Annotated in this window: 52 protein-coding genes, 2 tRNA genes, 1 other RNA gene and 1 pseudogene (1 of these 56 only partly in view); 26 read left to right on the forward strand and 30 right to left on the reverse strand. The window is 63.6% G+C overall.

Annotated elements, in window-relative coordinates:
- The coding region (locus tag GPA25_RS23820; protein ID WP_211162890.1) for a hypothetical protein at window positions 1-653 on the forward strand (653 nt) is incomplete at its 5' end.
- 264 nt (window positions 654-917) lie between these two features.
- Here GPA25_RS23820 and GPA25_RS01200 read toward each other — a convergent pair.
- The 3 genes from GPA25_RS01200 to GPA25_RS01210 are packed head-to-tail and all read right to left on the reverse strand — an operon-like array spanning window position 918 to window position 5212.
- A complete protein-coding gene (locus tag GPA25_RS01200) occupies window positions 918-2114 on the reverse strand; it encodes an efflux RND transporter periplasmic adaptor subunit (RefSeq protein ID WP_169258529.1) in 1197 nt (398 codons plus the stop codon).
- 4 nt (window positions 2115-2118) lie between these two features.
- Entirely contained in the window at window positions 2119-4440 is a 2322-nt protein-coding gene (locus GPA25_RS24280) for an ABC transporter permease (protein ID WP_343034787.1), read from the reverse strand.
- Between the two features lie 37 nt (window positions 4441-4477).
- A complete protein-coding gene (locus GPA25_RS01210; protein WP_169258530.1) occupies window positions 4478-5212 on the reverse strand; it encodes an ABC transporter ATP-binding protein in 735 nt (244 codons plus the stop codon).
- A gap of 286 nt (window positions 5213-5498) precedes the next feature.
- On the opposite strand from GPA25_RS01210, the gene GPA25_RS01215 reads away from it, so the two are divergent.
- From GPA25_RS01215 to ssrA, 3 genes are all read left to right on the forward strand, one after another.
- Complete coding sequence (locus GPA25_RS01215) at window positions 5499-5918, forward strand: Vgb family protein (protein WP_169258531.1); 420 nt, start codon at window positions 5499-5501, stop codon at window positions 5916-5918.
- 164 nt (window positions 5919-6082) lie between these two features.
- A complete protein-coding gene (locus tag GPA25_RS01220) occupies window positions 6083-8107 on the forward strand; it encodes a sulfatase-like hydrolase/transferase (RefSeq protein ID WP_246265182.1) in 2025 nt (674 codons plus the stop codon).
- Window positions 8108-8187: 80 nt separating this feature from the next.
- Window positions 8188-8516: a transfer-messenger RNA gene (gene ssrA / locus GPA25_RS01225) on the forward strand.
- Between the two features lie 229 nt (window positions 8517-8745).
- Here the strand turns inward: ssrA and GPA25_RS01230 are convergent.
- A complete protein-coding gene (locus GPA25_RS01230; protein WP_169258532.1) occupies window positions 8746-9306 on the reverse strand; it encodes a DUF2889 domain-containing protein in 561 nt (186 codons plus the stop codon).
- 381 nt (window positions 9307-9687) lie between these two features.
- Between GPA25_RS01230 and GPA25_RS01235 the strand changes: the two genes are divergently transcribed.
- Together GPA25_RS01235 and GPA25_RS01240 are read left to right on the forward strand one after the other, a co-directional pair.
- Window positions 9688-10962: an NAD(P)/FAD-dependent oxidoreductase gene (locus tag GPA25_RS01235; RefSeq protein WP_169258533.1), complete on the forward strand. Its 1275-nt coding sequence runs from the start codon at window positions 9688-9690 to the stop codon at window positions 10960-10962.
- A 147-nt stretch (window positions 10963-11109) separates the two neighbouring features.
- The gene (locus GPA25_RS01240) at window positions 11110-11610 is read left to right on the forward strand and encodes a YkgJ family cysteine cluster protein (RefSeq protein WP_169258534.1); all 501 of its coding nucleotides are present in this window, start codon (window positions 11110-11112) and stop codon (window positions 11608-11610) included.
- Between the two features lie 90 nt (window positions 11611-11700).
- Here GPA25_RS01240 and GPA25_RS01245 read toward each other — a convergent pair whose 3' ends face one another.
- From GPA25_RS01245 to GPA25_RS01250, 3 genes and pseudogenes are all read right to left on the reverse strand, one after another.
- On the reverse strand, window positions 11701-13497 hold the full coding sequence (locus GPA25_RS01245; protein ID WP_169258535.1) for an ABC transporter transmembrane domain-containing protein: 1797 nt from the start codon (window positions 13495-13497) through the stop codon (window positions 11701-11703).
- A gap of 55 nt (window positions 13498-13552) precedes the next feature.
- Window positions 13553-13682 (reverse strand): annotated as a pseudogene (locus GPA25_RS24350) (electron transfer flavoprotein subunit alpha/FixB family protein); the annotation flags it as partial.
- Between the two features lie 38 nt (window positions 13683-13720).
- Window positions 13721-14626 (reverse strand): LysR family transcriptional regulator, encoded by a 906-nt coding sequence (locus GPA25_RS01250; protein ID WP_169258536.1) that lies wholly within the window; start codon window positions 14624-14626, stop codon window positions 13721-13723.
- Window positions 14627-14788: 162 nt separating this feature from the next.
- Here GPA25_RS01250 and aliA point away from each other — a divergent pair, with 162 nt between their 5' ends.
- The 3 genes from aliA to GPA25_RS01265 all read left to right on the forward strand — a co-directional run bounded on the left by aliA (window position 14789) and on the right by GPA25_RS01265 (window position 18414).
- Window positions 14789-16444: a cyclohexanecarboxylate-CoA ligase gene (gene aliA, locus GPA25_RS01255; RefSeq protein WP_169258537.1), complete on the forward strand. Its 1656-nt coding sequence runs from the start codon at window positions 14789-14791 to the stop codon at window positions 16442-16444.
- A gap of 74 nt (window positions 16445-16518) precedes the next feature.
- Entirely contained in the window at window positions 16519-16986 is a 468-nt protein-coding gene (locus GPA25_RS01260; RefSeq protein WP_169258538.1) for a CBS domain-containing protein, read from the forward strand.
- Between the two features lie 138 nt (window positions 16987-17124).
- Complete coding sequence (locus tag GPA25_RS01265; protein ID WP_343034790.1) at window positions 17125-18414, forward strand: GntP family permease; 1290 nt, start codon at window positions 17125-17127, stop codon at window positions 18412-18414.
- A 362-nt stretch (window positions 18415-18776) separates the two neighbouring features.
- Here the strand turns inward: GPA25_RS01265 and GPA25_RS01270 are convergent.
- The 7 genes from GPA25_RS01270 to acs form a co-directional block, all read right to left on the reverse strand.
- Window positions 18777-18867: transfer RNA gene (locus GPA25_RS01270), tRNA-Ser, on the reverse strand.
- A gap of 148 nt (window positions 18868-19015) precedes the next feature.
- Window positions 19016-21085, reverse strand: a complete 2070-nt coding sequence (locus tag GPA25_RS01275; protein ID WP_169258540.1) for a sodium:solute symporter family protein — start codon at window positions 21083-21085, stop codon at window positions 19016-19018.
- 64 nt (window positions 21086-21149) lie between these two features.
- Window positions 21150-23318, reverse strand: coding sequence for an exonuclease domain-containing protein (locus tag GPA25_RS01280; RefSeq protein ID WP_169258541.1), 2169 nt, complete (start codon window positions 23316-23318; stop codon window positions 21150-21152).
- 3 nt (window positions 23319-23321) lie between these two features.
- Window positions 23322-23693, reverse strand: coding sequence for a response regulator transcription factor (locus tag GPA25_RS01285; protein WP_169258542.1), 372 nt, complete (start codon window positions 23691-23693; stop codon window positions 23322-23324).
- Between the two features lie 32 nt (window positions 23694-23725).
- Complete coding sequence (locus GPA25_RS01290) at window positions 23726-26482, reverse strand: sensor histidine kinase (RefSeq protein ID WP_169258543.1); 2757 nt, start codon at window positions 26480-26482, stop codon at window positions 23726-23728.
- A gap of 10 nt (window positions 26483-26492) precedes the next feature.
- On the reverse strand, window positions 26493-26690 hold the full coding sequence (locus GPA25_RS01295; RefSeq protein WP_211162896.1) for a hypothetical protein: 198 nt from the start codon (window positions 26688-26690) through the stop codon (window positions 26493-26495).
- Window positions 26691-26890: 200 nt separating this feature from the next.
- Entirely contained in the window at window positions 26891-28864 is a 1974-nt protein-coding gene (gene acs / locus GPA25_RS01300; RefSeq protein WP_169258545.1) for an acetate--CoA ligase, read from the reverse strand.
- A 254-nt stretch (window positions 28865-29118) separates the two neighbouring features.
- Between acs and GPA25_RS01305 the strand changes: the two genes are divergently transcribed.
- From GPA25_RS01305 to GPA25_RS01380, 16 genes are all read left to right on the forward strand, one after another.
- On the forward strand, window positions 29119-30651 hold the full coding sequence (locus tag GPA25_RS01305; protein WP_169258546.1) for a fumarate hydratase: 1533 nt from the start codon (window positions 29119-29121) through the stop codon (window positions 30649-30651).
- A gap of 197 nt (window positions 30652-30848) precedes the next feature.
- Entirely contained in the window at window positions 30849-31484 is a 636-nt protein-coding gene (locus tag GPA25_RS01310; RefSeq protein ID WP_169258547.1) for a hypothetical protein, read from the forward strand.
- Between the two features lie 83 nt (window positions 31485-31567).
- Entirely contained in the window at window positions 31568-32431 is an 864-nt protein-coding gene (locus GPA25_RS01315; protein ID WP_169258548.1) for a DUF6502 family protein, read from the forward strand.
- A gap of 242 nt (window positions 32432-32673) precedes the next feature.
- On the forward strand, window positions 32674-33981 hold the full coding sequence (locus GPA25_RS01320; protein ID WP_343034791.1) for a DUF5666 domain-containing protein: 1308 nt from the start codon (window positions 32674-32676) through the stop codon (window positions 33979-33981).
- Window positions 33982-34023: 42 nt separating this feature from the next.
- On the forward strand, window positions 34024-34764 hold the full coding sequence (locus tag GPA25_RS01325) for a hypothetical protein (RefSeq protein ID WP_169258550.1): 741 nt from the start codon (window positions 34024-34026) through the stop codon (window positions 34762-34764).
- Between the two features lie 219 nt (window positions 34765-34983).
- The gene (locus GPA25_RS01330) at window positions 34984-35409 is read left to right on the forward strand and encodes a c-type cytochrome (RefSeq protein ID WP_169258551.1); all 426 of its coding nucleotides are present in this window, start codon (window positions 34984-34986) and stop codon (window positions 35407-35409) included.
- Between the two features lie 37 nt (window positions 35410-35446).
- On the forward strand, window positions 35447-36829 hold the full coding sequence (locus tag GPA25_RS01335; RefSeq protein ID WP_169258552.1) for a cbb3-type cytochrome c oxidase subunit I: 1383 nt from the start codon (window positions 35447-35449) through the stop codon (window positions 36827-36829).
- Window positions 36830-37019: 190 nt separating this feature from the next.
- Complete coding sequence (locus GPA25_RS01340; protein ID WP_246265185.1) at window positions 37020-37616, forward strand: cytochrome c oxidase subunit 3 family protein; 597 nt, start codon at window positions 37020-37022, stop codon at window positions 37614-37616.
- 13 nt (window positions 37617-37629) lie between these two features.
- Window positions 37630-37932, forward strand: a complete 303-nt coding sequence (locus tag GPA25_RS01345) for a cytochrome C oxidase subunit IV family protein (RefSeq protein WP_169258554.1) — start codon at window positions 37630-37632, stop codon at window positions 37930-37932.
- On the forward strand, window positions 37929-38729 hold the full coding sequence (locus tag GPA25_RS01350) for a CbbQ/NirQ/NorQ/GpvN family protein (RefSeq protein WP_169258555.1): 801 nt from the start codon (window positions 37929-37931) through the stop codon (window positions 38727-38729). The genes GPA25_RS01345 and GPA25_RS01350 overlap by 4 nt, the downstream gene beginning before the upstream one ends.
- A 42-nt stretch (window positions 38730-38771) precedes the next feature.
- Entirely contained in the window at window positions 38772-39179 is a 408-nt protein-coding gene (locus tag GPA25_RS01355) for a hypothetical protein (protein WP_169258556.1), read from the forward strand.
- Between the two features lie 40 nt (window positions 39180-39219).
- Window positions 39220-40245: a 4Fe-4S binding protein gene (locus GPA25_RS01360; RefSeq protein WP_169258710.1), complete on the forward strand. Its 1026-nt coding sequence runs from the start codon at window positions 39220-39222 to the stop codon at window positions 40243-40245.
- A 4-nt stretch (window positions 40246-40249) separates the two neighbouring features.
- Entirely contained in the window at window positions 40250-42115 is a 1866-nt protein-coding gene (locus GPA25_RS01365; RefSeq protein ID WP_169258557.1) for a nitric oxide reductase activation protein NorD, read from the forward strand.
- A gap of 4 nt (window positions 42116-42119) precedes the next feature.
- Complete coding sequence (locus GPA25_RS01370) at window positions 42120-42869, forward strand: Crp/Fnr family transcriptional regulator (protein ID WP_169258558.1); 750 nt, start codon at window positions 42120-42122, stop codon at window positions 42867-42869.
- Between the two features lie 108 nt (window positions 42870-42977).
- Entirely contained in the window at window positions 42978-44138 is a 1161-nt protein-coding gene (locus GPA25_RS01375) for an HD-GYP domain-containing protein (protein WP_169258559.1), read from the forward strand.
- A gap of 10 nt (window positions 44139-44148) precedes the next feature.
- Window positions 44149-44224: transfer RNA gene (locus GPA25_RS01380), tRNA-Thr, on the forward strand.
- A 131-nt stretch (window positions 44225-44355) separates the two neighbouring features.
- Here the strand turns inward: GPA25_RS01380 and GPA25_RS01385 are convergent.
- The gene (locus GPA25_RS01385) at window positions 44356-44922 is read right to left on the reverse strand and encodes an endonuclease dU (RefSeq protein WP_169258560.1); all 567 of its coding nucleotides are present in this window, start codon (window positions 44920-44922) and stop codon (window positions 44356-44358) included.
- A gap of 51 nt (window positions 44923-44973) precedes the next feature.
- On the opposite strand from GPA25_RS01385, the gene GPA25_RS01390 reads away from it, so the two are divergent.
- The gene (locus GPA25_RS01390; protein WP_169258561.1) at window positions 44974-45228 is read left to right on the forward strand and encodes a DUF504 domain-containing protein; all 255 of its coding nucleotides are present in this window, start codon (window positions 44974-44976) and stop codon (window positions 45226-45228) included.
- A 216-nt stretch (window positions 45229-45444) separates the two neighbouring features.
- Here the strand turns inward: GPA25_RS01390 and GPA25_RS01395 are convergent, their stop codons facing one another.
- From GPA25_RS01395 to GPA25_RS01465, 15 genes are all read right to left on the reverse strand, one after another.
- Entirely contained in the window at window positions 45445-46161 is a 717-nt protein-coding gene (locus GPA25_RS01395; RefSeq protein WP_169258562.1) for an NAD(P)H-dependent oxidoreductase, read from the reverse strand.
- A gap of 37 nt (window positions 46162-46198) precedes the next feature.
- Window positions 46199-46528 (reverse strand): 2Fe-2S iron-sulfur cluster-binding protein, encoded by a 330-nt coding sequence (locus tag GPA25_RS01400; RefSeq protein ID WP_169258563.1) that lies wholly within the window; start codon window positions 46526-46528, stop codon window positions 46199-46201.
- Window positions 46525-46950, reverse strand: a complete 426-nt coding sequence (locus GPA25_RS01405) for a tautomerase family protein (RefSeq protein ID WP_169258564.1) — start codon at window positions 46948-46950, stop codon at window positions 46525-46527. Before GPA25_RS01405 ends, GPA25_RS01400 begins: the two co-directional genes overlap by 4 nt.
- A gap of 18 nt (window positions 46951-46968) precedes the next feature.
- Window positions 46969-47733: an SDR family NAD(P)-dependent oxidoreductase gene (locus GPA25_RS01410; protein ID WP_169258565.1), complete on the reverse strand. Its 765-nt coding sequence runs from the start codon at window positions 47731-47733 to the stop codon at window positions 46969-46971.
- A gap of 9 nt (window positions 47734-47742) precedes the next feature.
- A complete protein-coding gene (gene dmpG, locus GPA25_RS01415; protein ID WP_169258711.1) occupies window positions 47743-48807 on the reverse strand; it encodes a 4-hydroxy-2-oxovalerate aldolase in 1065 nt (354 codons plus the stop codon).
- Window positions 48807-49721, reverse strand: a complete 915-nt coding sequence (locus GPA25_RS01420; RefSeq protein ID WP_169258566.1) for an acetaldehyde dehydrogenase (acetylating) — start codon at window positions 49719-49721, stop codon at window positions 48807-48809. Before GPA25_RS01420 ends, dmpG begins: the two co-directional genes overlap by 1 nt.
- On the reverse strand, window positions 49718-49945 hold the full coding sequence (locus GPA25_RS01425; RefSeq protein WP_169258567.1) for a tautomerase family protein: 228 nt from the start codon (window positions 49943-49945) through the stop codon (window positions 49718-49720). The genes GPA25_RS01420 and GPA25_RS01425 overlap by 4 nt, the downstream gene beginning before the upstream one ends.
- Window positions 49946-49989: 44 nt before the next feature.
- Window positions 49990-50808, reverse strand: a complete 819-nt coding sequence (gene dmpH, locus GPA25_RS01430) for a 2-oxo-3-hexenedioate decarboxylase (protein ID WP_169258568.1) — start codon at window positions 50806-50808, stop codon at window positions 49990-49992.
- A complete protein-coding gene (gene dmpE, locus GPA25_RS01435; protein WP_169258569.1) occupies window positions 50805-51683 on the reverse strand; it encodes a 2-oxopent-4-enoate hydratase in 879 nt (292 codons plus the stop codon). The genes dmpH and dmpE overlap by 4 nt, the downstream gene beginning before the upstream one ends.
- A gap of 7 nt (window positions 51684-51690) precedes the next feature.
- Window positions 51691-53151, reverse strand: a complete 1461-nt coding sequence (locus GPA25_RS01440; protein ID WP_169258570.1) for a 2-hydroxymuconic semialdehyde dehydrogenase — start codon at window positions 53149-53151, stop codon at window positions 51691-51693.
- Between the two features lie 224 nt (window positions 53152-53375).
- Window positions 53376-54437: an NADH:ubiquinone reductase (Na(+)-transporting) subunit F gene (locus GPA25_RS01445; RefSeq protein ID WP_169258571.1), complete on the reverse strand. Its 1062-nt coding sequence runs from the start codon at window positions 54435-54437 to the stop codon at window positions 53376-53378.
- 10 nt (window positions 54438-54447) lie between these two features.
- A complete protein-coding gene (locus GPA25_RS01450) occupies window positions 54448-54804 on the reverse strand; it encodes a phenol hydroxylase subunit P4 (RefSeq protein WP_169258572.1) in 357 nt (118 codons plus the stop codon).
- A gap of 69 nt (window positions 54805-54873) precedes the next feature.
- On the reverse strand, window positions 54874-56391 hold the full coding sequence (locus GPA25_RS01455; protein WP_169258573.1) for an aromatic/alkene/methane monooxygenase hydroxylase/oxygenase subunit alpha: 1518 nt from the start codon (window positions 56389-56391) through the stop codon (window positions 54874-54876).
- A 22-nt stretch (window positions 56392-56413) separates the two neighbouring features.
- Entirely contained in the window at window positions 56414-56683 is a 270-nt protein-coding gene (locus GPA25_RS01460) for an MmoB/DmpM family protein (protein ID WP_169258574.1), read from the reverse strand.
- A gap of 10 nt (window positions 56684-56693) precedes the next feature.
- Window positions 56694-57486 carry the 3' portion of an aromatic/alkene monooxygenase hydroxylase subunit beta gene (locus GPA25_RS01465; RefSeq protein ID WP_169258575.1) on the reverse strand. 200 nt of this gene lie beyond the right edge of the window, so only the last 793 of its 993 coding nucleotides appear in the window; its start codon lies beyond the right edge, outside the window; its stop codon occupies window positions 56694-56696.

The raw sequence follows: 57486 nt of genomic DNA on the forward strand, positions 1-57486 counted from the left end.
TCGTTTCAAATACCGGCAAAACCTTTTCCCCTCTTCCCGACCCCCCGCTTCACCCGCCTAACCACCGCCAGTGCCGCGAAGAGGGGCGAATTATAGACACCCAAAATATACTGTCAAGCTCCCAAAACAAAAAAATTCTAGTAATGGTGAAAAAACTAGCTTCGCACGCACGTTCGTCAGGATTCTTCTTGCAATTCCCATATCCCCGCTGGCGGAGTGTTTCTCCATACCACCGACGTGCGCTTCCAGCGCAGATTTCGCGGTGCGGAGAATGGGGCTCGGGGTTGGTAGGTAAACTGGACAAGTTTGCGGTCGGGATTACTCGTGAGGAAGCCGCAAAGGCTATCAACGGTTTCGGCGGCAACATCCTTGGGAAGGGAACGAAATGGCAGACTGGAGACGAGGACGATTTTCCCGGGGCGATTGATCAAGGAATCGACGATATGTTTCGCCGAAGTCTGCCGTACGTCAGCTGCGGGGTATCGGCTTTTGAGCCGACGTGCAAGGGAAGCCTGAAACTCGACTGCGATCAGCGGCACGCCTGGCAGTTTATGCAGCAGTGCATGGGTGACAGGTCCGGTGCCTGCACCGAGCTCAACGACAAGATCTGCTCCGATTGCCGCGCTGGCCATGGCATTCGCAAGCGCGCGTGAGGACGGGAGCAGCGCCCCCGTCGAAGCCGGACTGCGCAGCATTGCAATGAGCAGTTGAACGGACATAATTGAATGATACGGAGAAGCGGAGGCTGTCATGTTAATGCGCGCCCAGGATTCGTGCGGCAGATGATTTGCCGACACCGCGTTGGCTGAGACTATCCGGGTTCGCCGGGGAATTTCCCGACGCCCCCAGGGCGGAGCTTCTGTAACAAGCAGGAGCGCGGGTGGCGCGCGGGGTTTTATGACTAAGATTTTTATGATCTACCGTGCCGTCACGCTCGCCCCCTCGCGCAAACGGTCATCCGGATGCACGATCACCTGTTCGCCCTCGCGAATGCCGGAAAGCGCCTGCGCGATGAGGCCGTTGCGCTGGCCGGGTTCGATGCGACGCTTGACGGCCTTACCTTGCTCCACGACAAAGGCGGCCCAGCCACTGCCGTCGCGAAACAGAGCGCTAGCGGGAATCTGCAGCACGTCCTTGTCTTCCCACAGGATGAAGCTGGCTTCGACGCGGTAGCCGTCGCCGAGGCGCTGCCATTGCGCGGAAGGAGAGGTGAAGGCGACAATGACCCAGACGCGCTGTTCTTCCACGCCCAGAGCGGAAACCTTGGTGAAACCGGCGGGCTCGATCACGCGTACCACGCCTTCCAGCGCCCCCTCGCCGCCCCAGCGTTCGAACAGCACGCGAGTACCCGGGCTGATCCGTACGGCGTCGGCGGAAAGCACGTCCACCTCGACTTCCAGCCCGCGCGGGTCGCCGATCTCCAGAAGCGCCTGCCCTGCGGAAACCGCGCCTTCGCTCTTGCGCGGGATCTTCAGCACATTCCCGGCGACCGGCGACCGCAACACGACCGGATCGGCAGGCCCGCCGGCGGCGGCATAGCCCAGTGCGGTTCGTGCGGCCTCCAGTTCGTGGCGCGCGGTCGCAACCGTGAATTGCGCCGAGCGCAGCTCCGAACCGGCGCGCTCGGCCTCGGCCACCCCGCGATCCTCGGCGTCGGCCGTGACATGACCCGCGGCACGCAAGGTCCGGACGCGCTGAAGATCCTTTAGCGCCAGTCCGGCGCCGGCTTGCGCTGCCTTCATGCGTTGCTCGACCGCTCCGATATTGGCCTGCGCACCCGCCACCCGTGCCTCGGCCTCGGCGCGCCGCCTGACGTCCAGCACTTCGGCCCGCTGCGGCTCGAGGGTCACCACGGGCATGCCGGTTTGCACGGCGTCGCCAACGTCGAGCGCGATGCGTCGCGCGTAGGCGGCGACGGGCGCGGTGATGACGTAGCGATCGACGACGCGCGTCCTGCCCTCCTGCTCGATCGCGACGCGCATGGGCGCGCGCGCTGCTGCGCCGAGGTCGACGACGACCGGCTGGGCACGAAAGCCGCTATAAAGGCCCCATCCGACCAACGCCGCGATCAGCGCGAGCACGATCCGCCTGCGCCATTGCACCATGTTCTTCATGCCGTCACTCCGCTGTCTTCAACACGGCGATAAGGTCCAGCCGGTCCAGGCGGCGACGCACCGCCAAGCCGGAAATTGCCGCCGAAATCAGCACGACCGTCGCCGCAAACGCGTAGGTTTGCGGCACCAGCACCACCGGCACCCTGAATAAGTCGTTCTGCATCGTATGCGCGATGTAATAGCACATCCATTCGCCCAGCCAGAGTCCGAGCGGGATCGCAATGAGCGTCAGGATGCCCAGTTCGCCGAGCAGGATGTAGCCGATCTCGGCGCGCGTGAAACCCAGCACGCGCAGGCTCGCCAGCTCCCGGCCGCGCTCGGTGAGGGCGATGCGGGCACTGTTGTAGACGACACCGAACGCGATGATGACGGCAAAGACGGTGGCCACGTAGGTGAAGAACAGCATGGTCTCGTCCATCATGCGATTGAAGTTGCGGATCTCCTGTCTGCGCTCGGCAACGCCGGCAACCCGCGGCATGTCCTTGAACTGAGAGAACAGCGGTTGCAGATACGCGCTATCGACGCCGAGCCAGGCGCCTGAGATCGTCGGCCCCTCGTGCACGAAGCGGTTCAGGGCGGCCAAGTCCATATAGGCGGACACCCCGAGATATTCCTTCACGAGCCCCGCCACGCTGGCCTCGCGCAGCGGACGATTGCCTTCGAGGACTTCGACGACGATGCGGTCGCCGACACGCACATCGAGGATCTTGCCAAGGAAGTCCGTGAGCAGGATGCCGTCGGCCGGCAGGTCCACCGGACGCAGATCGGCGTCCAGCAGACGCTGGATGTCGCCGCCCGGTTCGACCCCGCGAATGGCGGTGCGGTAGTCGAGATGGCCATGGCGCAGGCGCACCGGCACCGTGCGGAAAACCTCGACATGTTCGATCCCCGGCAGGCCGAGCAGGTCGAAGCGGGCACGGTAGGCCGTGGGGTCGGTAAAAGTCACCGACAGATCCTCGCGCTGCGACATGCCGTACTGGATATGCAGCATGTAGCCGACGGTGTCGCGCTGGAACAGCCCGGTGAGGATGATGCCGCAAGCCAATGCGATGCCCAGCACGGTGAGCGCGGACTTGAACGCCTTGCGCTGGATGTGGCGGATGATCATGCGCGTGGGCTGTGACAGCCAGCGCTTGAGGCCGAGCTTCTCGACCCGGCTTTCACGATAGTGGGGCGGCGGCTCCGGCCGCATCGCCTGTGCCGGCTGCAGTTTGGCGGCGCGCCAGACGGCGAGCACGGTACCGGCCCCCGCCGCCAGCAGGCTGGCGATGGTGGCCTCCACGACCGTCATCGGCTGCAGGCTGAACTTCAGCCAGGGGAAATAGTAGAACTCCATGTAGATGCCGGAGAGCAACTGGCCCAGCCACACGCCCAGCGCGATTCCGCTGACGATGCCGCAGCCGGCGATGACCGCCACCAGCTTGAGGTAGTGGCCCAGCACAGCAGCATTGCTGTATCCGAAGGCCTTGAGCGTGGCGATCTGCTCGCGCTGCATCGCCACCAGCCTGCCGATCACCACGTTCAGCAGGAAGGCCGCGACCCCCATGAACATCGAGGGAAACAGGCTCGCCAGGGTGCCGAGTTGCTCCAGTTCCTGGCTGAAGAAACGGTGCGAACGCTGATCCTTGCGCGCATACGCGCCGAGACCGCCGTAAGGCGTGATCAGCTCGTCGGCGCGGTCGATGACGTCCTGCGCGTCCGCGCCGGGGCGCAGGCTGAGCGCAAGGTCGTTGAAGGCTCCGTCCAGGTCATAGGCCTGGCCCAATGCACGGCGTCCCATCCACATCACGCCGTAGCGCTTGCTGTCAGGGAAGGCCGAGCCCGGGCGCAACTGCTGGATGAATTCCGGCGACAAGGCCGTTCCGACGAGGGTCAGCGCCTGACGACGACCATTCAGGATGGCGTGGAAATGGTCACCCGGGTGAAGCTCGTGGGCTTGCGCGAACGGCGTGCTCACCACCACTTCGTCGGCACGGCCCGGCACGGGCAATCGCCCCTCGCGCAAATGCAGGCCATTCAGTCCGTGGGGCTCGCTGTCGGACAGGGACACCATCAGCGCGGTCACCGGCTCGGCGAACTCCGGCATTTCCAGCCGTATCTGGGCGACGACGCGCGTCTCGACCCGATCCACCGCCGGGATATCGAGGATTCGCTGACGCAGGGACTCGGGGGCGCGTTTCAGCGAGACGAACACGTCCGCGAAGCGATACTCGCGATAGTAGGCGTCCTGGGTCGCGCGCAATGCCTCGAGGGTCGACAGAAACATGACGTAGGTGCCGACGCCGCACATCACCACGAGGGCAATGGCGAGGGCCTCATATGCCACAGGTCGCGCCAGAGTTTCCGGTTCAGCGCGCGCATCATCACCATTGCAGCTCCGCCGCCGCCTTCTTGTGCGCATTGCACTCGATGCGCACCACGCGGCCGTCGCCGAAATACACGACGCGGTCGGCCATCGCCGCGATCACCGCATTGTGCGTGATCACCACCGTCGTGGTACCCAGTTCCCGGTTCACGCGCGCGATCACGTCGAGCACCATCACGCCGGTCTGCGCATCCAGCGCGCCCGTCGGTTCGTCGCAAAGCAGGACCTGCGGACGCTTGGCCACGGCACGCGCGATGGCAACGCGCTGCTGCTCGCCGCCCGACATCTGGCTCGGGAAATGGTCCATGCGCTGCGCCAGCCCGACCAGGGCGAGTGCTTCCTCCGGCGTCATCGGGTTGTCGGAGATTTCGGTGACCAGGGCGACATTCTCCCGCGCGGTGAGGCTCGGGATCAGGTTGTAGAACTGGAACACGAAGCCCACATGCTCGCGGCGATAGTGGGTCATCGCCGCATCGTCATTGACGGTGAGGTCATGGTCGCCATAGCGCACCGTGCCGCTGGTAGGCGTATCGAGCCCGCCGAGGATATTCAACAAGGTCGACTTCCCGCTGCCAGACGGCCCCAGCAGCACCACCAATTCCCCCGCTTGCAGGTCGAGGTCCACGCCGCGCAGGGCGTCGACGCGCACCTCGCCCATCTGGTAGACCTTTGTGAGTCCGCGCGCCTCGAAGATGGGGCGCGGGGCCGGTACCCGTTGTTCCTGATCCGTCATACGCGATCTGTCCGGTGTCTGGCATCCAAGAACGTTCAGCCCATGCAGGTGGCAACGCGATCACGACACGGGTCGACTGGGTGTTGCTGCGGCGCAAAGCGGAATTGATCCGATTCGCATGGCTACGTCTTTAGCATAGTCGGCAACGCTGGATAAATCGCCCGGCATCGCGTCAGCGATGTGCGTTACTGCCTCACCGATCAGATCCAGCTTCCACACGATTCCGGACCCGTGCCTATGGAACGAACGGTGTTTACCGTGGTCTTTTTCGATTATGAAGGCGGCGATGAACAAATCCCTGGTCCTGGCGCTTTCCGACACCGGTGCCATGTCGGAACTGCGCCTGCCCGATGGTTCGCGCCCCCGCCGCATGGCCACTGCGCCCGACGGCAGTCTGTGGGTCACGCTTTACGGTAGCGGCAAACTCGTACAGATCGACCCCGCTGCGCGTCGCACGCTGCGGGAGATTGCCTTGCCCGCCGGACGGGATGGCGGACCCTACGCCGTAACGGTGGACGGCATCGGCAATGTGTGGGCGAACGAAATCAGTACCGACACGGTGGTACGCATGGACGCGGGTAACGGCGAACTCCGTGTCGTCAAGCTGCCGTCGAAAGGGGTGGGCATACGCAAGATGATCGTGGATGCCGAGGGGCGGCTGTGGTACATGGGCAGCCACAACGGCCGCCTGGGCATGTTGCGGTAACGACCGGCATCGGGTCCATCAGGCGGTCAAGGATTGAGACGCGCTTGCAAGACCGCGCCCAGTACTCGCAGCAATTGAAACCGCCGAAGATCAACATGTGCAAGGGATCGGGGTTGCAGAAACAGGTGGTTTTGACGTTTTCTTGACACCCCTACGACGGGGCCTTGACGCTCGGCGAGTCATTGTGGCAACGATTAACCTGCCCAGGCCCGGCCATGCCCTCGTCCCAATCGATCGAACTCGAACTCTCCGGAAAATATGACCGCGAGCAGTCGCTGAAATATCTGCGCAAGCGTCGCGATGGCCTCGCCCGCCGCATGCCCCCAAGTCGAAGACCGCTTGTCCTGAGCCGCTATTACGTGCTGCTCTATGTCGCAGTGTTCGCGATGATCGCGTTGTTCTGGTCGCACACCAGCACCGAGTCGCTTGCGGCACGGACGTTTCTTTTCGCCGCAACGGCGGGGTACGCGGCACTTTACACTGCGCCCTTGTGGCTGCTGAGCGCGCTGCTGGAGCGCTTTCTTCCCGGTCGCAGCGACCCGGGGGTCTGGCGCACGGCGCTGCTCTACGGTGTGGCTTTTCTCGGCGGCAGCATCGTCCTGCTCGGAATCTATGCTGACTATCGTCTGTACGAACTGTACCAATTTCACTTCAATGCCTTCGTCTGGAACCTGCTGACCACCCCGGGCGGCATCGACGCGCTCGGCGCGACCGAGGCAACCGAACGCACGCTGGCTTTGCAGGTCGCCCTTTTCCCCTTGGGCTGCGTGGCGGTCCTCGTTCTGCTGCACCGGTATGCCGAACGTGGTTGGACGCCGTCGCGTCGCACCATCGTCGTCAGCGCCTTCACGCTCTTTTCAGTGCTGGCGGTCGAGGAATTTGTCTATGCCTATAGCACGCACACCGGTCAGGAAGATTATCTTCAAGCGGCGGAAACCATCCCGTTCCATCTTCACACCGGGGCGCGAAAGTTCTTCAAGCGCATGGGCATTGAACAATCTGCTGTCAAGGAACTCCGCCTAGCCGGCGGTACTGTCGATTATCCCGGCCACGACCTGCCGGCCACGCCGGTAGCCGATCGGCCCAACGTCGTCATGCTGGTCGGCGAATCCTTCCGCTGGGATCTGTTGAGCCCTGAGATCACCCCGAATCTGTGGCAACTTTCCCGGCAGGGAACGCGCTTCGAACAGCACTACAGCGGCGGCAATCGCACGCGCATGGGGATGTTCTCGATGTTCTATGGGATCTACGCGCCCTATTGGTACAGCTTCGAACGACAACGCGTCGCCCCTGCCCTGATGAATTTCCTGCGCGAGCACGATTACCAGCTTGCGATCCACACTAGTCAGAGTTTCGACTATCCGGAACTGCGCCATACGGTTTTTGCCGGGGTACCGGAAGCCCAGTTGCAGGAATTGAAGACTGGCGAACCCTGGCGGCGCGACACGCAGAACATCGATGACCTGATTCGCAAATTCGATCGGCGCAATCCTGACAAGCCGTTCTACGGCTTCATGTTCTTCGAGTCCACGCATGCGCCCTACACCTTCCCCGAAGAGACGGTCCTGCGCACCGATTACATCCGGGAACTCGATTACATGAAGCTTGATCTGCGCGACAACATCGACGGCATTCATGCCCGTTACATCAACGCGGCACACCACGTCGACCAGCAGGTCGGCCGTTTGATCGAGCATTTGAAGAGGCAAAAACTGCTCGACAAGACCGTCATCATGTTCACCGGGGATCACGGCGAGGAATTCATGGAGAAGGGGCGCTGGGGGCATGGTCATGGCAACACCTTTCCCGAAGAGCAAATCCGCGTGCCGCTCGTTCTCTGGCTTCCGGGCCAGACGCCACAGGTCGTCACGCACCGGACCTCACACCTGCAAATCGCGCCGACGCTACTCGAATACCTTGGCGTAACGGCCCCTTCACGCAGCTACAGTTCGGCCGACACTTTGCAGCAGCCGGTGGAAAATCTGGTCATGGGTGAGTACGACTACATGGGCATCGGAGACGGCGAACACAAGATCACTTTCCCATACACCCGCAGTGCTTTCTTCCGTTATGCCGTCTTCGACGCCAACGACCACCCGGTTGCCACAGAGGAAGGCCAAAAGGTCATTGCCGAGAAACAGACACTGGTTGACGAAGTTGTTCGCGAGAGTCGACGCTTTGTAAGATAGGTGCTGCCGCATTGATATTTGGGAAGCTGCGTCAAACATTTGCGGCTGGATGGGGGATGCGGACGCATCCGCAAGAAGGGGGCGAAAACAGCTCTTGAAAATGCTTACCCGCGTCCCCATAATATCAAGCATGGTTGTAATTCCGGCAAGCCGGAGACGTTCTGGACGCGGGTTCGATTCCCGCCACCTCCACAGTGTGCATTTGTAAAAGTGTCCAGTGTGGGGGTGTACCGGTTTCGACAGGGCGGGCAATGGTAAGCAGGCAACCCGAGAGGCGACGGACGTAATCCGCGCAAATCCATAAACGCCAATGATGAGCGTTTCGCTGTAGCCGCTTAAAGGCCGCAGCCGGGGCAGCCTGAGCCCTGTTACCCAAGACGGCGGGCGGGGGCTTCGGCCCCCGCTGTCACGTTCAGAACATCCCGCGCACTGCCACGGTGCTGCAAGAAGCACGTCACCCCATGCAGCAGGCTGATTGCTCCCCGGTGATCCCCCGGCAGTTGACGGTCGTCAGAAGTAGAATTTTCTCGACCGCGCTCGGAAGAAATTCTGCGTGAAGGCGTACCGTATTTTGAGACCGCCAGATCACCGCTAGTCTCAAACAGGCAGAAGGCGACAATCCCGCCCCGTCACTCCCGTCACTCGTCCGCCAGCTCGGGGTATTCGCGGCGTAGTGCCTCCCCGTCGCGCCGCCACCCATGACAGCTGCCGATGAAGGCGACGCTGCGCCCGTCCGGCCAGTGCCGCGGATCGGGGTCGATAGCGATCTGGCGGGCGACGCGGTCGGGCCAGGAGGCCTGCGTGTAGGTATTGCCGACCTGCGTGATCAAGTCCGTGAGATGCGCGCACCCTTCCCCGCTGCCAACCCGCTCTCGAATCTGTCGCCGGAACCCCGGACCGATCTGCAGCCCGATCAGCCGGCGATAGACCTCACTGGCTTCCGGGCACTCCCGCCACGGCGCTGCCATCATCCGCGCCTCGACGTCACGAATATTGAAATCCCCGTCGATCAGGAAGGCGATCGCCATGTGGTGGATGTATTCCCCGGGGCGCACCGGCTCCCGCGAGCGAAACACCACCGCCTGTGCCTTCTCGTCCGCCACCGTCGCCTCGATTTCCCACAACCCGTCCTTGCGACGATAGGCATGGCAGGTGATCTGGCGCGTATGCGTGAGTTCGCGCTCACTCGTCCCAAACATTGCTGACTCCGGATGATCTGTTCTTCGCATAAATCGGCTCCTTATCATTGGCGCATTTTCCATCGTTTCATGCCTCAATTGACAATATATTGACACAGCTGTGCGGGAGCCGGTCGGAAGTGCGGGACGACGCACTCCACGCCTCTGCTTGACTAAAAATACAGATATACATATAAGCATGTGCTAATGTATAGCATTGCTTCGCTCGGCGAGTGTCCAGGGAGGTCCTGCTGCAGTGGCTTCTTGCCCAGGCGGAAGCGCCGGCGCGGCTAACTCAGCGGGCCTGTTCCCGAAACGGTCGCCATGTCCGTAGCAGCACAGATATTTCGTTAACAAGACCCGGTCACCGGGCATCAGCAATCCACAAACCGGAGGAATGAGATGCCTCATATCGTGATCATCGGCGCGGGCATTGGCGGCATACCCATGGCCTACGAGATGAAACAACTGGCAAGGCCGGAGGACGAGGTAACGGTGATTTCGAACACCACGACCTTTCATTTTGTGCCGTCCAACCCCTGGGTGGCGGTGAACTGGCGCAAACGCGGCGAAATCGAGCAGGAGATCGCGCCCTTGCTCAAGGCGCGCAAGATCCGGTTCATCGCGCAGGCGGCGGCACGCGTGCATCCCGAACGCAACGAGGTCGAGCTGGCAGATGGCTCGGCAGTGGCTTACGACTACCTGGTGATCGCCACCGGACCCAAGCTCGCCTTCGACGAAATACCCGGCCTCGGCCCCCAGGGCCATACCCAGTCGATCTGCCACGTCGACCACGCGAGCGCGGCCGCCGGGGTATGGGGCGACTTCCTCGCCGACCCCGGCCCGATCGTGGTCGGTGCGGTGCAGGGTGCGTCGTGTTTCGGCCCGGCCTACGAATTCGCCTTGATCATTGAAACCGATCTGCGCAGGCGCAAGTTGCGCGACCGCGTGCCGATGACCTTCGTCACACCCGAGCCCTACATCGGCCATCTCGGTCTGGGCGGCGTCGGCGACTCGAAGGGCATGATGGAGTCGATGTTCCGCGACCGTCACATCAAGTGGATCTGCAATGCCAAGGTGACGCGCGTCGAAGCCGGCAAGATGTTCGTCACCGAGCACGACGAGGACGGCAAACCCAAGAAGGAACACGAACTGCCGTTCCACTATTCGATGATGCTGCCGGCGTTCAAGGGCGTCGATGCGGTGTTCGGCATCGAAGGTCTGACCAATCCGCGCGGCTTTGTCCTCATCGACGCGCATCAGCGCAATCCAAAATATCCGAACATCTACGGGGTCGGCGTCTGCGTGTCCATCCCGCCGGTCGAGACGACGCCGGTGCCGCTGGGGACACCCAAGACGGGTTACATGATTGAATCGATGGTGACTGCAACTGCGAAAAACATCCGCGCCGCCCTGGACGCCCGGCCTCAGACGGAAAAAGCCACCTGGAACGCGGTCTGCCTCGCCGATTTCGGCGATTCCGGCGCCGCCTTCATCGCACTGCCGCAGATTCCGCCGCGCAACGTGAACTGGTTCTCCGAAGGCAAGTGGGTGCATCTTGCGAAAGTCGCCTTCGAGAAATACTTCATGTACAAGCTGCGCAAGGGCAAGTCCGAGCCAATCTATGAAAAGATCGTGATGGACGCCCTCGGCATCATGAAGCTGAAAGGCAAGTAGCACCGGGCAGGCACGGTGAATCGCTATCGGGCTGAGTGATGGCCTTTATTGACTGAACCGATTGGCCGAAAACCTTCACCAACAAGGCAAAACGGAGCGCCCTAGGCTCCGTTTTTGCATTCCGGGCTGGTACACTTTGTGCGAGATATGACCACACTCGCCCGACTCCAACTTGATATTGACACACGCGTGCAAACCATCCGGGATATACACCCCGACTGGTTGTGCGGAAAAGGCTGCGACAGTTGTTGCCGGCAGCTCGCCGAAGTGCCTCGACTGACGGCAGCGGAATGGGATTTGCTGCGGGAGGGGCTGGCCGCGCTACCGCCGGAACGCCTTCGGGAAGTCAGCCAGGACATGGTCGCCCTGGCCAGTCAGCAGTCGCGCCCCGTCGTGTGCCCGCTGCTGGACCGGTCCACTGGCGCCTGCCCGGTCTATGCCCAGCGTCCGGTGGCCTGCCGAACCTATGGCTTCTACGTGCAGCGCGACAAGGGACTTTATTGCCATGACATCGAAACTCGCGAGGCTGATGGCAATCTGCTCGATGTCGTGTGGGGCAACCACGATGCCATTGATCATAGCCTCACCAGCCTAGGTGAAATCCGCCTGCTGACCGAATGGTTTGATCGTTGGGAGAACGGAAAATGAGGGGCAATCAAGTGGCGTGGAAACGACTTTTTCGGTGAACGCTTACTCTCTTCAGGCCAATCGCCACGACTCCCAGAAGGGGACCGACGGTCAAATATCGAGTTGCAGCGCCGCGAGGCGCGAATAGAGTCCGCCTTGACGGCGCAGGTCATCCGGCGTGCCGGTTTCCACGATGCGTCCTCGATCCATCACCACGATCCGGTCGGCGTTTTGCACCGTTGCGAGCCGGTGGGCGATGATCAGCGTCGTGCGCCCCTGCATGGCCGCGTTGAGACCTCGCTGCACCAGGATTTCCGACTCCGCATCCAGTGCGCTGGTCGCTTCGTCGAGGAGCAGCATCGGCGCGCCTTTCAGGATGGCGCGTGCAATCGCAATGCGCTGGCGCTGACCACCGGACAAGCGGGTGCCACGTTCGCCGAGGAATGTCTGGTAGCCCTCGGGCAACCGGTCGATGAACTCGTCCACCTGGGCCCCCCGGGCCGCCGCGATGACTTCCGCGTCGCTCGCCGTGCTGCGGCCGTAGCGGATGTTTTCCAGCGCGTTGGCCGAAAAAATCACCGGATCTTGCGGCACGATCGCAATGCCCTTGCGCAGGTCGTGCAGACTCAGTTCGCGGATGTCTTGTCCGTTGAGCCGGATGCTGCCGCCAGACACTTCGTAATAGCGCAGCAGGAGCTGGAAAATGCTGGTCTTGCCGGCGCCGGAGGGTCCGACCAGCGCAACGCTCTCGCCCGGCGCGATACCCAGGCAAATGTCGTCCAGCGCACGCGTTTGCGGGCGAGCGGGATAGCAGAAGGTCACATGCTCGAAGCTGATCGCCGCCTGCGTCGGATGCACCGGCATCTGCGGCCGGGGTACCTCGCGGATGGCGGAGTCGGCGTGCAGCAATTCCAGCAGCCGCTCCGCCGCCCCGGCCGCGCGCATCACGTCGCCCCAGACTTCCGCCATGGTCCCGACGCCGCCGGCCACGAGTGCCGCGTAAAGGACGAAGGACGCCAACTGGCCTTGGGTCAGGATGCCGTCGTGCACCTGGCGCACCCCGATCCATAACACGAAAATGATCGTTCCCATCACCGCGGTGATGATCAGGACCGTCAGCGCAGCGCGCACTCGCGTACGCCTGAGCGCCGTCGCGAAACCCGTTTCCGCGGCGTCGGCGAATCGTCTGGCTTCGTGCTGCTCCTGCGTATAGGCCTGTACCGTCGGCATGGCATTGAGGATTTCGCCGGCCAGTGCCGAGGCATCCGCAATCCTGTCCTGGGATTCGCGCGAGAGTTTCTTGACCTTGCGGCCGATGACGACGATGGGCAGCGTCAACATTGCCATCAGGCCCAGGTTCAGGGAGAACAAGTACAGGCTGGTGACGGCCAGCATGACCATGCCGCCGATGAACTGGAACAGGCTACGCAAGCCCATCGACACGGAACTGCCGACCACGGTCTGGATCAGCGTCGTGTCGCCCGTTAGCCGGGACAGCACCTCCCCGGTCTGCAAGGTTTCGAAGAACTGCGGCGACTGGGACAATACACGCGCATAGACCGCGCAGCGCAAATCGGCCGTCGCCCTCTCGCCGACCCACGACACGGTGTAATAGCGTGCGGCCACTGCGAGCGCCCAGGCGCTCGCCAAGCCGAACAGGGCAATGAAGTGCCCGTTCAGACTCAGCCCGCCGAGCAGGCCGTCACTCGGCTGTGCCCTTGCTCCAAACCCGAAATCGATGAGGTCGCGAAACGCCAGCGGCATCAACAAGATGGTTCCGGAACCCAGGCACAGCAGCATGAAGGCCAACGCAATTCGCGCCCAGTAGGGCCGCAAGAATGGCCACAGCCCCTTTAGCGCCGACAGGCGCCGCGGGTTTGGTGTCTGCTTCAGGGTATCGCGGGGCATACGTAATTATCGTTCTTCCCGATGCACCATGTAACACCCGCAGCGGTTTCACCTTAAACGCGCGCTCGCGAATTGACAGGCGGGTGACCTTCGCTGCATCGGCGTCTCTTCACTGTCGCCATCGCATTGCCGGCGTAGATCGGCCGCATGAAGGTGTCGGTCGGTTCCACGGCGACAGTGTCGGTTTGCGTGCGCCAAAGCGCAATACGGGGCACCAGCGTGGTCAGCCGTTGCGGCGGAAGAGCTGCGGACGCTGCTCGATCAGCTCGCGAATAAAGTCCCACACGACGCGGATGCGTTTGATCCGCAGCAGGTCTTCGGGCGCAGCAATCCATAGGGTCCGGGTCACGAGTGACTGTCCAGGGAACACACAGACCAGATCGTCCGACAGTTCGGCAACGAAAGGCGACAATGCCACGAGACCCATCCCGGCCGCTGCGGCCTCGCGCTGGGCAAGCACGCTGGTGGAGGTGAAGCTCCTTTTGGGATGTGGCGTGAGCTCTTCCAGGACTCGGAAGAGGCCGCTGAGCGAGCCGTCGTGGATGTAGTCCACGAAGCTGTGCTCGGCGATATCGCTCAACTGGCGGATGGGCGGGTGGGAGTCGCGGTAGCCCGGCGAGCAGTAGATGGAATAGTCGACGTCGGTCAGTCGCGCGACCTTGTAGCGTCCCACCTCGGGAGGGTCAAGGGTGATCAGGATCTCGACCTCGCGTGTGACCAGGCTCGGATACTGGGGCTGGGGCATCAGCTGGACATGCAGCTCAGGATGCTCGCGATGCAGTTTCGCCAGGCCAGGTGCGATCAGGTGAATGCCCACGCCCTCCGGCGTACCGACGCGCACCGATCCCTTCACCCGCACCCCCAGGCCCGCGCTCTCCTCGACGGCTTCGAGCAGGGCGCTTTCCATTCTGTCCGCATGCGGGATGAGCGCGTGGCCCGCATCGGTCAGCGAATACCCGGTGCGGCGGCGATCGAACAGCACTACGCTGAGATTGGCCTCAAGCCGGTCGATGCGGCGCGAGACCGTGGAGTGTTCGATCCCCAGCCGCTCGCCTGCGAGCGAAATCGTGCCCAGGCGAGCGACCGCGAGGAAGATGCGCAGGTCGTTCCAGTCAGGCAGGGAGTCCATGCGCACCATTGTGCATTGACGCACAGGTCGTGTGCAACTTCTTGCTTTGGCGAGGGAAAATCGAGCCGGATAATCCTCGAGAACAGGATCGTGTGCGTCGACCAAAGCGCGATGTCGCACCGAATCAACCACACTCGCTTCATACCAATAAGGAGACAAGCAATGGACTTCGACGCAGTCTTGCTACCCCCCCGCCGTGCCGCCAGCATTGCCGCGGGCCTGTGGCCCGATCGCACGATCAATGACGAACTGGACGCGTCCGTCGCCGCCTTTCCCGACAAGATTGCGCTGACCGCAATGCGTGCGGAAAACGGCGAAGTGCGTCGGTTTACCTACCGCGAGCTGGCCGCCCTGGCCGATCGCGTCGCCGTCGGCCTGTCGCGCCTGGGTGTGGGCCGCAACGACGTGGTGGCGATGCAGCTGCCGAACTGGTGGCAGTTCACGGTGGTGTATCTCGCGTGCGCGCGCATCGGCGCGGTGATCAATCCCCTGATGCCGATCTTCCGCGAGCGCGAGCTGTCTTTCATGCTTGGCCACGGCGAGGCGAAGGTGCTGATCGTGCCGAAGACCTTCCGCGGCTTCGACCACGAGGCGATGGCGCGCGGGCTGCAGCCGAACCTGCCGGCTCTGAAGCGCATTGTGGTCATCGACAGCGACGGCCCGGACTCCTTCGAAGCGCTGCTCACGGCGCAGGCCTGGGAGAAGGAACCCGACGCCGCGGACATCCTGACGCGCAGCCGGCCGGGTCCCGACGACATCACGATGCTGATGTATACCTCCGGCACCACCGGCGAGCCGAAGGGGGTGATGCACTCGACCAACACGGTGATGGCGAACCTCGTGCAGTACGCCCGCAGGCTGCGCCTGGATCACGACGATGTCGTGCTCATGGCCTCGCCGATGGCGCACCAGACCGGCGCTGCGTACGGAATGATGCTGCCGATCCTGCTGCACGGGCGTTCGGTGATCCTCGACAAGTGGGAGCCGGCGAAGGCGGTCGAGCTGATCCGGGCGGAAGGCGCGACCTTCACGATGGCCTCGACGCCCTTCCTGACCGACCTGACGAAGACCGTGCAGGAACTGGGGCTGCCGGTGCCCACCCTGAGAAGCTTCCTGTGCTCCGGTGCGCCGATTCCCGGCCCGCTGGTCGAGCAGGCGCGCAAGGTCCTCGGCACCAAGATCGTGTCGGCTTGGGGCATGACCGAAATCGGCGTGATCACGATGATCGACCTCGACGACGACGACGAGCGCGCCTACTCGACCGACGGCAAGGTGATCGACGGCGCCGAGATCCGCATCGTCGATGAAGCGGGCGAAGAGCTTCCGCGCGGAGAGGTCGGTCGCCTCGTCGTGCGCACGTGCTCGGCCTTCGGCGGCTACCTCAAGCGGCCGCAATGGAACAACGTCGATGCCGAAGGCTGGCTCGACTCGGGCGATGTCGCGAAGATGGACGAGCAAGGCTACATCCGCATCAGCGGCCGCAACAAGGACGTGATCATCCGCGGCGGCGAGAACATTCCGGTGTTCGAGATCGAGTCCCTGCTGTATCGGCATCCGGCCGTCGAGCAGGTGGCGATCGTCGCCTACCCGGACGAGCGACTCGGCGAGCGCTGCTGCGCCGTCATCGCACCCAAGGCAGGCCAGACGATCGACTTCGCGTCGATGGTCGACTTCCTGAAGGCGCAGAAGGTCGCCATGCAGTACATCCCAGAGCGCCTGATCGTGCGCGAGACGATGCCCTCGACCGCGACCGGGAAGATCCAGAAGTTCAAGTTGCGCGAGTTGCTGCGCGAGGAGCTCAGCCTCCCCCAGCGATAAACGGTCGCGCCCCGTTCGAACATCCACGGGACAGCAAGCGATGTCGATAACACATACAAGGCAGGAGACAAGGAATGGAAAAGACCGTGAAGACGGCCCGGCAATTGGTGAAGGAGGTCGGGGTCGGCGTGGTTTCGGTCGGTCCGGACGAGTCCGTGATGGCGGTGTTGCAGGCGATGGCCGACAACGACGTCAACGGCGTGCTGGTGATCGACAACGGGCAATTGCTCGGCATCGTCACCGAGCGCGACTACGCCTTGAAGGTGGAACTGAAGGGCCGCACGGCCAGGGAGACCCGGGCGCGCGAGATCATGACCAGCAACGTGATCTGCGCCTCGGCCGATGACTCCTGCGAGCGCTGCATGGCAGTCATGCACAGCGAGTGGGTGCGTCATCTCCCGGTGATGGAGCAGGGCAAGGTGATCGGCGTGCTTTTCTTGCGCGACGTGCTGGAGGAAGTGGTAGCCGAGGACGAGCACCTCATCAAGGATCTCGAGCGCGAGCGCATCGAATCCAGCGGTGCCACCGGCGGCAACTACTGACCAGGCCCTCCCACTCCTCAACGGGTTCTCGAAATGTACGAATTCATCGTAATCCTGGCTGCGCTCGCGTTTCTGATGTTCGTCGCGTACCGCGGTTTCAGTGTCATCATCTTCGCACCTGTCGCCGCCCTCGGCGCAGTGCTGTTCACCGATCCTTCGCTGGTTCCGGCCATGTTCACCAGCGTGTTCATGGACAAGATGGCCGGCTTCATAAAGCTCTACTTCCCGGTCTTTCTGCTGGGCGCCGTGTTCGGCAAGGTCATCGAGCTGTCCGGCTTCTCGAAGTCGATCGTCTCCGCGGTAATCAAGCTTGTCGGGCGCGACCGGGCGATGTTTTCCATCGTGCTAGTCTCCGCCATCCTCACTTACGGCGGGGTGTCGGTGTTCGTGGTGGTGTTCGCGGTCTACCCGTTCGCCGCCGAGATGTTCAGGCAGAGCGGCATCCCGAAACGGCTCCTGCCGGGAACGATCGCCCTCGGGGCCTTCAGCTTCACCATGGATGCGATGCCCGGTACGCCGCAGATCCAGAACATCATCCCCTCGGCTTTCTTCAAGACCAATGCCTGGGCGGCCCCCTGGCTCGGCGTGGTCGGCTCGGTCTTCATCCTGCTAGTGGGTCTGACCTATCTGACCTGGCGGCGCAAACAGGCGGCGGCGAGAAACGAAGGCTATGGCGAGGGTCACCACAACGAACCCGAGCCTTTCTCCGGCGAGGCCCTGCCCTCCCCCTGGATCGCCATCCTGCCCCTGCTCGCGGTGGGCGTGCTGAACCGGGTTTTCGGCGCGTGGATTCCGCAGCTGTACGGCAGCACCCACGAAATGGCGCTGGCCGCGGGCGGCAAACCCGTCGTCACCGAGGTCTCCAAGGTCGCCGCCATCTGGGCGGTGGAAGCGGCGCTGCTGGTGGGCATTCTCACCGTGCTGGTGTTCGCGTTCAGGACGGTGAAGGCGAAGTTCGCCGAAGGGACCAAGGCGGCGGTGTCAGGTACGCTGCTGGCCTCGATGAACACGGCTTCGGAATATGGTTTCGGTGCCGTGATCGCCATCCTTCCGGGCTTTCTCATTGTCGCCGATGCACTGAAGGCCATCCCCAACCCGCTGATCAACGAGGCGATCACGGTCACCACGCTGGCCGGCATCACCGGCTCAGCCACTGGCGGCATGAGCATCGCGCTGGCAGCGATGTCGGAGCAGTTCATCGCTGCGGCCAACGTCGCCGGTATCCCGATGGAAGTCCTGCACCGGGTCGCTTCCATGGCAAGCGGCGGCATGGATACGCTTCCCCATAACGGCGCGATCATCACGCTGCTGGCGGTCACCGGCCTCACCCACCGCCAGGCCTACGGCGACATTTTCGCCATCACCTGCATCAAGACTGTGGCGGTGTTCGTGGTCATCGCCTTCTTCTACCTGACCGGGCTGTACTGAGCACCGCGTTCGCCGCAACAAGGCAGAGGAAACGGACACGCGGATCTTCCGCACTTCGTGTGACGCCGCCGGCATGATCGATCGCCGGCGGCGTTCTCCACGGGATGCGGAGGGTCCGCGCTGTCCTAACGCGCACCGACAAGCGAATGACGGCGTGGGCCGGCACCGGACGGCTGATCGGTCTAGCCCGTTTCCCGCTCGCGACCGAAAGTGCTCGCGGATTCTGGGTTGCTGACAGCAGTTCTCCAGTATCGTCCAACTCGACTCAATCGAAGCCAGCGTGCCATGGCTCACCGGATGGCATACCGAATAACGACAGAAATGAAAAGGCCCTTGATTTTCAAGGGCCTTTTCGTTGTCTGTGGCGGAGAGAGCGGGATTCGAACCCGCGTTGGGATATTATCCCAAACACGCTTTCCAGGCGTGCGACTTAAACCACTCATCCATCTCTCCGCGGAAGCCGCGCATTGTAGCAGAAAGGTCGTTGTACGGAAGCCCCAATTCCCCCAAAATTCACGGTCTGCAGCCACGCTCTCCGGCACGCCGACGGCATTACTGAAAACTGCTCGCGGCTGCGGCGAAACGTTCGCCATGGTGCGTCTCAGGTGGGAGGCAACTTCGATTCAGTGTGTAATCCTGGATCGTCCGCAGGCAGGCGCGGGTAACGCACGAAGTCGACCAGGTTGCGAATTTCCGCCGGCGGCGGTCGCGTGATCAGGCTCACCAGCACAATCGTGAGAAAGCCCAGCGGGACACCAAACACGCCACTGGATATGGGATTTATGTCGAACCAGGCATGGTCCATCGACCCGCCGAAGAACGGGTGGGTGCGGACGACGTAGTACAGGGTCACGGCCGGGCCGGCGAGCATCCCCGCCACGGCGCCCGGACGATTGGCACGCTTCCAGAAGATTCCCAGCACGAGAGCCGGGAAGAAGGCTGCCGCGGCAATCGAGAACGCAAGGCCCACCATGAACAGGATGTTGTCCGGCCGCAATGACGCCACCCATGCGGCGACAACGGCCACCACCAGCAGTTGCGACTTGGAGATCACCAGCCTGCGCTGCGTGCTCGCGCTCGGGTTGATGACCTTGTAGTAGAAGTCGTGCGACAGCGCGTTGGAGATCGTCAGCAACAATCCATCCGCGGTGGACAGCGCCGCTGCCAGGCCCCCCGCCGCCACCAGCCCGGTAATGACATACGGGAGTCCGGCGATTTCCGGGGTTGCCAGGAGAATGACATCCGTATTGAGGCTGAGCTCGGCGAGCTGCAGCACGCCATCGCCATTGATGTCCTCGATGGCGACCATCCCGACCTTGCCCCACGAGGCCAGCCAGTTCGGCAGCATCGCTATGCTCGATCCGATCAGGTTGTTGTACACCTCCCACTTCGCGAACACGGCATACGCGGGGGCGGTAACGTACAGCAGCAAGATGAAGAACAGTGACCAGAACACCGACTTGCGCGCTTCCACAACTCCGGGGGTCGTGTAGTAGCGCATCAGGATGTGCGGCAGCGCCGCCGTACCCACCATCAGGACGAATACCAGCGCAAGAAAGTTGTTGCGCGAAATGTCGCGCTTTTCAGGGGTGTCGCCCGGGTGCGCCTGGGCATGCCGGGGTGGTATACGAGATCGCTCGATGGCCTCCGTCCGGGCGCGTTCCCAGACCGCGCGCGCCTGCTCCGTGGTGCGAGGCAGGTCGCGCAGCGCCCGCTCCGTGTGGGCAATTTCACGAGCGGGGGCGTTTTCCAATCGCAACTGATTCAGCCGCTCGATCAGCGCACGGCGTGCGGCATCGAGTGAATCGGGCAGGTGTGCAATCTTGGCCGCATAGTCGTTCGCACGATGGGCAAACTGCCTGCGTACCTCGATTTCCGCGGGGTCGGTAAAAAGTTCTTCCTCCTTTTCCGACAGCTGCCCCAGCACGGTTCCGTACATCACCGGCGCGACCGGCACCCCGGTGACTTTGTAGGACAGGATCGTCACCGGAACGAGATACGCGATGATGAGGATCACGTACTGCGCAACCTGCGTCCAGGTCACTGCACGCATGCCACCGAGGAATGAGCACACGAGAATGCTCGCCAGGCCGACGAATAGCCCGATCTCGAATTCGACGCTGACAAAACGGCTGGTGATCAGGCCCACGCCATAGATTTGCGCGACCAGATACACGAAACTGGCGAGCACGGTGGCGATCAGCCCGACCACGCGCGCGACGTTGCCCTGATAGCGGGCGCCAAGGAAATCCGGGATCGTGTATTGGCCGAACTTGCGCAGGTACGGCGCCAGCAACAGGGCAACCAGCACAAAGCCCCCGGTCCAGCCGGTGACAAACGCAAGACCTTCGAACCCCGAGAAATACAGGGTGCCGGCAAGGCCGATGTACGAGGCTGCGCTCATCCAATCGGCCGCCGTTGCCATGCCGTTGAATACTGCGGGCACGCGCCGCCCCGCGACGTAGTACTCCGACACGTCGGCGGTCCGGCTCATCACGCCGATACCTGCGTAGATGGCAATCGTCGCGAACAGGAACACGTGGCCGATGACACCCGCCGACATGCCGAACTGCTCGCCCACCGCCAGGAGTGCCACGAAAGCGATGAAGCTCCCCGTATACCAGAAGTAGTAACGGCGCAGCCGGCGGGCGAACAGCGATTGCGCCCTCATGGGGAGAGCCCCTCACACGCAGGATGCAAGGCGCCGCATGCGGACGGCCCCACCATCGCTGGACTCAATACTTCACCCGCGCGTAGTAGGACTTCTCTGCCGCCTCACGCGCCTGGCGCAAGGTGCGAATGCCCTTTTCGGCGAGTAGCGGAATCATCTTCAGGAACACCTCGGCGGTGACGATTGCATCACCCAGCGCCGTGTGTCGCCCAATGATCGGAAGATTCAGCCGCTCGGCAATCGCTTCGAGCCGATGCGATTCCTGGTTGGGGTGGATCACCGCCGACAATAACAGCGTATCGAGGACCGGCTGATCGAAGCGGATGCCTGTCGCCTCTTCCTTCATCTGCAGGAAGCGCATGTCAAACGCCGCATTGTGGGCGATCAACACCGTGTCTTCCGTAAACGCGAGGAAGGCCGGCAGCACCTTCTCGATAGTCGGTTGCCTGACCAGCATGTCCTGCGTGATGCCGTGAATCTGGATCGACTCGGGCGACAGGTAGCGACAGGGATCGACCAGTTGCTCGAATGACTCCTGCCGCAGCAGCTTTCCATTGACGATGCGTGTTGCACCGATCTGGATGATTTCATCGCCTTGCGAGGGATGCAGGCCGGTGGTTTCGGTATCGAAAACCGTATAAGTCAGCTCGCTGAGCAAACGGTCATCCAGCGCACGGGATTTGTCAGACCATTTGAAGAGGTCGAAGTCGTAGTATTCGGGGCGACTTTCACCCTTGAGAAAGGCCGCGGCGTCGATTTGTTCCTGCGGCACCGCTGCCGGAAGCAGGATGCGGAAGAACGCCCGGTGACGCACCTTCTCGCGCTCGAGCCACATCTCGCCATCGTGCCGCTCGATGACGTCACGCACCGCAAGCGGACTGTTTTCGTCGCCGAAACGCATCGGCTCGAGTTCCCAGCTCATCACCGTTTCGGTGCTCATGGCCTGACCGGACCAGATCAGATCCAGATGCACGAGGCGGCCCGCGCCGCTCAGGCGGAAGCGCACTTCGCGCACCTCGAATTCGTCGGACAGGCGGCTGGCGAGATAGGTCAGTGCTTGCAGCAGCGAAAAGCTGTCGACCTTGACCCACAGCGACTCGTCGATCTCCTCAAGCTTGGTCGGCAGCTTCAACACGTTCTCGATGCGTCGCTGCGCGGCCGCGATCAGGTCGGCCCCCAGCATCTCTTCCAGCGGCCAGCGCGCCTTGAGCGAATCGGCAAATTCATTTGCCGTTTCGTCGAGCCGCGTGCTCATGGCCTTCACCTCGTCGCGGATCACCGTGCGGAAGCGTTCGCGCAACTCTTCCTGCAGGTCCGGGTACTCAAGCATCTCCGCCGCCGCGCGCACATTGGCCAGCGAGGCGCGATTGCCTTCGGTGAGCGTGTGCAGCATCTGGTCGCGACGCGACTCATTCTCGAAAGTGCGGGTGATGTTGTCGAGCATCAGGATGAAGCCGCCGATTGCCCGCTCGCCAACTTCATCCTGTCCCACCGACAACACCGGCGCCATCTGCACGCGCAGCAACTGCCCGGCACGCGTCGTCGTGATGAAATTCGCCACCGGCTGGACGGTGCTGCGGCGCAAGCGGTGCTGGATGCTTTCCAGCGCATGGGTGATCAGATTGCGCTCGAATACTGAATAAATCGAGCGCCCCAGACCGATCAGCTCACCTCCACCGGCCACGGCAGGGGCGTCGGACAAGGCGCGGAACTGCATGCGCGCACGGTTGTTGTAAAGCAGGATGCGGCCGTCGAGATTGCACACCACGACGCTTTGCGTGAGTTCCGACATCAGCGCGGCGAGGCGGTTTTTTTCTTCCTCTACCGACTGTTTGCCCTGCGCAATCTGCGCCTCGACGTCCTGCATCAACTCGTCGCGTTGCTGCGCCAGCGCGTTGACCGTGTGCGCCAGCGCCTGCACCTCGGGAGGACCGTCCGGCTTGACGCGAAAATCGCGATTCGCCCCGAGCATCAGCTGAAGGTATTCCGCCATGCGCAGCAAACCCTGCACGTACTGACGAAACAGATTGCGCACCACCGACATGCCGACTGCAAAACCCACAATCGTCATCAACGCACCCAGCGGCAGGTGCGGAACGATCACTTCGGTCAGCCGCGCGCGGTCGGCCTCACCTGCCTCCAGCCACACGAGCAACGCCGTCAACACGAACGGGCCGGTCATCAACAGGGCAAGGATGCAGACCGCGAGGATGAAGCGGGTGCGCGCTGTCATCGATCAGTGCTCCGCGAGCATGCTACGCACGCGCTCGACGAGCTCCTTGGTCGAAAACGGTTTGGTCATGTAGGCATCGGCGCCGAGCGCCAGCCCCTTCGCGACTTCGGTGTCACGCCCCTTGGCGGTCAGCATCAGGATGCGTACCGACTGGAGGTCGGGATTCGACTTCACCTCCTGACACACTTCGAATCCGCTCTTCTTCGGCATCATCACGTCGAGCAGCACAAGGTCCGGCACCTCGGCGCGAATCCGCTGCACCGCCTCCTCACCATCGTTCGCGATCAGGACCTCGTAACCCTCGCGTTTCATCAGGAATTCAAGCGAAATGACGATGTTCTGTTCGTCGTCGGCAATCAGTATTTTTTTGGCCATGCTTCCCCTCTCCCACTGCTTCGCATTCTAAGTCATTGCGTGGATTGCACCGTTTCCGCATTCTCCGGCGGCACCGGCAGCACGAACGTAAATGTCGAGCCCTGTCCGACAGTGGACCTCACCCAGAGTCGGCCGCCAAAATGCTCCACGATCTGCCGGCTGATCGGCAGGCCGAGTCCGGTTCCCTGCGGGCGAGAGTGCTCGTCTCCACCCTGGCGAAATTTCTCGAAAATCACACCCAATTCATCGGACGGAATCCCGGGACCGTTGTCCGACACATCGACGCGGATCTGTCCCGTCTCACGCGAGAGGCTAATGCGGGCCCAGCCCCCCGCCGTCGGTACGAACTTGGCCGCATTCGACAACAGATTGAGCATCACCTGCACCAGCCGGTCGTGATCGGCGCGCAGATGCAGAGCCTCGTCCGGCAGATCGAGTTCGACCACCGCACCGCGGTCGCGAAACAGTTGCGCCGTGGTTTCTACCGCCTGTTCGACCAGCTCTCGCATGTCGATGTCGGTGTTATGCCACTCGGCGTGTCCCGATTCGATCTTCGCCATGTCCAGTACCTGATTGACCAGGCGCGTGAGTCGCTCGGTCTCCGACACGATGATGCCGAGAAAGCGCGTCCGGTCCTTCAGATCGATCTTCGGATCGTCGAATAGCATCTCCGAAAACGCCCGGATCGAAGTCAGCGGTGTGCGTAATTCGTGCGTCACCGAAGACATGAAGTCGTCCTTGAGGCGATCAAGCTCCTTGAGGCGTTCATTTGCCGCCCTGAGTTCGGCCGTCGCCGCTTCGAGCGCCTGCGACTTTTCCTCGAGCTGATGCGAATAGGCGCGCACCTGCGAGGCCTCGTCGAGGATGTCCATCACCTCGTCGAGCCCCAGCGGCTCCTCCTGCACCACCGACGACACCATCACGCGCGCTGACGCACCGCCGATGGCCCCCGCCAGTTGCGTTTCGGCAAACTGCACAAGTCCGGGGTCTGGCTTGAGCTGCTCGATGCCACCCAGACCGCGCTCGAGCGCATACGTCTGAAAAATCCGGCGTGCACGCTCCGCGCCAAGAAAACGAGCGACCAGCGGCAGTAAATCCTGCACCTGGGCGCTGCCGCGCCAGAAGGTTGCCGGAGCGTCCTGCCCGCGCCGGAAGACATCGACAAACAACGTCGCCTGGCTGGCCTCCTGTCCCGTGGGCACCCGTGCCAGCGAAACCAATACGTAGCTGGCGATATTTGCGGCAAGACTCCAGAACAGCGCATGACTGATGCTGTCCAGTCCGGCCAGACCGAACAGCTGCTCCGGCCTCAGGAAACCCAGGCCGAACAGGCCATGGTCGAGAAAATCCCGATCCAGCCAGCCCGACTTTGCCACCGAGGGGAGCATCAGCGTATAGGCCCACACCACGAAACCGGCCAACAGTCCCGCCAAGGCGCCTTCGCGCGTACCGCCGCGCCAGTACATTCCGCCGAGCATTGCGGGGGCAAACTGTGCGACCGCGGCAAAGCTGATCAGCCCGATACTGACAAGTGCATAGGCCTCGCCCGCCAGACGAAAATACAGGTAACCCAGCAGCAGTACCCCGAGGATCGCGCCGCGTCGGATGCCCAGCAGCAGGCCGGTAAGGTCCGGATGTTCGCTGCGCTTGAAACGCTCGGTGCGCAACAGCAACGGCATCACCAGATCGTTGCAGACCATTGTCGACACTGCGATCGTCTCGACAATGACCATGCCGGTCGCGGCCGACAGTCCGCCAACGAATGCCAGCAGAGCCAGCATCCCTTCGCCGTGGGCCAGCGGCAATGACAGGACAAACGTGTCCGGATCCACCGTACCACGCCCGAAATACAGCAGACCGCCGAGCGCGATCGGCAGCACGAAAATGTTGATGAGCAGCAGGTAGGCCGGAAACAGCCAGGTCGCACGCCGCAGATGCTGCTCATTCACATTCTCGACCACCGTCACCTGAAACTGTCGCGGCAGGAAGATCACCGACAGCAGGGCCAGCAGCGTCATCGCGAACCAACCGCCGTAACCGGCGCTGCTGGCGGTTTTCAGGCTAAGTAGCCCCGCAAGTTCGGGATCTGCGAAGGCTCGCGCGAAGATGTCGCCGAAGCCGTCGAAAACGACGTAGGTGACAAAAACGCCGATCACCAGGAAAGCCAGTAATTTCACCACCGACTCGAAGGCAATCGCCGCGACCATGCCTTCGTGCCGCTCGGTAGCGTCGAGATGGCGCGCTCCGAACAACACCGTGAACACCGCCAGCGTCAGCGCGACGTACAGCGTACCGTCGTTCACCCAACTGGAACCTGCGAAAGGGAAGAAACCGCTGTCGTGCTGCCCGGTCAACACCGTATAGCCGCTCGAGATCGCCTTCAATTGCAGGGCGATGTAGGGGATCATGCCGACCACCGCGATGATCGTCACCAGGCCGCCGAGCAGATGGCTCTTGCCGTAGCGGCTGGCGATGAAGTCCGCGATCGACGTGATGCGGTAAGTCTTGGCGATGCGGATCATCTTGAGCAGCACCAGCCACGACAGAGTCATGGCCAGCGTCGGCCCGAGGTAGATCGGCAGGAACCACACCCCACCCGAGGCCGCACGTCCGACGCTGCCAAAATAGGTCCACGCCGTGCAATACACCGCCATCGACAGTGCGTAGGTCCACGAATTCGCGATGATCGATCGCCCCTGCTCCGCGCGACGATCACCGAAGTACGCCACCGCGAACAGCACCAGCAGATAGGCGAAGGAAACGGCGACGACGACGGTACCCGAGAGCATCCGTGATTCCTCAGCGCGCGCCGCGCTCGACGATCCACGCCACGACGCCGATCATCATGGCCCAGAGGACGAACAGGCACACCCATAGCATCGGCATGCCGATGAAGGGCTCGCTCCGATCGAACAGTGACAGCACGGGATAATTGAATAGCAACGCGCCCACGAAGAACGCCGCCACCAGTCGCTGCCCGGCAAGACCTGTGCGCATCATGGACTCCTCATGATGACGATGGCTACCCGATTATAACGGTGTCCCGAACGGCACCCGCTCCGCCAGGGGCGGGGCCGCGGGAAAAAAAAGGCGCGCTTGCGCGCGCCTTCTCCTCCTCCCATCGCCGGCTTGCGCCGGCTTGCCTCAATTATTCTTGTCGGGGCCGGCCTCTGACGGACCGTACCCCGACTATTCTTTTAAGCAGCAGGCTGCTTCAACTGCTCCAGGATCGCCGGATTCTCGAGGGTCGACGTATCCTGGGTAATCTCCTCCCCCTTCGCCAGCTGACGCAGCAGCCGGCGCATGATTTTGCCCGAACGTGTCTTGGGCAGATTCTCACCGAAACGGATGTCCTTCGGCTTGGCAATGGGCCCGATTTCGTGCCCGACCCAGTTCTGCAAGTCCTTGATCATCGTCTTGGCTGCCTCGCCGGTCGGACGGGCACCCTTCAGCACGACGAACGCGACAATGGCTTCACCGGTCAGATCGTCGGGACGTCCCACGACGGCGGCTTCGGCAACCTTCTCGTGCGCCACCAGCGCCGATTCGATTTCCATCGTGCCCATCCGGTGGCCGGAGACGTTCAGCACGTCGTCGATACGGCCGGTGATCGTGAAGTAGCCGGTGTCCTTGTCACGGATCGCGCCGTCACCGGCGAGATACAGCTTGCCCTTGAAGTCGTCCGGGTAGTACGACTTGCGGAAGCGGTCCGGGTCGCCCCAGATCGTGCGGATCATCGACGGCCACGGGCGCTTGACGACGAGGATGCCGCCCTGGCCGTTCGGCACTTCGGTGCCCGTTTCATCGACCACCGCGCACTGGATGCCCGGGAACGGCAGCGTGCAGGAACCCGGCACCAGCGGCGTCGCGCCCGGCAGCGGGGTGATCATGTGACCACCGGTTTCCGTCTGCCAGAACGTATCGACGATCGGGCAGCGGCTGCTGCCAACGTTCTCGTAGTACCACTCCCATGCGGCCGGGTTGATCGGCTCGCCGACCGAACCGAGGATGCGGAGGCTGGACAGGTCGTACTTCTTCGGGTGTACCGTCGGGTTGTTGTCGGCTGCCTTGATCAGCGAACGAATCGCGGTCGGCGCCGTGTAGAACACGCTGACCTTGTGGTCCTGGATCATTTTCCAGAAACGGCCGGCATCCGGGTAGGTCGGCACGCCTTCGAACACGATCTCGGTCGTGCCGCAGGCGAGCGGGCCGTAGGTGATATAGGTGTGGCCGGTCACCCAGCCAATGTCGGCCGTGCACCAGAAGACGTCGTCCGGCTTGATGTCGAAGGTGTACTGCATGGTCAGGATCGCGTGCAGCAGGTAGCCGCCGGTCGAGTGCTGGACACCCTTCGGCTTACCGGTCGAACCGGAGGTGTAGAGCAGGAACAGCGGATGCTCGGCATCGACCCATTCCGGCTCGCAGGTCTCGGACTGGCTGGCGCACACCTCGTGGAACCACTGGTCGCGGCCGGCAACCATGTTGCAGGCAACTCCGGTGCGCTGCACGACGACGACGTTCTTGATGCTTTCGCAACCGCCGAGGCTCAGGGCTTCGTCAGCGATGGGCTTGAGCGGCAGGGCCTTGCCACCGCGGAACTGGCCGTCGGACGTGATCAGTGCAACGGCACCGGCATCGTTGATGCGGTCACGCAGGGCCTGAGCGGAGAAGCCGCCGAAGACGATCGAGTGGGTCGCGCCGATACGGGCGCAGGCCTGCATCGCAACCACGCCTTCAATCGACATCGGCAGATAGATCACGACGCGGTCGCCCTTCTTGACGCCCATGCCGCGCAGTGCGTTGGAGAACTTGCAGACGCGTGCCAGCAGATCCTTGTAGGTGACGCGGGTGATTTCACCGCCGTCGGCCTCGAAGATGATCGCGACCTTGTCGCCCAGACCGTTATTGACGTTGCGATCGAGGCAGTTGTACGAGACGTTCAGCTGACCATCGGCAAACCATTTGAAGAAAGGCGCATTGCTCTCGTCGAGCACCTGCGTGAAGGGCTTTTTCCATTCGACCAGCTCACGGGCCTGACGCGCCCAGTAGCCCTCATAGTCGTCCTCCGCTTCCTTGCACAGCGCGCGGTAGGCATCCATGCCCGATACCGCTGCGTTCTTGACCATTTCTTCCGACGGGGTGTAGATGCGGGGCTGCTGCTCGTTGGACATACTGACCTCTCCTCAACTATTCAAAGTGGTTGAAGCTGCCCCGTTGCGGGGCGGCCGGTTGGTTCCGGCCTATGTTGTCGTTCGCGAAAATGCTGCATCCGCGATCTGGTCGGCATTTAAGGATAACTATCTTACACAGGACTTACATGGCACGGGATCTCGGCATTGCCCATTCCGGTGCTGCGCTGCCGCGAGACTGCTAGAATTGCGGCCCTACCGAGTTCCTGTTACCCGGCCTTACCTGGAGACGCGCCATGACCGTGATTCGCGAAGCAGACCTCATCCAGTCCGTCGCGGATGCCTTTCAGTACATCAGTTACTACCATCCGCTCGATTATATCAAGGCCCTTGGTGAGGCCTGGGAACGCGAGGAAAGCCCCGCCGCGAAAGACGCCATCGCACAGATCCTGACCAACTCGCGCATGTGCGCCGAAGGCCACCGTCCGATCTGTCAGGATACCGGGATTGCGGTCGTATTCCTGAAAGTCGGCATGAACGTGCAGTGGGACGCGACGATGAGCGTCCAGGAGATGGTCAACGAAGGTGTGCGCCGCGCCTACACCAACGTGGACAACAAGTTGCGCGCCTCGGTGCTGCTCGATCCGGCCGGCAAGCGCCAGAACAGCAAGGACAACACCCCGGCGGTCGTGCATTACGAGATCGTGCCGGGCGACCACGTCGAAGTCATCTGTGCGGCAAAGGGTGGGGGCTCCGAGAACAAGACCAAGTTCTACGCGCTCAACCCCTCCGATTCGATCGTCGACTGGGTCCTGAAGACCGTGCCGACGATGGGGGCCGGCTGGTGTCCGCCGGGCATCCTCGGCATCGGCATCGGCGGCACGCCGGAAAAGGCGATGCTGCTGGCGAAGGAATCGCTGATGGCGCCCGTCGACATCCACGAACTGAAGGCGAAGGCCGCTTCGGGCGCGGCGCTGACGCGCGTTGAGGAACTTCGCCTGGAGCTGATGGAGAAGGTCAACGCGCTGGGTATCGGCGCACAGGGCCTGGGCGGCCTCACCACGGTGCTCGACGTCAAGATTCTCGACTACCCGACGCACGCGGCGAGCCTGCCGGTGGCGATGATTCCGAACTGTGCGGCGACCCGCCACGTGCACTTCGAACTCGACGGCACCGGCCCGGCGAAGCTCGAAGCGCCGAAGCTAGAGGACTGGCCGGACGTGACCTGGCAGGCCGACACCAAGGTCGCCACGCGAGTGAACCTCGACACGCTGACGAAGGAAGAAGTCGCGTCGTGGAAGCCGGGCCAGGTGCTGCTGCTCAACGGCAAGATGCTGACCGGCCGCGACGCGGCGCACAAGCGCATCCAGGACATGCTGGCGAAGGGCGAGAAGCTGCCGGTCGATTTCACCAACCGCGTGATCTATTACGTCGGCCCGGTTGATCCGGTACGCGATGAGGTCGTCGGCCCGGCCGGCCCGACCACCGCGACGCGCATGGACAAGTTCACGCGCATGATGCTCGAGCAGACCGGCCTGATCTCGATGGTGGGCAAGGCCGAACGCGGCCCTGCCGCGATCGAGGCAATCCGCGACAACAAGTCGGCCTACCTGATGGCGGTCGGCGGTGCTGCATACCTCGTCGCGAAGGCGATCAAGACGGCGAAGGTGGTCGGCTTCGCCGACCTGGGCATGGAAGCGATTTACGAGTTCGACGTGCAGGACATGCCGGTGACCGTTGCCGTGGACTCCAGCGGCACCAGTGTGCACAACACCGGACCGAAGGAATGGCAGGCCAGGATCGGCAAGATTCCGGTCACCACCGCCTAAGCGCAGCCAGACTCGCAGATGTAACAGAAGGCCCGCCCGGGAAACCGGTCGGGCCTTTTTCATTGGCGCAGAACCGGCTGCGGGCACACATCCTGATACAAGCGACACGGCTATCCGCCTTGACTCACCAATGTTCCGAGCCTAATCTTGGCTTGCGTGGGAAATATTCCCACTTAAAAGACCATCAGGAGAAAGAGATGAAAAGGACTTCGTGGATCACCGCCCCGCTGTGTGCGACAGCGGCACTGTTCATTGCCCTCCATGGCACCACCGTCGGCGCCGCCGACAGCGACGATCTGACCGCCGAGGGCGTCAAACTGCGAGGCGACGGTAGTGTCGACGACTCGCAGCCAATGGGCGCAGCCCCGGTGCAGACGGTCGAAACGGTCACCAATCCCGACGGTACGACGACCGTCACCCGCGTCCGCACGCTGAGCGCGACCGGCGCCGCGCCGACCCGCAACCGCAGCATGGAGATGACCTTCGGCACCGATGGCGGACTGCTTGAACAGTCCCGTACCGACATCCGAACCAATGCGGACGGCGTGGTCGTACGCGAACGCAGTTCCAGCCTGGAGCTCATCGACGGTGTTCCGGTACGCACGCGCAGCGACATCCGTCGCAACGACGCCGGCGAGGTCATCCGCAGCCTCGAGCGCGTGAAGACCGTCGATCGTCCCGCGTCATCGAGCATTGAGCGCGCAGAACGCATCGAGAAACGCGAGCGTCCGGAGAAGCTCGAGCGCATCGAGAAGGTGGAACGTCTCGAAAGGATCGAACGCCCGGAAAAGGTCGAGCGTCTGGAAAAGATCGAGCGCCGCGAGCGCGGTTGATCGCGTCACGTCCAACGGGAGCACATGGAAAGTTTTCCCACACGGCGATAGAATGAAACTTACTATCATCAGGAAAGACTTCCATGCCCTCCCCGAACCCGCCGGCGTCGGTCCTTCACGCGCTTCGGCGCGTGATGCGGCCGCTGGTGCGTTTGATGCTGAAGAAGGGCGTTACCTATACTTACTTCGCCGACATGCTGAAGGGAGTATTTGTCGAAGTTGCGGAGCAGGAATTCCGTCTTGACGACAAGCCGCCGAGTGACAGCCGCATCAGCCTCATCACCGGCGTACATCGCAAGGATGTCAGGCGTCTGCGTGACGCGCCGCACGATTTCTCGGAACAACTGCCGGAGGCGGTATCCCTCGGGGCACATCTGGTAAGTACATGGCTGAGCACGCCACCGTTCTGCATCCGGCCCGGCCAGGCGGCGCCATTGCCGCGGCTTGCGAGCGCTGGCGGCGGGCAATCGTTTGACGCCCTCGTCGGCCACGTGAGCAAGGACATCCGCGCCCGTGTCGTGCTCGACGAATGGCAGCGCCTGGGAATTGCGCGTATCGATGGCGAGGACCGGGTGCATCTGGAAACAACCGCTTTCGTGCCGCAGAAGGGCTTCGACGAGAAGGCGGCGTATTTTGGTCACAACGTTCACGACCACGCCTGCGCAGCGGTACACAACCTGACGGCCGACGGGCCGGCCTTTTTCGAGCGCAGCGTGCATTACGATGCACTCTCCCCCGCCAGCATCGAACAACTACGCGACGCCGTATCGGCAGATGGCATGCAGACGCTGATCGCCTTCAATACGCTCGCGTCCCAACTCGAAGCACGCGATGCCACGGGCCCCGACGCACAGCAGCGGGTCACCATCGGCCTGTATTTCTACAGCGAAGCGAGTGCTCCGCCGCCGACAGCGGTAGTCGATGAATCGGGGACCAAACATCCGTGACCACTCTTTCCGGCACTCTCTGCAAGCTTGCGAGCAGCCTTGCCCTGGCACTGTGTATGTCTGTGTCGGTACATGCTGCGCCGGTGTGTGTCGACCCCGGGGGCATCGGGGGCACCGGTGCCCCCCAACGTGAAGGTGGAATCGGTGGAACCGGTGCGCCGACCACCGACCACGGCATTGGCGGAACCGGCGCACCACAGCCTGCCAGTGCCGCGCCGGGGATCGGCGGAACAGGCGCTCCCGTGGCAAGCAACCCCGGCGGATCCGGTGGCACCGGCGAGATCGCTCACGGCGGCATCGGCGGCACCGGAGCCCCCGCTCGTGACGGCGGCCTCGGCGGCACGGGGATTGTCGGGACGATTACCGGCTTTGCCTCGATCTGCGTCAACGGCGTCGAGGTGCACTATGAGGAAGAGGTACCGGTCACCGAGAACGGCGTCAGCAGCAAGACCGCCCGTCTCGCGGTGGGTCAGGTGGTAGCGGTGGAAGCCGGCACCACCAGCCGCGGCCTGGAGGCACGCAACATCGCGATTCTGAACGCGTACGAAGGACCATTGACGTCCCTGCCAACCGCATCGTCGCCGCTACGCGTGATGGGTCAAAGCGTGCGCCTCGCTCCGGACGCGAAAGTCGATGCGGGACTGCGCTCCGGCGAACCGGTGCGGGTCAGCGGCTTGCGCAGTGCGCAGGGCGAAGTTGTCGCCACGCGCATCGAACGCGCGCCGGATATGCGCGACGCGAGCGCCATCGGCGCGATCGACCGCAAGGACTCGTTGCTGGGGCTGGCCTTGTCGGGCAAGGCTCCGGCTGATGGGCGCGAATTGCTGGTGCGCGGCACGTGGACCGGGACAACGCTGCAGGTGACGCAGGCGCGCAATGACCCGAGCATTCCGTTTGCCGGTCGCGTGCGGGACGCCATCGTCGAAGGACTGGTGCTTGATCGTCTCGACAACCGCGTTATGATAAGTGGCTTCTCGGTGGAGCTGGATGGCGGCACGGCGTTTAGCGGCGGCGAGGTAACCGATCTGAATACCAACCGGCGTGTGCGCGTCAGTGGCGTCTTCAGCGGCACCCGAGAGGTCAAGGCAACGCACATCGAGTTCGTGCGTGATGGCTCGGAGTCGCGCGGCGGCGGGCAGCGCGGCAAGTCAGGCGCGAAGTCCGACGGGCATGAAGACGAGGACGAAGACAGCCGCAGCGGCTCGGGCAAGTCGCGCGTCGACACGGACGACGGACGCATCCGCATTGAAACCGAAGACGAAAGCGGGCGCGAAAGGATCGAGCGCAGCGTATCGGCTACGGGGGAAATCGAACGTGAGAAGATTGAACGACGCGTCGAAAATGCCGATGGGGAGCTGCTGCGCCGGGAGCGTCTGGAGGTTCGGACATCAGGGGATCGGACGGAAATACGCGAACGTGTCGAAATCTTCAACAAAGGGGAGCGCATCGACCGCGTGGAGCGCATCGACAGAATCGAAAAACCGGAGAGAGTCGATCGACCACCGAAGATCGAAAGGCCGGAAAAAATCGAAAGACCCGATCACGATTAATTCAATACGCCAACACACTGCAATCTGACAGGGAGGAAACACATGGGACACACTCGTACGCTCGCAGCAGGCATTCTCGCGGCCATGACGCTGCCGGCAGTCGCCGGCGAGCTGACAATGACCACAGGACTCGACTATTCGAGCGGCAAATACGGCACGAACACCACCAGCGAAACCTGGTACGTGCCGATTGCGGCGAAGTACGAAACCGGGCCGGTGACACTGAAGATGACTGTTCCCTACCTGAGCATCACCGATGCCGTGGTGGGACCGGACGGCGATCCGCTGGAGGGTGGCGACTGTAGCGGCACGGAAACCGGCCTCGGCGACATCACCGCCAGCGCCGGCTATACGATCCTCGACGGTAGCAAGGGCGGTCTGCTGCTCGACGCCGTCGGCAAGGTGAAGATGCCGACGGCAGAGAGCTCCTGCCTCGGCAACAACAAGACCGACTATGCGCTGCAGGTCGACGTGGCCAAGAACTTCGGTTCCGTTACGGGCTTCGGTACGCTGGGCTGGAAGAACATGGGGGATTCCGACCTCGACGATCCCGTGTATGCGACGGTCGGTCTGGCACTCAAGCTTGCACCGGCCACCACCGTCGGCGCGGCCTACGACTGGCGCGAGAAGCTCACGTCGCAAGGCGATCCGATCAGCGAGATGTCGCTGTTCGTGAGCCAGAAGCTGAGCGACGCATGGAAGCTGCAGGTGTATGGCGTCAAAGGCTTCACCGACAACAGCCCGGAATGGGGTGGCGGCGTGATGGTGAGCCACACTTACTGATCTTTTAAGCCCGGTTTAACCGGCCGGCGGGGCCGGAATTGCGCGAAGGGAAACCTTTTCCGCAATTCCGGCCCCATTTCTTTGCCGCACCAAAACCCGCCAACTTTGCGAAATTGATTCAAATCATGGAGTCGCCCTCCCCCGCTGAGCATCATGCGTTCAACCTTCGGGTTATTTATCAACCACTCGGACGCATGACAAAACAATGAGGGGAAAACCATGAGCGGTACCTTCACCAAGGCGATGGCTCGCAACATCTTTTACGGCGGGACAGTGTTCTTCTTCCTGCTCCTGGTGGCGCTGACCTTCGACACCATGAGCGGACTGCCGAAATCCGACAACAGAGCCAATCTCACCCCGTCAGTGCTGGCAGGCAAGCACATATGGGAAACACGCAACTGTATCGGTTGCCACACCCTGCTGGGCGAGGGCGCGTACTTCGCGCCGGAGCTCGGCAACGTCTATCCGCGCCGCGGACCGGAGTTCATCAAGGCGTGGATCAAGTCGCAACCGACCGGAGCGCCCGGACGCCGGCAGATGCCTCAGTTCAACCTGACTGAGCAGGAACTGGACGACCTGGTGGCCTTCCTGAAGTACACCTCCGAGATCAATACCCAGAAATGGCCTCCCAACATCGAGGGCTGAGCGCAGCGAATCGAAAACTTCAAGGGGATATCAAACCATGAAATACTCATCGCAATCGGTCGCGCTGCCATACTTCATAGCGGCGATCGGACTTTTCGTCGGGCAGATCATCTTCGGCCTGGCCATGGGCCTGCAGTACGTGGTCGGCGACTTCCTGTTCCCGGAAATCCCGTTCAACGTCGCGCGGATGGTCCATACCAACCTGCTGATCGTGTGGCTGCTGTTCGGCTTCATGGGGGCAGCGTACTTCCTGATTCCCGAAGAGACGGAAACCGAGCTCTACAGCCCGAAGCTGGCACTGTTGATGTTCTGGGTCTTCCTGATCGCGGGCGCAGCGACGATCCTCGGCTACCTGCTGGTGCCGTATTCGACGCTTGCCGAGATGACGGGTAACAACATCCTGGCAACAATGGGTCGAGAGTTCCTCGAACAGCCATTGCTGACCAAGATCGGTATCGTCATCGTCGCACTGGCGTTCCTGTTCAACATCAGCATGACGATGCTGAAAGGCCGCAAGACCGTGATCAGCATCGTGCTGCTGCTCGGCCTGTGGGGCCTGGCGGTGTTCTTCCTGTTCTCGTTCTACAACCCGGGCAACCTGGTGAAGGACAAGTTCTACTGGTGGTGGGTGGTGCACCTCTGGGTGGAAGGCGTGTGGGAACTGATCATGGCGGCGATGCTGGCCTTCGTGCTGATCAAGGTTACCGGGGTGGACCGTGAAGTGATCGAGAAGTGGCTGTACGTGATCATCACGCTGGCGCTTGTCACCGGCCTGATTGGCACCGGTCACCACTACTTCTGGATCGGTACGCCGCAATACTGGCAGTGGTGGGGTTCGATCTTCTCGGCGCTGGAACCGATCCCGTTCTTCGCGATGACCGTGTTTGCGTTCAACATGGTGAACCGTCGCCGCCGCGAGCATCCGAACAAGGCTGCTGTGCTGTGGGCGCTGGGCACCGGCGTGATGGCCTTTCTCGGCGCGGGCGTGTGGGGCTTCCTGCACACCCTGGCCCCGGTGAACTTCTACACGCACGGTTCGCAGATTACCGCTGCCCACGGCCACATGGCCTTCTACGGCGCCTACGTGCTGGTGGTGCTGACCATCATCAGCTACGCGATGCCCTTGCTGCGCGGTCGTGCCGCCAACAGTGAGCGTTCGCAGGTGTGCGAGATGTGGGCGTTCTGGCTGATGACGATCTCGATGGTGTTCATCACCCTGTTCCTCACCGCCGCCGGCATCCTGCAGGTGTGGCTGCAGCGCGTCTCCGACACGCCGATGCCGTTCATGCAGGTGCAGGACCAGATCGCGCTGTTCTACTGGATGCGCCTGTGGGCGGGCGTGGTGTTCTCGATCGGCTTGGTGACCTACCTGGTGAGCTTCTTCGTCAAGGGCGAGAGCAAGCCTCTGATCACTGCGTAATCGAACTCTGCTCCCGGCTCGTCAAGAGCTGAGGACGCGGACTTGGGGCGGCGTTTGCCGCCCCTTTTTTATTTTGTGGGTGGGATTCCCCGAAGATCCGGAAGACGGCCGGCGCGAGTTAACCAGAATCAAGGTCCAAGGGGACGTCGCTTCGTAGACTGAACCCATGAACACTTGCGCCCAAACCCTGATGCCCTCCCTGCCCGTCCAAGCTCCTGCGCCGGCTGCTGCCGTGCGGCACCTTCCCGGCGACTTGGCGATCTGGGTCTTCATCTTCGCCGAGTTGCTCGTATTCGGTGTGTTCTTCATCACCTACGCCTTTGCCCGTTCGAACAACGTCGAACTGTTCAACGCCGAACAACTCGCGCTCGATCGAACGTCGGGTGCGGTCAACACCGTGCTGTTGCTGACCTCGAGCTTCCTGGTGGTGCGCGCAGTGCAGTTCGCGCAAGCGGGCGAGAGCCGACGCGCAGCCCCCTGGCTTGCCGGCGCGTTCGCATGCGGCGGCGGCTTCGTCGTCGTGAAGCTGTTCGAATACGCGGAGAAGATCGCCGCGGGCGTGAGCCTGTCGTCGAGCACCTTCCACATGTTTTATCTGTCGCTGACCTTCTTCCACTTCATGCATGTGATCCTCGGGATGGTGATCCTCGTTGCCATGTGGAACGGCGCCCGCAACGGTCGCTACGGTCCCGACAACATGAACGGAATCGAGACAGGCGCCGCTTACTGGCACATGGTGGATCTGGTGTGGCTGATCCTGTTTCCGCTGATCTACGTGATGCGCTGAGAGGTACCCAACAATGCAATCATCACTCTCCTCCCCGCGCGCCTCCTCGCACGGCACACCGCGGCGCGCCGCGATCATCTGGGCAATCCTGATCGCCGCGACGATGCTGACCTGGACCATCGGGGAAGGCGGCAAGGCTGGCCCCGTAGTAACGGCACTGCTGTTCGCGATCGCGTTCGGCAAGGGCTCCCTGATCATTCTCGATTATATGGCGCTGCGTCGCGCCCCGCTGATGTGGCCGATGCTCGCGCTCGGCTGGATGACCCTGGTGTGCTCGCTGATCGGTCTCGCCTACTGGAAAGGACTCGCAACATGAAGCTTGAATCTCCCCAACTCGACGCTCCGTTCTACCAGCCGGCGGGTGACGAAATCAGCGTCTTCGAACATGCGTGGAAGAACCGCCTGCCGCTGTTGATCAAGGGCCCGACCGGCTGCGGCAAGACGCGCTTCGTCGCGCACATGGCCGCACGCCTGGGCCTGCCGCTGTTCACCGTGGCCTGCCACGACGACCTGACCGCCGCGGATCTGGTCGGCCGCCATCTGATCGGCGACGGCCAGACGATGTGGTGCGACGGCCCGCTGACGCGCGCGGTGCGCGAGGGGGGAATCTGTTATCTGGACGAGGTGGTCGAAGCACGCAAGGACACGACCGTGGTACTGCATCCGCTGGCCGACGACCGCCGCATCCTGCCGATCGACCGCACCGGCGAACAGCTGCTGGCACCGCCGTCCTTCATGCTGGTGGTGTCCTACAACCCGGGCTACCAGAACCTGCTGAAGGGGATGAAACCCTCGACGCGGCAGCGTTTCGTCAGCCTGCGCTTCGACTTTCCGGCGAGCGAGCGCGAGGAAGCGATCCTGATCGGCGAATCCGGTTGCGCGCCGGACCTGGCGCGCCGCCTGGTGTCGATCGCGCACTCGCTGCGCACGTTGAAGGACCAGGATCTTGAAGAGGCAGCGAGTACCCGCCTGCTTGTATATGCGGCACTGCTGGTGCGCGACGGCATGGACCCGGTGACCGCCTGCCGCGCAGCAATTGTCGAGAGTCTCACGGACGACCCGGAAGTCGCCGAGGCACTGATGGAAGTGGTTTCGGCAACCTTCGGCCGCTGAGGATTGTCCCGGCGCCCGGTCCAACCGCCAGGAGACTGCACGATGCCCGTCGAGGAACACAATCTGCTGAAGGAGAACATGCCCGGCCCGCCACTCGCGGTCGCCGCGCAATCGCTGTTTCTCGTGAATCTGATGATCGCGCCGGGCATCGCCTTTCTCATCCTCGTCGCGCTGTGGTGGCATTACCGCGACAGCGCGCCGCTACTGGCACGCAACCACCTGCGCCAGACCGTCGCCGCGAGCCTGTGGGGCGGCGGCCTGCTGGTGGGGGTCAGCGTGGTCATTTTTCTGCTTGGCGGATTCGACAACCCGTGGTCGTGGGTGGTCGGCGTGATCTATTTCGTCAGTTTCCACGCGATGATGATTCTGTTCGGGGTAATCGGCCTGAATCGCGCAATGCTCGATCGTCCCTACCGCTTCCCGGTGATCGGGCCGAAACTTCTGGACTGAACCGATGAACGGACCGCTCCCCCCGTCGCTGATCTCGATGATGCCACCCGATTCGGCAAACGCCGCCGCGACGGGCAAACCTGCCCGCCGGGTCATCCCGATCGCAACGGCGAAACCGGCCGGCCACAACCGCACGCAGAAAAAACGCATCGCATTCCAGACCGCGTTCTTCACGCTGTTCATTCTCGCGCCGGTCTTCGACCTGTTCCGCTATGACCTGAACGCCGGGCACGCGTGGCTGCTCGGGATGGAGTGGCGGTTGGGGCTGGACGATTTCATCGCCGGCCGCATCGGCGCACTGGAAGCGGGGTCGAACGTGATGTTCCGGCTGTTCGCGCCAATCCTCGTCGGCGCGGGCGCGTTCCTGTGGGTGTCGTGGAAATGGGGCCGTCTCTACTGCGGCTGGCTGTGCCCGCATTTCTCGGTCGTGGAGACGATCAACAAGCTGATGCAAAAGGCCTCCGGGAAACCGAGCGTATGGGTGAAGGAGCCGCTGCCGCCGTGGAAGGCCGACGGTACGCCGTGGCGACCGGACGCACGCTGGTGGGCTGTCGTCGTGCCGGCGGCGGTGTTCTTCGCGTTCCTGTGGGCGATCGTGTTCCTGAGCTACTTGCTGCCGCCCGCCGAGGTCTACGGCAATCTCTTCGGCGGCGAGTTCACGCGCAACCAGACGATCTTCCTGTCAGCTGCAACCACCGCGCTGACGATGGAATTCCTGTTCGCGCGTCACCTGTTCTGCCGCTACGCGTGTGCGGTCGGCCTGTTCCAGAGCCTTGCATGGATGGGCAATCGCAATGCGATGGTTGTCGGTTTCCAGCGCAAGCGTGCGGCTGACTGTGCGACCTGTCTGCCGGATCGCCAGTCGGCCTGCGACGCGGTCTGCCCGATGCGGCTCACGCCGCGCAACATCAAACGCCTGATGTTCACCTGCACGCAGTGCGCGCAGTGCGTCGAGGCCTGCGAACAAAGCCAGCGCGACAATCCGCAAGGCCCGCTGTTGCAGTGGGTGAGCGCCGAGGCAGCACGTCAGAATGAGGCCGGCTTCCGCTCCGGCAAGGAGCGCTAGAACCATGGAAGAAGTCGTCGGCAAACTCTGGCATCGCTGGGTCACCCGCACTGCAATCGGCAATCACCCGGAGGCGGTGGTCAAGCTCAAGGAGATCGAGCGCACTGCCGGGGTATTTTTCCGGGCGCTCGGCGGCGATTCCGGACTGCGCGTCGCCGCGGCGACCAATGACGAACACGGCGCACGCCGCAGCCTGCTGGCACGCATCGCCGGCGCCGGCGACCGTGCTGCGCGGGCGCGCATGGACCCGTCCACCTTGCGCCTGCCGCCGGAAATCGACCTGTTCCCCGAACGCTCGCTCAACCGCGATCTCTACCTGTGGCTCGCCGCCCTTGCCGCGGCCCACGACGGCATCGAAGCCGAGGGCTGCGACGAAGCCGCAAAAACCTTCCGCACCAATCAGTTTGCCACCTGCGCCGCGCTGCATGCCTGGCCGGGGCTGGAGCCGCGCTACCGGCGCCTGGTTGCCGCATACCTGCCGACGCGTCCGCAGCCGGAAAAACTGCCGGCCGCCGAAGCCGAGCGCGAACGTGCCATCCGTCGTGCGCTCGAAGCACCGGGGACGGTATTCACCCTGCCCGCCGTTCCCGAGGGCACGCCGCCCGCCCATCCGGTGATGCTGTGGCTCACCGGCTCGCTCTGCTCCGCGGGCAGCGCAACGCGCCGCAGCGGCGCCGACCCCGAACAGACCGCCGACGGCGGACCGCCCGCGTTCGAGGAAACCGAACGCCGTGCGCACCGCGCCGAACAAGTCGACATGCCGCAGGAAAAGAATGGCCTGCTGCTGATGTTCCGTGCGGAAAGTCTGCTCGCAGTCGCGGAGTTCCTGCGCATCAACCGCCCCACCGACGACGACCCGGACCCCAACGCCGCCGACGCAGCGCGCGACCTCGACCACCTGTCGCTGACCCAGGACAATGAGCGCGTCGCCTCCAAGGTGCGTTTCGACCTCGACCTGCCCTCGGCGGCCGAAGATGACGTCGTGCTCGGCCCCGGCATACCCCTGCCCGAGTGGGACTATCGCAAGGGCATCCTGCTCGAAGACCACGTGCGGCTGGCGGAACTTGCCGCGCGCGACGCACCCGCCTGCCCGCTGCCGGAAAACCTGCGCCGTACCGCGCGCCGCCTGCACCAGCAGTTCGCCGCCTTGCAACCGGGGCGTCGCTGGATCAAGGCGCAGGCGGACGGCAGCGAACTGGACCTCGACGCCGTCGTCCGCGCACAAACCGACCGCGCCGTCGGCCGCCATCCTTCTGACCAGCTTTACCTGTCGCTGGAGAAGCGCGAACGCGATCTGGCCTGCATGGTGCTCGCCGATCTGTCGCTGTCGACCGACAGCTGGGTCTCCAGCGAAGCGCGCGTCATCGACGTGATCCGCGACACCCTGTTGCTCTTCGGCGAGGCGCTCGGCGCGACCGGTGACCGCTTCGCGCTCGCCGGCTTCTCGTCCGTCAAGCGCAGCCAGGTGCGCTTCCACCGCCTCAAGGATTTCGGCGACCGCTTCGACGACCGTATCCGTGGCCGCATCGTCGCAATCAAACCGGGCTACTACACGCGCCTGGGCGCTGCGATCCGCCGCGCGAGCCAGCTGCTCGCGGCCGAACAGGCCAGCCGGCGCATCCTGCTGATCCTCTCCGACGGCAAGCCGAACGACCTCGATCTCTACGAAGGGCGCTACGGCATCGAAGACACCCGCGTCGCAGTCGGCGAAGCGCGCAAGCAGGGTCTCGTCCCGTTCTGCGTGACGATCGACCGTGAAGGCGCGGGCTACCTGCCCCATCTGTTCGGCCCGGCCGGCTTCGCGGTGATCCGCAAGCCCGAAGAACTCCCCGCGCGGCTCCCGATGTTCTACGCCCAACTGACGCGGTGATGACATGCCGGCCATCGAATGCCTTGAAACGCCCCCCGCAGCCGCAACACCGAAGCCCGAAGCCGAACGGCTGTGCAAGCTCCTCGCCCACATCCCGCTGCTCGACGGCTTCGACCCCGCCGAACTGGTGCGTTTCGCCCGCGGGGTGCGTGAGCAGAATGTCGACAAGGGCACCGTCCTGTTCCACCGCGGCGACCCCTGCCATGGCTTTCACCTGGTGCTGTCCGGCCAGATCAAGCTCGCCTTCACCTCGTCCGAAGGACAGGAGAAAGTCATCGAGATCATCCGTCCCGGCCAGAGTTTCGGCGAGGCCGTGATGTTCATGGAAAAGCCCTACGTCGTGATGGCGCAGGCGCTTACCGACTGCAAATTGCTGCATATCGCCAAGAACGTGGTGTTCGAGGAAATGGACCGCGATCCCTCGTTCTGCCGCAGGATCATCGCCGGCCTGTCGCATCGCCTGCACCACCTGATTGCCGATGTCGAAACCTATTCGCTGCGATCGGGCCGCGAACGCATCGTCGGCTACCTGCTGCGCGAAGAAGAGATCAGCGGCGAACCCGGCGCCCGCGGCCGTGTCTCGGTGCGCCTGCCCACCAGCAAGGGCACCATCGCGTCGCGACTCAACCTCACGCAGGAACACTTCTCGCGCATCCTGCACGAGCTTGCCGAAGCCGGGCTGATCGGCGTCGAAGGCCGCACCATCCACATCCTCGATATCGAAAAACTGCGTACCGCGCAGATGCAGTACTGACCCCGCGCCGGGGCCGGTGTTGCGCCGGAGCAAACGCGCGCCGAAAAGGCTGGCGAGGCGTGCTGCCGTGCTGAATAATTCAAAAATATTTCAGCGAGCGCGACGACCATGAGCCTCAAAGACAGCTGGCAGGAATTCGCCGCATCCGCCGCCCGTCAGGCCAGCAATCTCCACATTGCGTCCGTCAACGACAAGGTCCGCGACCTGCACCAACGCATCCATCAGCGACACCCCGCAATTGCCCGCATTGCCGTCGCCCTGTACGACCCGGAGATGCGACGGCTCAAGACCTTCGTTGCCAGTAATGATCACGTCACAACGCCGCTGGCCGGCTATGAATGCACGATCGACGACGTCCCCTCGCTGCTGGCCATCGCCCGGAGCGGCGAAGCGCGCATCCTCAACGATCTCAGCACCATCGCGGGCAGCGACACCGTGCATTCGCGCTGGCTGCACCACGAAGGCTTCCTGTCCAGCCTCACCCTGCCGATCCGGCATAACGAACAGCTGCTCGGCTTCCTGTTTTTCGATTCGCGCGAACGCGACGTCTTTACTGACCAGGTCGTCGCCGATCTGCTGCTTTCCGGCCATCTCATCGGCATGATCGTCACCCAGGAACTCGCCTCCGTGCAGATGCTCGTCGGCGGCCTGCGACTCGCGAGCCAGTTCGCCCACGTACGCGACCTTGAAACCGGCGCCCACCTCGACCGCATGGCGCGTTATGCACGACTTATCGCCCGCGAAATCGGTCCCGCCCACGGCAAGACCGACGACTACGCGGAAAACATCTTCCTGTTCGCCGCGCTTCATGACATTGGCAAAGTCGGCGTTCCCGACCGCATCCTGCTGAAACCGGGAAAACTCGACGATGCGGAACGCACCGAGATGCGCCAGCATGTCGTCGTCGGACTCAGGATGGCCGATCGCCTGATCAGCGACTTCGGTCTCGACACCCTCGCCAACATCGGCATGCTGCGTAACATCGTCATCGCCCATCACGAGCGCATGGACGGCAGCGGCTACCCGCATGGACTGGCCGGCGACGCCATCCCGCTCGAGGCGCGCATCGTCGCCACCGCCGACGTCTTCGATGCACTCGCCTGCGCACGCAGCTATAAACCCGCCTGGACGCTTGCCAACGCCTTCGACGAAATCGAACGGATGAGCGGCGCACAACTCTATGCCCCAACGGTTAAGGCATTGCTGGACTGCAGGCCGGAAGTCGAAGCCATCTATCAACGCTTTCAGGATGGCAGTCATACGCTATAATCCGGCCCGCGCCGCTTTAGCTCAGTTGGTAGAGCAACCGCCTTGTAAGCGGTAGGTCATCTGTTCGAGTCAGATAAGCGGCACCAAATTCAGAGAAGGGCAGCCCCGGCGGGTTGCCCTTTTTGCATTTCCGGACATCGTGCGCCGATCGTGTCTCCGGCCGTGGTGCAAAAAAGTAGTCGGCAGGTCATCGGCGTGGCAAGACAGTCCGGCACGGTCACGCCCGGCCCCTACTCTCGCCGCGCGTCACCCCGCCCGCAATCAGGTGGGCGACGCGGAGCGGCTCCGGAACCAGGCTGTGCTGACGGAGTCCTTGAAGCAAGGACGTCGCGGCTGCGAGGGTAATGCCCGCGCGCTGCACGAATAGCGGGCCGATGGCTTCGACAGGTCCGGCCGCTTCGATCAGTCGCCACTTGCGTGCGCCGCCGCGGACGTGATCGAGAAGCGCCCGCCGGATCGCATCGAAGTCGGGAGGCTGGCGCAGCACGACGAGCACGGGCACACCGAGCGCCGCGTTCAGCGTCGACAGATCGACAACGTTGAAGCCCGCAAACGTGATGCCCTGCAGCAGCACGGCGTGGATTTGCGGGAAGAAGCGAGAACGCCGGACGATCTGTTCGAGAACGCGTGTCGCATTCGCGCCGTCGCGCCGCAGCTTGCCCGACAGCACGCCGTCAAGCCGGCCGCCGGCGAATACGGTACCGACGACGAGAACGTCACCACGATGCATGCGGTCGAACGGCGCGTCGTCGAACGCGACGACGTGACTTATCCGGTGAGGCATCGCGGCGACGGCGCCTGTTCCGCGCGCGAGATGAGGAGAGAGGATCCGGTCATGACGCCCCTGCATGAGTTGCTGAGCCGCATCCGCTGGGACGCAGAGTTCGGCGCCGCGCATTTCGTGCTCGGCTATTACGACCGCGTCGCACGTCGAATTGTTCGCGTCGACCTACGCGACCTGTCGGTCGATTTCGAAAACCATTCGATGCTCAACCTCCTTGATGAAGACGGCAATGCCCGGAGTATGCCGATGCACCGCGTCAAGGAGGTGTTCCGCAACGACCAGCTGATCTGGCGCCGCGAGCATTGAGTCGTGCACGCTTCCGGAAAACGCGGGCGGTCACGATTGGGACTAACGAGTCAATGCTTGGGGAATCCAAACGGAATGCGTTTGTACTGAGTCCGAAGGCCGACAGGGACTCGCTGATTTAGCGTGGTTCCCGGAGCGATCCATTCCGGATGAGCGAGGCATGGGCAGCCTCGCTCACCAAAGCAGCGGCACAAAGTCATGCCCGCCCCCGTTTTGTCAGAGCACCTGCGCTTCGCGCTTGGGCATCAGCCTGTCGTCGAAATCGTCCATGCTGGAAAACCTGAGGGGCTGCAGGCGTTCGACGGTGTTCAGCCGCTGGCGGTAATCGGCCAGGATCTGCGCCCTTCCCTCCGGACTGATGTAGGGAACGTGGTAGCCGACGAAGGGCGGCAGCAAGTCGAAGCCGCAGTACGCGAGCGTGCCCTGTAGCAGCGGGCGCAGCATGGATTCGATTTCTCCGTGGATCGCGTCCGGTCCGAACATATGCTCGCGCCCGCCGAGGGTGAAGGTGACCATCGCGCGCTTGCCGCGCATGCCGCCGCGGTCGTAGATGCGCTTGCCGCCGTAGAACACGCCCGAGATCATCACGCGATCGATCCAGCCCTTGAGGATCGCCGGTTCCGAGAACCAGTAGATCGGAAAGTTCAGGATCAGCAGGTCGCACCACCGAACCTTTTCGATCTCTTCGCGGATGTCATCGGCGATGGTGCCGGCCTCGTAGTTGTGGCGCTGTTCGAGCGCGTACACGAGGTAGTCCGGATTGGCCCGGCTGCCGAAATCCGCCCCGCTTGCCACCGGATTCCAGTTCATCGCATACAGGTCCGAGACTTTCACCTCGTGCCCGCCGCGTTCGAGCTCCGTGACGGCCGTGTCCTTCAACGCCGTGTTAAAGGACTGCGGCTCGTTATGGGCGTGGACGATCAGTACGTTCATCAGTGCGTTCTCCAATAGGGCGAAGGCCTTGCAGCGTTCAGTGTTCCCTGCGCGTATCGCTGGTGCCGCGACACACGCACTTTTGCATCTTGCCGATCACGCGCAGTGAGATGTCGCTGCGCGGATACACGCGACAGGCCAGCACGCGACCTTGCGCCTGTTCCACGACGCTCACGTGCTGCCTGCTCATCACCCGGGCCTCGAATTCGCCCGCAGTGACCTCGATCTTGCACACGCCGCAGCCGCCGCCGCAGCAGCCGGCCGGAATGCCCCGCCGGCCCAGGCGAACCATGCCCGCCAGCAGCGATTCCCCGTCGGCGCAGTCGTAGCGCTCGCCAGTATCCTCGATCGTGACGGCGAATTTCATGTCGCGTTCGCCGCTGCGGCGCGGGCGGCGACTTCCGCCTGCCGCCTCACGCTGCCGGGTTCGCCGCCGATGGACCAGTTTTCCGGCTGCACCGGGACGATGCCGCCGCGCACCAGTTCGCGCTCGACGCGCAACGTGTCGACGACGATGTCGGTGAAGCCCGCGAGGAGGCGGTGCCGCTCTTCGACGGGACGGCCTTCCATGACGATGAAGCTGAAGTACGGCGCCCTCCTCGCTTCCACGCTGACGGGCACGCCGGCAACGGCGACGAGGTCGGGGCGGTAAAGGTGAATGAAGGCGCGCACGCGATCGAGCGGGCAGCGCAGGACTTCGGCGAAGAAGTGGCTCGACTCGACCAGCAGGCGCTCGTGCTGCTCGGCACTGTACTGGCCCTCGACGAGGTGGAAGTGCAGGATCGGCATTGTCGATCTCCTGGTGATTCAGGGCAGACCGCGACGGCGGCCGGCGTCGAGCATCAGCGTGGAACCGGTCATCGCATCGGCTTCGGGCGCGAGGAGCAACCCTACCGCCCACGCGACCTGCGCGGGCGTGACCAGCGCGCCGAGCGACGATTCGGCACGCATCTCGTCGAGCACCGCGTCGACGGTCGTGCCCCGCAGCGTGGCCCGGTCTGCCGCGACACGATGCAGTCGCGCGGTGTCGGCCGGACCGGGCGCGATGGTGTGCGCGGTGACGCCCCGCGCGCCGTAGGCGAGGCTCAACTGGCGCATCGCATTGACCAGCGCCGCGTTGGCGACGCCCGCCGCTGCCGCATACGCGGTCGGCTCCAGCCCGTAATGCCCGGCGATGCCGACCAGACGCGATCCGGGCTGCAATTGCGCATCGACCGCGCGCACAAGGCGCAACATGCCGCCGACCTTGATGTTGACGGCGTCCGCGAGCGCCCCGGGCGGCGCCGTCAGGATGCCGCCGGCAACGGCGACACCCGGCCCGTGCACGACCATGCGTACGGGTTTCGTCGCCATCGCGGCGATCGCGTCGATCGCGGTGTCGCCTGCGATGTCGGCGACACAGGCGCGCACGCCGGGGTGACGCGCGGCGAGGTCGCGCAAGGCGTCCTCGCGTCGCGCGACGGCGACGACACCGAGGCCGGCATCGAGCAGCCGCGCGACGATCGCCCCGCCGAAGTCGCCGGTGGCACCGACGACGACGGCGAGCGCGTCACAACGATCGAAGGCTGTCATCGCCCGAACTCAGGCCGCCGCACCCTGCAGCAGGCCGCGCGCCTTCGCCATCGTCATCGCGGTGTCCTGGATCATGTCTTCCTGGCCGCCGATCATCTTCTGGCGGCCCAGCTCGACCAGGATGTCGCGCGCCGGCACGCCGAAGCGCTCGGCCGCCCGCTTCGCATGCAGCAGGAAGGTCGAATACACGCCCGCGTAGCCCAGGGTCAGCGATTCGCGGTCGACGCGGACGATGTGGTCCATCATCGGCACGATGACGTCCTCGGCGACATCCATCAGCTTGAAGAGATCGACGCCGGTGACGATGCCCATGCGCTCGCACACGGCCGCGAAGACTTCCAGCGGCGTGTTGCCGGCGCCGGCGCCCAGGCCCGCGACCGAACCGTCGATGCGGCTCGCGCCGGCTTCGATTGCGGCGATCGAGTTCGCAATGCCCATGCCGAGGTTGTGATGGCCGTGGAAGCCGATCTCGGTTTCCGGCTTCAGCACCTCCCGCAATGCACCGACGCGCGCCTTCACGTCATCGGGCAGCATGTAGCCGGCCGAGTCGGTGACGTAGATGGTCTGCGCGCCGTAGGACTCCATCAGCTTGCCCTGCTGCGCAATGCCGGCGGCGTCGTTGAGGTGCGACATCATCAGGAAGCCGGTCGTGTCCATGCCGAGCTTGCGCGCATAGGCGATGTGCTGCGGCGAGGTGTCGGCCTCGGTGCAGTGCGTCGCCACGTGCACGCTACGCGCGCCGGCGTCGTAGGCGGACTGCAGCTCCTTCATCGTGCCGAGGCCCGGAATCAGCAGCACCGACACCTTGGCCTGCTTCATCTTCGACGCGACCGCCGAAATGTATTCCTCGTTTGTGGCGAGCGCGAAGCCGTGCTGCAGCGAGTTGCCGCCGAGGCCCGCGCCGTGCGTGACCTGCACGTAGGGGATACCGGCGTCGTCGAGGGCGGTGGCGACCTTCACCATCTGCTCGACGCTGATCTGCTCACGCTTGGCGTGCATGCCGTCGCGCAGGCACATGTCGTGCAGGACGACCTTGCGCCCCTTGAGGCTGGAGGAAGTGTTGGACTGGCTCATCATGCGGTCTCCACGGCTTTCAACTGGATCTTTCCGGCGAGGATTTCCTCGGCGAACATCTCGGCGGTGCGCGTCGCGGCCGCGGTCATGATGTCGAGGTTGCCGGCGTATTTGGGCAGGTAGTCGCCGAGCCCGGCGACTTCGAGGAAGACGGACACCTTGTTGCCGTCGAAGATCGGGCCATTCACGAGCTTGTAGCCCGGCACGTACTTCTGCACTTCGCCGATCATCTGCAGGATCGACTCGGTGATGCGCGCGTGATCCGGTTCGTCGTCGGTCAGGCAGTAGATCGTGTTGCGCATGATCATCGGCGGCTCGGCCGGGTTGATGATCGCGAGCGCCTTGCCGCGGCGCGCGCCGCCCACGACCTTGATCGCGTTCGAGGTCGTAAAGGTGAACTCGTCGAGGTTCGCGCGCGTGCCGGGGCCGACCGACTTCGACGCGAGGCTCGCGACGATCTCGGCGTACTCGACGCTCTGGATGCGCGACACGGCGTTCACGATGGGGATCGTCGCCTGGCCCGCGCACGAGATCATGTTCACGTTCATCTCGAGCTTGTCGGCGTGCTGGCGCAGGTTCACCGGCGGCACGCACAGCGGGCCGATCGCGGCCGGCGTCAGGTCGATCATCATCACGCCGAGCTCGTTGAGCTTGCGGCTGTTCTCCGCATGCACGTACGCGCTGGTCGCGTCGAACGCGATCTGGATGTCGTCATCCAGCACGTGCGGCAGCAGGCCGTCGACGCCTTCCGCGGTGGTCTTCAGGCCCATCTCGCGGGCACGCGCCAGGCCTTCCGACGTCGGGTCGATGCCGACCATCCACACCGGCTCCAGCACCGGGCTGCGCTTGATCTTGTAGATCAGGTCGGTGCCGATGTTGCCGGACCCGATCAATGCGCACTTGATCTTCTTCATTGAGCTTGCTCCTGCAGTGCGGCGACGCGTTGCCGTTCGGCACGCTCCGCCAGGGTTTCGCCGGCAACGAAGAACTCTTCGTTGGCGTGTTCGGTAATCAGGATTCGCACGGCTTCGGACTTCACGCCGAGCGCGTGGATGACGGCTTCGGTTACGGCGGACGCGACCTTGCGCTTCTGCTCGGCCGTCCGCCCGTGCGAAAGGTGCATTTCGATGATTGGCATGGGTCTCTCTGTTTTATTGGAGTTGGGAGTGTTCAGGAGGGTGTTCAGACGAAGCGCATCGACACGCTGCCGAGTTCCTGGAAGCGCGCGATGACGCTGTCGCCCGGCTTCACGGGAATCGCCTCGGTGATGCCGCCGCTCATGACGAAGCTGCCGGCGGGCAGGTGTTCGCCCATGTCGGCGAGGATGTTCACCAGCATCGCGATCGCCTCCGCCGGGTGACCCAGCACGGCCGCCGAGGCGCCCATCGCGACCATCTCGCCGTTCTTTTCCATCACGACGCCGAGCGTGCGAAGATCGAGTTCCTCGACGTAACGCGCCCGGCCACCGCCGACAAAGCGTGCGGACGAGCCGTTGTCGGCGATCACGCTGGCGAGGTCGAACTTGAAGCCCGAAAAGCGCGAATCGATGATCTCGACGGCCGGCAGCACGTAGTCGGTCGCGTCGAGCACGTCCTCGCGGGTGCAGCCCGGGCCGTGCAGGTCTTTCTTCATCACGAACGCGACTTCGCACTCGACGCGCGGATGCACCAGATCGGCGGTGGAGATCGCGGAGTTCTCGGGCCGCGCCATGCGGTCGGTGAGGAAGCCGATCGACGGCACATTCACGCCCATCTGCTGCATCTTGGCCTTGGACGTCAGCCCGGCCTTCCAGCCGACGAGCCGGTGGCCCGCCGCGAGGTAGCGCCGGCGCAGTTCGGTCTGCACCGCGTAGCCGTCGGCGATCGTCATGGCCGGGTACTCGTCCGTGAGTTTGGGGATCGCGTAGGCGCGCGTCTGGGCGCCTTCGACGCGCTCGCTCAGGCGCACGATGTCCTCGCGCGACAGCGTCAATTCATTGCTTTGGATGGCTTCGCCGCTCATTGCACTACCCTCCTGTCGCTGCGCGACATCCTCCCCGGGGGAGGTAGAGCGCCCCCTTCGGGCGGCCGGGCGGGGGCGCTCACCGCGCTCCTTCCGGAAAATTTCACCCGGCAGCTGCCGAGGCCGCCGACCGTGCACACGAGTTCGTCGCCATCGACGACCGGCACGAGGGCCGACTGCGAGCCAGAGAGGATCACCTCGCCGGCCTTGAACGGAATGCCCAGTTCCCCGAGCGTATTGGCGAGCCACGCCACGGCATTGGCGGGCGAGCCCTGCACCGCGGCGCCGACACCGGTCGAATGCACTTCGCCGTTCTTCTCCAGCACCATGCCGGCGAGCGTGATGTCGAGCTTCCGCGGGTCGCCCTTGGTCTTGCCGAGGACATACACGCCGCAGGAGGCGTTGTCGGCGACGGTGTCCTGGATGCGGATCTTCCAGTCGTTGATGCGCGAATCGACGATCTCGAAGCACGGCACGACGTAGTCGGTCGCGCGGATCACGTCCATCGCGGTCACGCCCGGGCCCTTCAGGTCGTGCTTCAGCACGAACGCGAGTTCCGCCTCGGCCTTCGGCTGGATCAGCGTACCCAGATCGATGATGTCGCCTTCCTGGTACACCATGCCGGACGTGAGCTGGCCGAAGTCCGGCCGGAACACGCCGAGGAAATCCTGCACCGGCTTGCTCGTGACGCCGATCTTCTTGCCGACGATCCTCTCGCCCGCCTGCACGCGGCGCTCGATGAAGCGCAGCTGGATACGGTAGGCGTCGTCGAGGGTGATGTCCGGTTCGCGCTCGAGCAGCGGCGGCACCGTCTTGCGGGCGACAAAGCACTCGTAGAGTTCGTCGCCGTATTGCCTGATCTTTTCTTCGTTCATGACGTCCTCAGAGCTTCACGCAGATGTTTCGCGTTTCCGTATAGAACTCGAGCGAATGCACGCCGCCCTCGCGGCCGATGCCCGATTGCTTGGAACCGCCGAATGCGGTGCGCAGGTCGCGCAGGAACCAGCTGTTGATCCAGGTGATGCCGACCTCGACGCGGGCGGCGACGCGGTGCGCACGGGCGAGGTTGGTCGTCCAGATCGTCGTCGAGAGGCCGTAGTCCGTGTCGTTGGCCAGCGCGACGACTTCGTTCTCGCTGTCGAACGGCCGGATGTGGCAGCACGGCCCGAAGATCTCCTCGCGCACGACCGATGCGGTCTCCGGCAGGCCGGTCCAGATCGTCGGCTGCACCCACGCACCTTCGGCGAGTGCGCCCGGCATTTGCGGGACGCCGCCACCGGTCACGACCGTGGCGCCCTCCTCGACCGCCTTGCGGTAGTAGGAGAGAACCTTCTGGCGGTGCTCCTGGCTGATCAGCGGGCCGTAGTCGGCGTGGTGGTCGTCCGGGCGGCCGAACTTCACGCCTTCGGCCTTCTCCTTGAGCGCCTGCACGAAGCGCTCGAAGATCGGGCGCTCGACATACACGCGCTCGGTGCCGAGGCACACCTGGCCCGAGTTCAGGAACGCGGAGCGGAAGATGCCGTCGACCGCGGCATCGAAATCGGCGTCCGCGAACACGATGCCGGCGTTCTTGCCGCCGAGCTCGAAGGACACGTCGCGCATCCCCTCCGACGCCGCCTTCATGATCGCCGTGCCGGTGCGGGTTTCGCCGGTGAAGGTGATCGCATCGACTCCGGGATGACGGGTCAGGAACTCGCCCGCCGAATCCGGCCCGAAGCCATTCACGACGTTATAGACGCCCTTCGGCACGCCGACGGCATTCATCACCTCGCCCAGCAAGGTGGCGGTGTTCGGCGCTTCCTCCGACGGCTTCACGATGACCGTGTTGCCGCAGGCGAGCGCCGGACCGACCTTCCACGTCATCAGCAGGAAGGGTGCGTTCCACGGGCAGACGACCCCGATGACGCCCTTCGGCACGCGGATGCCGTAGTTCAGCGCGCCGCGTCCGTCCGGCGTCGCCATCTGGAAGGCTTCGGTCGGCACGTTCTTGACGACGTCGGCGAACACCTTGAAATTCGCCGCCCCGCGCGGGATGAAGACGTTCGTCATGACGTGGCGCGGCTGGCCGGTGTCGGCCATCTCGGCCTCGACGAAGTCCTCGAAGCGGCGCGTGATCTCGTTGGCGACGCCGTACAGCAGCTCGACACGCTGGTCCGTGGTCAGCCCGCCCCACTCGCCGTGAAGTGCGCTGCGCGCGGCCTTCACCGCGGCATCGACCTCGGCCTGGCCGGCCTCGGCGATCGACGCGATCACCCGGTTGTCGAGCGGCGAACGCTTGTCGAAGCGCTTGCCGCTCGCAGCGGCCACGAACTCGCCGCCGATGAAATTCTGAATCTGACGCATGGTCACCCTCACTCGTTGTAGCCGTTATTCCGCCCGCATCGTCTGCAACTTGCCGGGCATGGAAACCAGTCTAGGGAACGGCCAGCTATACCGTCCAATACTTTTATTCGCGCATTTCAATACCTCCAAGGTATTGATTTGCTCACATCTGTGTCCGCGTCGGGGCGAGCGGGAACGCCCGCCTCCGATCATCGGTCGCGAGCTTTTCCCTTGCCGCCGATCACTCAGATCGCCTTGAACAGCGGACTTCTCACCTGCTGCGCATCAGCCGCGGAGATGAACTTCTCCGTATAGATGTCGCGCTCGAAGAGCCGCCCCTGCATCAGCGTCGTGATGCACGCATCGATCATCAGCGGTGGCCCGCACAGGTAGGCCTTGTGACCGCGGAAGTCGTTGTCGAAGTGGTTCTTCGCCGCCTCGTGCACGAAACCGCGGAACCCCTGCCAGTCCGACCCTTCAGGTTCGTGCGAAAGCGCCGGCACGTAGCGGAAGTTCGGATGCTGCTCGGCCAGCGCGAGGAACTCCTTGTGGTAGTACAGCTCCTCTCGCGTGCGCTGGCCGTAGACCAGCGTGATCGGCAGCTCGAAGCCTTCCGCGAGCAGGTCGAGGATCATCGAACGCGGGCTCGAAAGCCCCGAGCCGCCCCCCATGAACACGACCGGCACCTGCGCCGACTTCTTCACGAAGAAACGGCCATACGGGCCCGCGATCTTCGCGCGGTCGCCGACGCGCAGCGTCTCGTGCACGTAGCGGGTGCCCTGCCCGCCCGGCACGATGCGGATGTTGAGTTCGATCTCGCCCGCGTCGGACGGCGCACTCGCGACCGAGAACGCCCGGCTGCCGATGCCGTCCGGCAGTTGCAGATTGATGTACTGCCCGGCCTGGAAGCGCATGCCTTCCGGATCATCGAGCTTGATCCACACGCCCTTGATCGTCGGCGTCAGCGTTTCGATGCGGGTCACGGTGCCGGCGAAGTCGCGCACCGGCAGGTTCTCGGCGTCCGGGTCTTCCTCGATCTCGGCTTCGATCACGAGGTCGCTCTGCGCCGTCGCGCAACACGCCAGCGTCTTCTGCTCGTCGCGCTCGAAGTCCATCAGCGCGAAGCTCGATGCCTCGCCGTGCTCGACCTCGCCGTCGACGACCTGCACCTTGCAGGTCGCGCACAAGCCGTGACAGCACGCATGCGGCAGGTAGATGCCCGCGCGCAGCGCGGCGTCGAGTATCGTCTGCCCTTCCTCGATCTCGATGGTCTGGCCGAGCGGTTCGATGGTCAGCTCATAGCTCATGGCAGACCCCTCAGGCAGCCGCCGACAGCGAAGCGAGGCCGGGCGTGCGCATGCGGATCTGGTCCTTGTGGCCGATGCCGTTGTCCACCAGGCTGCGATCGAAGTCCGGCGTCCACGGCTGATTCGACTTCAGCCACTCGACCTTGGTCCAGTCGATCGCTGCGGCGTCCGGGTCAGGCTGCACGAGCGCGCTGAGCGGCCCTTCGACCAGTTCGCGGAAGCTCGTCTGCGGCGGCAGGCACAGCAGGAACGGCGCTGCGAACAACAGGTGATGGTCCCAGCTCACGTACACGAGTTGCTTGCCGTTGAAGTTCTCGACGCGGTCGCGCGGCACGCCGACGTATTCCTTGATTGCGGTTACGGTCATCTTGTCTCTCCTTTCCTCTGGGGGCGGCTGCGCCGGGCGCAGCCGCGTCTCCCGCTGCTTTTGTCCGGCTTACAGGTTCGAGGTCGCCATCCCGCGCCACTGGTCGAAGTTGCGCTGATCGCGCGAACCTACGAAGTCGCCGTTATCCTCGCCGTCGCGCAGGCCCACCCAGTTCATCCAGGCGCCGATGTCGCCGTTGAGCTCCTGGAACAGCGACGGCATCGGCAGCCACGCCTGCACGTATTTCTCGGGCTCGTTGTCGAAGATGTGCTGGCAGCCGTCCGAGCAGAAGTGGTACTTCTCGCCCTTGTATTCGGTCTCGCGATGGCAGGACATCGTCGCGTCGTCCGGCTCGGTGAACACCACCGGCAGCTGGCAGGTCTGGCACAGCTTCGCCAGGCCGAAGTTCTTGAACGGCGTGCCGGCGGCGGCGAGCTTGCGGATGTGATCCCAGCGCGGGCGGTAGTACTTGTCGAAGGTCGTCGGGTACTTCGCCGACAGCCAGTCCATGTCCTCGTCGGACGGAATCCACGAGTGGAAGGACGTGCCGAAGCTCCACTGGTACAGCCCCAGCATGAACTGGTGCGACATGTGGTCGATGGCCTTCTCGGCGTCGTCCCAGCCCTTGGGCGGGCGGATGCCGTAGCGCGCCAGATCCTTGAACAGCGCGCCGCCGTTCTCGACGCCGTAGATCTCCCACGCCTCGCGCCACGACATCACGCGCTTGGGCAGCATGTAATCCATCATGGTCGAGACGAGGCCGAGCACACGGAAGCCGCGCCAGAACCACTTGTCGAGCCAGCCCTGCACGATCGGCAGGTTGTCCGGATCCTGCTCGAGCATGAACTTGATGCACTCGAGGCCCAGCGTCATGTGGCGCGCTTCGTCCGACTGCGCCGAGAAGCCGAAGGTCACCGTCGCCATGTCGCCGTTGTAGGCCGCGCCCGACATGAAGGGCACGAACAGCAGGTTGGTCAGCACGTACTCGAACGAGAAGCCGATCGCGATCATGAATTCGAACGGGCCGGCCGACATCGCGTCGTCGAAGAACGAACGTGCCACGGACGTATACCAGATGCGGTCGCGCGCATCGGCGAAGGCATGGAAGCCGTCGTAGTACTTGTTGTAGTTCGACAGCGCGTGGATCTGCGTCTGCGCGTGGCGGATCTCGTCGATCGCCTGCATCTGGCAGGCCACCTGCGTGCCGACACCCGGGAACTCGCGGCCGACGCGGGCGAAGCCCTTGTGCGCGGCATATTCGCCCGGGCTGATCGCCTGCAGGAAGATCTTCAGCGCCGACAGGTAGCGCGCATCGGTGATGTTCAGGTGGCCGTTGTTCTGCGCATGCGCGTCGATGATCGCGTAGAACTTGCGCTCCTTCTCGGCCTGGTACTTCCAGTACGAATCCATCGTCAGCCGGAACGGGTCTTCCCACTTGTCCCAGTCATGCACCTTGATCCCCTCGTAATTCACGTAGGGGAACACCTCGTCCTTGGCGCGGTAGGTCGGCTCCCAGCCGAGATCGCGCGTCATCAGCCGGTACTTCTCCTTCAGGCCGAGCTTCTTCTTCGCAACTTTCATATCCATGTCAGTCTCCTTATGGGTCCGATTACTCGGCCCAGCTCAGCGTGAGCGAGTCTTCGTCCTCGGTGACGTTGCCGCCGAGCGTGATCAGGTTGATGTGCAGTTCCTGGAGGTCGAACTCGCGGCCGATCTGCTCCTCGATCGTTTCCTTGCGGATCACCAGCCGGTTCGGCGCGTCGATCTTCACCATCGCGGGCTGGCGATTAACGACCGCCAGGGGGTTGTCGATCTCGATTGCCTCGATGATCGGGCGGGTTTCTTCGTTGGCCTGCAGGGCGATGAATACGGTGGACATACGGGGCCTCTCAGAGCGTGATGCCGGTTTTCTGGATGCGCGCGCGGAAGTCCGCGAGCTGCTCGCCGACGGCATCGTCGGCTTGTGCGCCGAGCGCGATTTCCACGACGGGCAGCAGCGCCGACGCGGCACGGGTGCTCCACGCGCGGATCCAGTCCTGCAGCACCGCGCGGTTGTTGTCGGACTCGGCTGCGGCGACCTTCAGCACGGCATCGACCCACTTCCTCGTCTCGTCGAACCAGTCGGTCATGAACTGCGTGAGCATCGCGACGGCCGAGCCGCCCTGCGCCGAGAGGGTGTCATCAACGATGCGGGCGTACACCAGCGGGTACAGCAGGCCATCGAGCGCGACGTTCTGCGCGACGAACGCCTCGAACGGGTCGCGCAGCACCAGCGTGTCCTCGACGTAGCGGCGCAGCGGCTGCCACGCGGAGCCTTCCAGCCATGCGGCCTTGGCGTCGTCCAGCGCCTCGGTGTCGCCCAGCAGCAGCCCGAGGCGCGACAGGTATTGCGCGATGCCGAGGTTGTCCATCGCGTGGTACATGCACGGCTGCGTGAAGATGGTGCTGTAGCCGTAGCCGCAGATCAGCGTGTTGTTCTGGTTTGCGCCCCAGGCGGCGTGACGCAGCGGCACCAGCAGCTTCAGCGCCGTCTCGCGCACCGCCGGCGGCAGCATGTCGGCGAGTCCGCGCGACTCGACGAACGAAAAGTTGGATTCGGTCGCGTCCTGCTGGCGGGCGCGCGCCAGCGTGTAGGTGCTGTAGTAGAACTGGCGCGGATCCTTCAGCGCGTACCAGTCCTGC

The sequence above is a fragment of the Aromatoleum diolicum genome (genome assembly GCF_012910955.1).
Lineage (GTDB): Bacteria > Pseudomonadota > Gammaproteobacteria > Burkholderiales > Rhodocyclaceae > Aromatoleum > Aromatoleum diolicum.

Bases quoted from the DNA above. Each gene is read 5' to 3' on its own strand.
- GPA25_RS01315 (WP_169258548.1), top strand. From the start codon at position 31,568: ATGCCCTCCCCGAACCCGCCGGCGTCGGTCCTTCACGCGCTTCGGCGC.
- GPA25_RS01330 (WP_169258551.1), top strand. From the start codon at position 34,984: ATGAGCGGTACCTTCACCAAGGCGATGGCTCGCAACATCTTTTACGGC.
- GPA25_RS01395 (WP_169258562.1), bottom strand. From the start codon at position 46,161: ATGAACGTACTGATCGTCCACGCCCATAACGAGCCGCAGTCCTTTAAC.
- GPA25_RS01335 (WP_169258552.1), top strand. From the start codon at position 35,447: ATGAAATACTCATCGCAATCGGTCGCGCTGCCATACTTCATAGCGGCG.
- GPA25_RS01230 (WP_169258532.1), bottom strand. From the start codon at position 9,306: ATGTTTGGGACGAGTGAGCGCGAACTCACGCATACGCGCCAGATCACC.
- GPA25_RS01450 (WP_169258572.1), bottom strand. From the start codon at position 54,804: ATGACCGTAACCGCAATCAAGGAATACGTCGGCGTGCCGCGCGACCGC.
- GPA25_RS01250 (WP_169258536.1), bottom strand. From the start codon at position 14,626: ATGGACTCCCTGCCTGACTGGAACGACCTGCGCATCTTCCTCGCGGTC.
- aliA (WP_169258537.1), top strand. From the start codon at position 14,789: ATGGACTTCGACGCAGTCTTGCTACCCCCCCGCCGTGCCGCCAGCATT.
- GPA25_RS01365 (WP_169258557.1), top strand. From the start codon at position 40,250: ATGGAAGAAGTCGTCGGCAAACTCTGGCATCGCTGGGTCACCCGCACT.
- GPA25_RS01260 (WP_169258538.1), top strand. From the start codon at position 16,519: ATGGAAAAGACCGTGAAGACGGCCCGGCAATTGGTGAAGGAGGTCGGG.
- GPA25_RS01390 (WP_169258561.1), top strand. From the start codon at position 44,974: ATGACGCCCCTGCATGAGTTGCTGAGCCGCATCCGCTGGGACGCAGAG.
- GPA25_RS01275 (WP_169258540.1), bottom strand. From the start codon at position 21,085: ATGAGGGCGCAATCGCTGTTCGCCCGCCGGCTGCGCCGTTACTACTTC.
- GPA25_RS01240 (WP_169258534.1), top strand. From the start codon at position 11,110: ATGACCACACTCGCCCGACTCCAACTTGATATTGACACACGCGTGCAA.
- GPA25_RS01305 (WP_169258546.1), top strand. From the start codon at position 29,119: ATGACCGTGATTCGCGAAGCAGACCTCATCCAGTCCGTCGCGGATGCC.
- GPA25_RS01410 (WP_169258565.1), bottom strand. From the start codon at position 47,733: ATGACAGCCTTCGATCGTTGTGACGCGCTCGCCGTCGTCGTCGGTGCC.
- GPA25_RS01400 (WP_169258563.1), bottom strand. From the start codon at position 46,528: ATGAAATTCGCCGTCACGATCGAGGATACTGGCGAGCGCTACGACTGC.
- GPA25_RS01370 (WP_169258558.1), top strand. From the start codon at position 42,120: ATGCCGGCCATCGAATGCCTTGAAACGCCCCCCGCAGCCGCAACACCG.
- GPA25_RS01290 (WP_169258543.1), bottom strand. From the start codon at position 26,482: ATGCTCTCGGGTACCGTCGTCGTCGCCGTTTCCTTCGCCTATCTGCTG.
- GPA25_RS01235 (WP_169258533.1), top strand. From the start codon at position 9,688: ATGCCTCATATCGTGATCATCGGCGCGGGCATTGGCGGCATACCCATG.
- GPA25_RS01310 (WP_169258547.1), top strand. From the start codon at position 30,849: ATGAAAAGGACTTCGTGGATCACCGCCCCGCTGTGTGCGACAGCGGCA.
- GPA25_RS01210 (WP_169258530.1), bottom strand. From the start codon at position 5,212: ATGACGGATCAGGAACAACGGGTACCGGCCCCGCGCCCCATCTTCGAG.
- GPA25_RS01215 (WP_169258531.1), top strand. From the start codon at position 5,499: ATGAACAAATCCCTGGTCCTGGCGCTTTCCGACACCGGTGCCATGTCG.
- GPA25_RS01460 (WP_169258574.1), bottom strand. From the start codon at position 56,683: ATGTCCACCGTATTCATCGCCCTGCAGGCCAACGAAGAAACCCGCCCG.
- GPA25_RS01385 (WP_169258560.1), bottom strand. From the start codon at position 44,922: ATGCCTCACCGGATAAGTCACGTCGTCGCGTTCGACGACGCGCCGTTC.
- dmpG (WP_169258711.1), bottom strand. From the start codon at position 48,807: ATGAGCCAGTCCAACACTTCCTCCAGCCTCAAGGGGCGCAAGGTCGTC.
- GPA25_RS01375 (WP_169258559.1), top strand. From the start codon at position 42,978: ATGAGCCTCAAAGACAGCTGGCAGGAATTCGCCGCATCCGCCGCCCGT.
- GPA25_RS01345 (WP_169258554.1), top strand. From the start codon at position 37,630: ATGCAATCATCACTCTCCTCCCCGCGCGCCTCCTCGCACGGCACACCG.
- dmpE (WP_169258569.1), bottom strand. From the start codon at position 51,683: ATGAACGAAGAAAAGATCAGGCAATACGGCGACGAACTCTACGAGTGC.
- GPA25_RS01295 (WP_211162896.1), bottom strand. From the start codon at position 26,690: ATGCGCACAGGTCTTGCCGGGCAGCGACTGGTGGCGGCGTTCTTCGTG.
- GPA25_RS01360 (WP_169258710.1), top strand. From the start codon at position 39,220: ATGCCACCCGATTCGGCAAACGCCGCCGCGACGGGCAAACCTGCCCGC.
- GPA25_RS01355 (WP_169258556.1), top strand. From the start codon at position 38,772: ATGCCCGTCGAGGAACACAATCTGCTGAAGGAGAACATGCCCGGCCCG.
- dmpH (WP_169258568.1), bottom strand. From the start codon at position 50,808: ATGAGCGGCGAAGCCATCCAAAGCAATGAATTGACGCTGTCGCGCGAG.
- GPA25_RS01425 (WP_169258567.1), bottom strand. From the start codon at position 49,945: ATGCCAATCATCGAAATGCACCTTTCGCACGGGCGGACGGCCGAGCAG.
- GPA25_RS01445 (WP_169258571.1), bottom strand. From the start codon at position 54,437: ATGAGCTATGAGCTGACCATCGAACCGCTCGGCCAGACCATCGAGATC.
- GPA25_RS01340 (WP_246265185.1), top strand. From the start codon at position 37,020: ATGCCCTCCCTGCCCGTCCAAGCTCCTGCGCCGGCTGCTGCCGTGCGG.
- GPA25_RS01245 (WP_169258535.1), bottom strand. From the start codon at position 13,497: ATGCCCCGCGATACCCTGAAGCAGACACCAAACCCGCGGCGCCTGTCG.
- GPA25_RS01405 (WP_169258564.1), bottom strand. From the start codon at position 46,950: ATGCCGATCCTGCACTTCCACCTCGTCGAGGGCCAGTACAGTGCCGAG.
- GPA25_RS01200 (WP_169258529.1), bottom strand. From the start codon at position 2,114: ATGAAGAACATGGTGCAATGGCGCAGGCGGATCGTGCTCGCGCTGATC.
- GPA25_RS01455 (WP_169258573.1), bottom strand. From the start codon at position 56,391: ATGGATATGAAAGTTGCGAAGAAGAAGCTCGGCCTGAAGGAGAAGTAC.
- GPA25_RS01350 (WP_169258555.1), top strand. From the start codon at position 37,929: ATGAAGCTTGAATCTCCCCAACTCGACGCTCCGTTCTACCAGCCGGCG.
- GPA25_RS01285 (WP_169258542.1), bottom strand. From the start codon at position 23,693: ATGGCCAAAAAAATACTGATTGCCGACGACGAACAGAACATCGTCATT.
- GPA25_RS01420 (WP_169258566.1), bottom strand. From the start codon at position 49,721: ATGAAGAAGATCAAGTGCGCATTGATCGGGTCCGGCAACATCGGCACC.
- GPA25_RS01280 (WP_169258541.1), bottom strand. From the start codon at position 23,318: ATGACAGCGCGCACCCGCTTCATCCTCGCGGTCTGCATCCTTGCCCTG.
- acs (WP_169258545.1), bottom strand. From the start codon at position 28,864: ATGTCCAACGAGCAGCAGCCCCGCATCTACACCCCGTCGGAAGAAATG.
- GPA25_RS01440 (WP_169258570.1), bottom strand. From the start codon at position 53,151: ATGCGTCAGATTCAGAATTTCATCGGCGGCGAGTTCGTGGCCGCTGCG.
- GPA25_RS01325 (WP_169258550.1), top strand. From the start codon at position 34,024: ATGGGACACACTCGTACGCTCGCAGCAGGCATTCTCGCGGCCATGACG.